We start from the raw sequence: 56,121 nt of genomic DNA, 5'->3' as shown, positions 1-56,121 counted from the left end.
GGGGCTAGACCACTTGCTGGCCCGTGTGGATCAGCGCCGCTACAAGGGCGTGCTTGGAATCAATGTTGGCAAGAACAAGGACACGCCCAACGACCAGTCCGAATCCGATTACCGGAAGGGGATATCGGCGGTTTACAGTCGGGCCGATTACATTACGGTGAATGTGTCCTCGCCCAACACGCCCGGTCTTCGGGATTTGCAGTTTGGAGACTCTCTGAAAGGCCTCCTGGAGGCCATCAAGGACGAACAGCTCCAGTGTGAGAAGGAGCATGGTCGGTACGTGCCTGTGGCTGTGAAGATCGCCCCGGACATGGACGATGACGGTATCCGCTTCGTGGCATCCGCCCTGCGTGAGACGGGTCTTGATGGCGTGATTGCCACCAATACAACGATCAGTCGGGATGCCGTGGCAGGTCATACCCATGCCGACGAGGCTGGTGGCCTCAGCGGTGCACCGGTGCGGGAGCCTTCTCTCAGGGTTATCCGGGGGCTTTACGCGGAACTGGGGGAATCACTACCGATTATTGGTGTCGGCGGCATTATGGACGGTGAAAGTGCGGCCGAGAAAGTCCGGGCCGGTGCCAAGCTGGTCCAGATCTACACCGGTTTTATTTACCGGGGGCCTGAACTTATTAAAGAGGCTGTTGAGGCTATCCGGCAGGTCAAGTGCTTTACCGCGCCCCATAACGAAGGTGGGCCCGCTTAGCGGGCCCGAGCGGGGAATGAACCCCGTGGCGCTTCATCGCATGGTACGGGGCGGGAGGCCCCGTTTGGGTTGCTCTGAGTACTGCGTCAAATTGTATGTAAAAAGATCAGATTAAGAATCGGGGTTAGTTGAGGCGTCACGCTGTCGTAACGTTAGCCAGTTTATGGATGCCGGATACGCCGGTCATGCCCTCCCATTGATCTGTGCGGCCTTCTCGCCACCCGTTCAGCCATTCCTGGCGAACTTCCGCCTGTTCAATCGGGCAGCTGTCTTTGGATTTTCCGGACACGCCAGCGAGATAACCCCGCTTGAATGCACGAGCGTACATGTCTCTTTTCTGTCTTTTCATGCCGTTCCTCACTGATGGATTAACAGAACAAGCGTGTACACATCTGCAGTGGCTGCGACCAGTGTTATCCGCTCCGGGATAACCCACTATTGTCAGCTCAAGCCAGAGCAGTCAGGATCCTGTTAACGGAAGGTTTGCACCCTTCCGGAACGACGCGTCACTTACAAGGTAAGTCGAACCTTTAGCCGATGTACACTAATTATTTCATCTATGTGACGCTTTTTTTATAGTTATATGAACTAAAAATTTTACTGCGATTTTCGGAATAGCCTTTATTCCGGAAACTTACCTCAAGCCGTCCAGGAACCAGGAGTTGAACTTGTCCAAATCTGTATTTTTCGTAACCTGCCCGAAGGGGGTGGAATACCTACTGGCGGACGAGCTCAGCACCTTTGGTCTGGATACCGTACGCAATGCCCCGGCCGGGGTCTGGGTGGAGGGTTCTCTGGAGGGTGGTTATCGCGCCTGTCTATGGTCGCGTCTCGCCAACCGGGTGATCCTTCACATTGATGAAGTGGACGCCAACAGCGGCGATCAGCTCTATGATGGCGTTGTTCACATGGACTGGCAGCAGCACATTCCTGTGCATGGCAGTTTCCGCGTTACGTTCCTCGGTCAGAACGAGGCCATCCGCAATACGCAATATGGCGCTCAAAGGGTCAAGGACGGCATTGTGGACCGGTTTCAGGCCAATGGCGGACCGCGGCCTTCAGTGGATGCCAAGAACCCGGATGTCATTGTCTCCGCGCGACTCAATCGTGGCCGCTTGTCCCTGGGCATTGATCTGAGCGGGCACAGTCTGCACATGCGCGGCTATCGTACGGATCAGGGCCTGGCACCCCTGAAGGAAAACCTGGCCGCGGCATTGCTGATGCGAGCGGGCTGGCCGGAGATTGCCGCCGCCGGCGGCGATTTCGTGGACCCGATGTGCGGTTCAGGCACCCTTGTGGTTGAAGCTGCCATGATGGCGCTGGATATGGCGCCCGGCCGCAAGCAGGAACGGTTCGGTTTCGAGAAGTGGCCGGGCCATCAGCCGGAGCTCTGGTTATCGCTGCGCCAGGAGGCGGAGCGTCGCGCCCACGAGGGCAAGCAAGGGCGGATCCCGAGAATGGCGGGCTTTGACCAGGATAGCCGGGTCATCGGGACCGCCTGGAAAAACATCCAGAGGGCAGGTCTGGAGAATGTTGTGCACGTTGAGGCTCGCGCAGTCGATGCCCTGGAACTGGAAGGCGACTGGTCTGATCGGGGGCTGGTCCTCACCAATCCCCCGTACGGTGAGCGGTTGAGTGAGCGCAGGGAGTTGGGCGGCTTGTACCAGGCACTGGGCGACGCGGTTAAACGCTGCGTTCCAGGCTGGCGCCTCGGTGTATTTACCGGAGCCCCGGAATTCGGCAAGTCCATCGGATTGAGAAGTTACAAGCAATACCGGCTTTTCAACGGCAAGCTGCCCGCCCAGTTGCTGCTGTTCGAGATAAATGAAGTGAGCGCCATGACACCGAGGACCCCGGATATTCCCGGTGAGGTCACCCCTCGGATTGCCAATGAGGAACGCGCGGCCATGTTGCGCAATCGCCTCAAGAAGAACGTGAAGACCATTGGGCAGTGGGCAAGAAAGCAGGGCATTGGTTGCTACCGCCTCTACGATGCCGATATGCCGGAGTTTGCGTTGGCGATCGATATCTATGAGGGGCGGGTGCACGTGCAGGAGTATGCGGCCCCGAAATCGGTGGATGAGCGTGCTGCTCGAGAACGCCTGGCGGAGGCCCTTGCAGTCATTCCCGAAGCACTGAGAGTGGAGCCGGAGGATATGGTGTGCAAGCAGCGCCAGCGGCAAACCGGCACCAATCAGTACGAGAAGCAGGCAGTCAGTGGCGAGTTTTTCAGGGTTCACGAACACGGCTGCGTGTTGAAGGTGAACCTCAAGGATTATCTGGACACGGGTCTGTTTCTGGATCATCGACCGGTGCGGCACTGGATTCAGCAGCACTCGGCAAACCAGCGATTCCTGAACCTGTTCTGTTATACCGGCGCGGCCACTGTTCACGCTGTTGTTGGAGGCGCCAGCCGCTCGCTCAGTCTGGATATGTCAAAGACGTATGTCGGCTGGGCTGAGGAGAACCTTGCACTGAACGGAGCCGACCCCAAGAAGCATCGGGTAGAGCAGGCAGACTGCCTGGCCTGGCTGGCAGACCGGAAAACGGCGGACCAACGGTTTGATCTGATCTTCATGGATCCGCCGACCTTTTCCAACTCTGCCCGTATGGCCGGCGTTCTGGATATCCAGAAGGATCATCCCACGCTGGTCAGGCAGGCCATGGCAAGGTTGAGTTCCGACGGGTTGTTGATCTTTTCCAACAATTTCCGACGCTTCAAGCTGGACGAGACACTGGAAAGCGAGTTCGAGGTTGCTGAAGTGACGCGGGATACCCTGGACAAGGATTTTCAACGCAACGCCCGCATTCACCGGTGCTGGCATATTCGCCACAAGGCCTGAATTTACGGGAGTACCGGCAGGATTGGCTGCCTCTCATGGAACCGCTACGAGCACATCCATGTGCGCTTGAGTGAAGCCATCCATGGCTTCACACATTCCATGAGAGGCAGCCAATCCCGCCTTTGCGAACGCCTGAGTCAGCTGTTTCTCAGAACTCGTAGCGCAGTCCGCCGGAAAACTGGAAGGTGTTCACATCCGTTCCTGTGTCTTCGAAAAGCTTTCCGCCTTCGAAGACCAGAAACGTATCGTCCATCACTTCGAAATCAAGCCCTGCAATCCAGCTGATGGAGAAGCCGCTGTCCGGGAATTCGCCTTCGAGATCCAGGTAGGGGTTGTTGCGATCATTTGCGGGATCGCTGATCTCGCCTTCGCCGTGGATATAGGAAAAGCCGAACTGGCCGTAGAGGTTTGCATCGTCGGTGATCGGGTAGTGCAGGCCCATGTACCAGCTGGCGTAGTAGTCAACGCTCAGCGTCAGGTCACTGTCCGGTACCTCGGCGTCTTTGAAGCCGCCACCGGCCCGCAGCTCGGCGTGAAACAGATCGGTTATGTGGCCACCCACCACCAAGGTTCCGCCTGTGCCCCAGGCGGTTTCCTTGGTGTTTTCACCGATGGTGCGGTGGTTGTAGGTGGTTGCCAGCAGCCCGATGTAGTGTTTGTCGGCCCTTGGCGTTTCCTGGGCCAGGGCGGCCTGGGATGCGAGGAGCAGGGCAGGGACAAGCGGACAGACGAGGGGCGTTCGCACAACCTTGTTCATTGTTATCGGGCTTCCTGACATGGGCGAATACGGGCTGATTCTGCCTCGTGTAACCGTTTGTTACGTCGACCCGTGTCACACTTCCCCCTGTCAATTCCTGCTGTTTCTCAATCCTCGTCGAACAGGCCCTCTTCCCGCGCCATCAGCAGCAGTGCGTAGACGCCATTTTCAGGCAACTGGGGTTCCAGGCTTTCCTCGAACAGGAGCTGGCGGCGGCGGTCTTCCAGGGTTTCGCTGTCCAGGCCTGTGATCAGCTCACTGATGGGTGCGATTTCGAACGGGGCCTCCTGTGCCACGGCCGTGAAAATGAGGTCTACCAGAATCTCGTCCGGATCGAGGCCGTCCACGAAGACGGTCTGGTCGGGCAGATCCTGGTGCAGTTCCCGGACCAGCTCGATCAGGGGCACGCCCTGTTCTTCAAGGTAGAGAAGGTCGACATCACCCAGGTCACCATCTTCCGGGAGCCAGTCGTCGGAAGGGGCGATAACCACGGTTTTCATTCGGCCGTCTTCCAGCGACCAGGCCATGGCGGTGGGAAACAGCGCATCGTCGGTCTGGCAGTATTCAATGTCGAGAAATCTCGGTGCTGGCACGTTGGGCTCCCGGTGATGGTTGATTTGTGACCCGGTTATAGGGAATGTCCGTTGACGCAGTGTGAGGCTTTACGGCTTCATGCCATACTGTTGGCGCAATTATCTTTTAATCAGGGACATCATGGAACACGCTGAATTTAACAAAGATTTATTGAAGTTTCTGAACACTTCCCCCACACCCTGGCATGCGGTCGACACCATGAAACAACGGCTGAGTGCGGCCGGGTTTCAGGAGCTGGATGAGCGGGAAGACTGGTCGCTGGTGAGCAACCAGGGCTATTACGTTGTCCGTAACGGCTCCTCAATTGTCGCCTTCCGAGCTGGCAACAAAGATGTCACCACCTCGGGAATCCGCATGGTGGGTGCTCATACCGACAGCCCCTGCCTGAAGGTCAAGCCGAACCCTGAGCTCCGCCGCAAGGGCTTCTTCCAGTTGGGTGTCGAAGTGTACGGTGGTGTGCTGCTGAATCCCTGGTTTGACCGGGATCTTTCCCTGGCCGGTCGGGTGACGGTGCTGGATGAAGACGGCAAGGTACGGGACACCCTGGTGGATTTCCGTAAGCCTGTGGCATTCATTCCGAGCCTGGCAATCCATCTTGATAGAGAAGCCAACAGCAATCGCACGGTTAACCCACAGACCGATCTGCCACCGGTTCTGATGCAGGTTCCTGAGAGCGATACCACCAGCTTCGTGGATCTGCTGTCCCAGCAGGTCAAGTCGGAGACCGGGCTCACTGTCCGCAAGGTCCTGGGGTACGAGCTCAGTTTCTACGATGCCCGTGAAGCCTCGTTTGTCGGATTGCGTGATGATTTCATCGCCTCGGCTCGCCTGGACAACCTTCTGAGTTGTTATATTGGCCTCCAGTCGCTGCTGAAAACCTCCGGGGACGAAGCCGCGTTGCTGGTCTGCAACGATCACGAGGAAGTTGGCAGTATGTCTGCCGAAGGTGCACAAGGGCCGTTCCTGACAGCGGTTCTGGACCGCTGGGTCGGCGCTGGCAAGGCTCGTGCTATTGCCAACTCAATGATGGTGTCGGCGGACAATGCCCATGGCATTCATCCGAATTACATGGATAAACATGATGAGAATCATGGCCCGATTCTCAATCAGGGGCCGGTGATCAAGGTCAACCATAACCAGCGGTACGCCACCAACAGTCGATCGGCAGCAGTTTACCGGCACATCAGTGACGAGCTGGGGTTGCCTCACCAGACCTTTGTGGTTCGGAGCGATATGGGCTGTGGCAGCACCATTGGGCCCCTGACGGCGGGGAACCTGGGTGTAACCACGCTGGATATTGGCGTGCCCCAGTTCGGTATGCATTCCATTCGGGAGCTGATTGGCACCGAGGATGGGTTCACGTTGTTCCGCGTGCTGACCGAATTCATGCAGCGCGAGCAGATTTTCTGAGGCCGTAAACGAAAAATGCCGCTGGTTCAGAAGAATCAGCGGCATTTCGGAATAAGTGGCTCCCCGAGCTGGGCTCGAACCAGCGACAAACGGATTAACAGTCCGTTGCTCTACCAACTGAGCTATCGGGGAACAGCATCAAGTGGCGCGCATATTAAGCGCTTTGGTTTACGGGGTCAACCCCCTGATATGAAAGGCTAAAAATTGTACGAAAGCAGGACTCTTCACTACCGGCCCCCGCCGTGGTTGCGCAATGGCCACGTTCAGTCTGTCTGGCCCACACTGTTTCGCAAAGTCCCGATGGTAGAACCGGAGCCGGAAGTGATCGCCACACTGGATGACGACGAACTGCACCTGGACTGGTACCGGCAGGGTAGCGATCGCCTGGCCATCGTGTCTCACGGTCTGGAAGGTCACAGCAGGCGGCCCTACGTGCTCGGTTTAACTCGCGCCCTGCTTCGGGAAGGCTGGGATGTTCTTGACTGGAACTTCCGCTCTTGTGGCGGGGTTATGAATCGGCAACCGCGGTTCTATCACAGCGGCGCCACCGAGGATCTCGGCCTGGTGGTCAACCACGGTTTGTCAGGTGCTTACGACACCCTGTTTCTTTCCGGGTTCAGCATGGGGGGCAATCTGACGCTGCTTTATCTGGGCGAACAGGGCGAGCGTGTTGATAGCCGGATCTGCGGAGCCGTTGCCTATTCGGTTCCCTGCGACCTGGCCGGCAGCGCAGATATGCTGGCGTTGCCCAGCCGAAAGATCTACATGCAGCGCTTTCTCCGGGATCTGAAGGTAAAAATGGAGGAAAAGGCGGAGAGGTTTCCGGACCTGATTGATATTTCGGGGTTTGATGCCATTCGCAGCTTTCATGAGTTTGATGACCGCTACACCGCGCCTCTGCACGGTTTCCGCAATGCCCGGGATTACTGGGCCCAGTGTTCAGCATTGGGGCGCATGCGAGATATCCGCGTGCCGGCGCTGATGGTGAACGCCGCCGACGATCCGTTTCTCTCGGCGCGCTGTTTCCCGGAATCCCGGCGGGAGCTGGGCGCTCATGTGCGCCTCGAAGCTCCTCGTTGGGGCGGCCACGTCGGGTTTGTCGAGCATTCGAAAGATGGCTTTTATTGGTCAGAGCGCCGTGCGCTGGCATTCCTCCAGGGATTGACCTGAACCATCTTTATTGCAGGATCGGTTTGAGCACCGGCCAGACATTCTCCAGCAGTTTGCCCTGGGCTTCCTCGGTCGGGTGAATCCCGTCGTCCTGCATCAACCCGGCCTGGTTGTAGATGCCGTCGAGGAAAAAGGGAACCAACGCGGTGTCGTATCGGTCAGACAGCTTCGGATAGATTTCGGCAAACATCTCTGTGTAGCGCTGTCCGTAGTTGGGCGGTATCTGCATGCCCACCAGTACGGCGCGAGCACCCGAGGTCTGCACCTTTTCGATCATGGAGGCGAGATTGGATTCGATTACGTTGGGGGGAAAGCCGCGAAGGCCATCATTGCCACCCAATTCAATGACCACGACGTCGGGCTCGTTCTCCTCAAGGAGATCAGGCAGCCGGCGGGCACCGCCATCCGTGGTTTCTCCGCTGATGCTGGCATTGACCACATCCCAGTCGCTCAACCCTTTGCTCTCGAGCCGGTTTCTCAGCAACTGCACCCAGGCAGTTTCGGAGGGCACTCCATAGGCCGCACTGAGGCTGTCACCTACGATGAGCAGCGTGTTTTGACTGGCCACTGCCGGCAGCGCCAGCACGGCAAACACGAGAAAAAGAATTGATCTGACGTACACCAATGCCGTATGCATAGACAACCAATACACCTTTAAGCCGTTTTCGAGACCCAGGATCGGGAGATTCCGTGAATCAGATGACCAATGTTAACCCGGATAGCCAGAGCCCAATGTTACGGGTAGATAACCTGACCCACCGCGTCAGTGTTGAAACCGATACGCTCACGATCTTGCAAGGGGTCACTCTCGAAATCAATCGGGGAGAATCCGTAGCCATTGTCGGGCGCTCCGGTTCTGGTAAAACCACCCTGTTGGGTTTGCTGGCGGGTCTTGATACGCCCAACGAGGGGACGGTGGAGCTGGACGGCTCGGTGATCAGCAAGCTCAGCGAGGATGAGCGGGCAAAACTCCGCGCACACCGGGTTGGTTTTGTATTCCAGTCTTTCCAGCTTTTGCCGGCGCTAACCGCGCTCGAGAACGTTATGTTGCCGCTGGAACTTGCCGGCATGGCGTCGCCGGAGAAGAGGGCCCGTGAGCTACTGGAACGGGTTGGGCTTGGCGAACGGCTGACCCACACACCCAGACAGCTCTCCGGTGGTGAGCAGCAGCGGGTTGCCATCGCGCGGGCATTTGCGTCTGAGCCGCTGATCCTGTTCGCTGACGAGCCGACGGGTAACCTGGATAACCGCACCGGTCAGGCAGTGTCTGATCTCTTGATGGCGTTGAACCGGGAGCAGGGCACAACGCTGGTGATGGTAACCCACGATGAACACCTGGCGGCTCGCTGCAATCGGCAGTTCCATATTGAAGCCGGCGTTCTGAGCGAACCGGAAGCAGCCCAGGAGATGGCGCGCTGATGGCTGCTGCAAAAAAACTCATGTCGGTTCGCCGGGACTGGCGGGAACGGGATGTTCGCGTCGTTCTGGCCGCTCTCATCATCGCCGTTGCCACTGTCGCCACCATTGCCCTGTTTGCCAGTCAGCTTCAACGCACCCTGGTTTCTTCAGCCAGCTCGTTCCTGGCAGCGGATCGCCAGCTTGAGGCAGAGAATGGCCGACCGATTCCGGACGCCTGGCTTCAGGAAGCCGCCGATCAGGGCCTGAAAACCGGTCGAATGGTGGAATTCTCCACCATGGTGTTCGGTGACGAGAATTTCCAGCTGGTGTCAGTCAAGGCCGTGAGCAATGAATATCCGCTTCGTGGCGATATCGAAATCCAGCGGAACCCGACAGGTACCCGGGAGCTGGTAAATCAGGGGCCCGGGCCAGGAGAGGTCTGGATCAACCCGCGCTTGCTCAGGCTGCTGGATCTCGAAGTCGGCGAGTCGCTTGAAGTTGGTAATCTGAATCTTACCGTGTCCGGCCTGCTCATCCGGGAGCCGGACGGCGGTTTCCGGCTGTCGGCACTGGCCCCCCGCGTGATGATGCATGTGGATGATGTGGCCGCCACCGGGGTCATCCAGGAGGGCAGCCGGGTTGAATACGTCTACCTGTTTGCCGGTGATGAAGCTGCGCTGGAATCGTACTACCAATGGTTGGAACCCAGACTCGAACCCAGTCATGAATGGGCGGGTGTCCGGGATGGCGAGACCTTCTCGCGCTCACTCGAGCGAGCCGAGCGATTCCTGCTGTTGGGTGGCAGTCTTGCAGTCCTGCTTGCCGCCGTGGCCGTGGCTGTGGCGAGTCGTCAGTATGCCCTTTCCCAGCGCGATACCGTGGCACTTCTGAAAACGCTGGGGCTCAGCGGTGCGGGTATTGGCGGTCTGTACCTCAAGCGCCTCGCGCTCTGGGGTGTCACCGGGATCGTGGGCGGACTGCTGGTCGCGATGCCGCTGTACTGGTTGCTGATTCACATGCTGAGCCAGGTGCTTGAGCGCCCGGTGGAATTTCAGCTCGATCCGTCTGCATTGGTGCCCGCCTTGCTGACGGCACTGGTCTCTCTGTTTGCGTTTGCCTATCCTCCCGTTCGCAGGCTTCGCAATGTTCCGGCGATGCGTGTACTGCGCAGCCAGCCCGGTGAAACCGGGCGCGAGGCCCTGCCGGATATGATAATTGCCATTGTGGCGGTTTTCGGGCTTGTGTGGATGTATGCGGGCGAACTTGCCCTGGTGGTTTCCCTTCTGGGGGGGCTTGCGTTGCTGCTCGGGGCACTTGGCCTGGTGGGTTGGCTGTTGGTTGCAACACTGCGCAAGGTTCGCGGCGGTGGTAACGCCTGGCGTTTGGCCCTGGTGGGGCTGTACCGGCATCGCCGGGCCAGTCTTTCCCAGATTGCCGTATTTGCGATGACGTTGATGCTGGCGGCCACGCTGATATTGGTGCGTACCTCTTTGTTGACAGACTGGCAGGCCCAGTTGCCGGATGACGCGCCCAATCATTTCCTGATCAATATTGCACCGGAAGCGGTCGAGGACGTCGATTCGTTCTGGCAGGAGCGTGGCCAGCCACTGGACAAACTTTACCCGATGGTTCGAGGACGCTTGACCGAACTCAATGGTCAGCCAGTCAAGGAAACGGTCAGCAAGGATGAGAATGTTAATGCTCTCAACCGTGAACTGAACCTGACCTGGATGTCGGCCTTGCCGGACGACAACGAGATAGTCGAGGGCGCCTGGTTTGGTGAAAACCAGAAGGAAGGTGTCTCGGTGGAAGCGGAGCTGGCCGGAAAGCTGGGACTGTCACTGGGCGACGAACTGACGTTCACCATTGGCTCGGAAAAGGTGACAGAAGCCGTCACCAGTATTCGGACGGTCCAGTGGGACAGCATGAAGCCCAATTTCTACATGGCGTTCCCGCCGGAGGGCGGGCTCACCGAGATGCCCGCGACCTGGATTACCAGTTTTTACCTGCCCAAGGACAAGAAAGATGCCCTGAACGAATTTTCCCGGCAGTTCCCGACGGTTTCCGTTCTGGAAATTGATCATGTGATTGAGCGGATCCAGGAGATTGTCCGTCAGGTCACCCAGGCGATTGAAGCCATTCTGGCGTTGATCCTTGCCGCCGCGCTGGTGGTGATGGCTGCAGTCGTCAGTGCGACGCTTCAGGATCGACAGCGGGAAGGTGCGCTGCTGCGAACCCTGGGCGGACGCCAGAGGTTGCTGGTTCGCAGTACCATGCTCGAATTTGCGTTGCTGGGTGGTTTCGCAGGTGTGCTTGGAGTGGTCGCCGCCGAGGCGGCAGTCTGGGCGCTTCAGTTCAGGATGTTCGAGGGCACGTTCCAGTGGCACTGGCACGTGGTGTTGCCGATTCCAATCGTCAGCGCCGTTGTTCTTGCCCTGTTCGGCCGCTGGCAGCTACGGCCGGTGTTGAGTGTATCGCCGATGCTGTTGTTGCGACGCCTCGAGTAGCGCCGGGCGGCTTCAGCGGTAGTTGGCGAGAATCGCATCCAGCTCGCCATTCGCCTTCATCTTCGCCAGTTCTTCGTTGAACTGGCTGGCAAAGGACTGCCAGTCTTTCCGCAGCATTAGCCGGAACCCGTAATTGCTGATGCTTTCGTTGCTGATGTCGAAATGCTGCCGCAGCCCCTCGTTTCTGAGAATCCACTTTCCGACGAGCCGGTCGGCGACGGCGGCGTCGAAGCGGTCACCGTGCAGCACGAGGGTGAACATGTCCTTGTCTCTGGAAACATCAAAGCGGCGAATCCGACCTTCCTCGAAGTAGGGCTCAAGCAGCGGATATCGGTAGCCGAGATGGGTGACAATGGTTTTGGAGATCAGATCGTCCGGGCTCTCGTAGTAAAAGCTGGATTGTGCTGGTACAAAAAACACTTCCTCGATGTCGACTACCGCATCGGTAAACAGGAATTTCTCCGGGTCGTCCGCCCACTCCCGAGCCCTTGGTGTGGCATCGATGTATCCATCAAGCAGCATCTGATCTACACGTTTACGGGGGATTTGCTCAGCGATTACCCGGTATCCGAGCCTCTGGGCTACCTCGGACACCACATCCCACATGATTCCTGATGGTTGGCTCTGGTCACCGATGAGATAGGGTGGGTAACCATTGGGCGAAATATTGAAACGAAAAACCTTTTGTTCGCCAGAGGTATCTTGTGAGGCAAAAACTGGCGGAGAAAGTGCAGTCAGTACAAGAACAAGGACACCAAGAGTGGCATTAACAGGGCGGGGATATCGGTTTTGCATGCGGTGGGGCTCTCTACGGAACAGTACTGTAGGTGGATAATGAACCCGGCTATCATCCCTGCCAGAATTGGCTAATTCTCCTCTCTTGCTTGATCAATTTCAATGATGTGAAGTCTATCTTCACACAAGGCGAACGCCGGGGCCCAGGCAGGGTCCCCGGCGAAGAAACAGTCACGCCCAGGCGCGGCGCAGAACCGAGCGGGCATCCTCCAGCGTTACTTCCTTCGGATTAAACATGATGGAACCATCATCCAATGCCATCTCAGCGATATGGTCCAGCTGTGCCTCGGTCACCTTACCGGTTTCCTTGAGTGTCCGAGGCAGCTGGCAGCGCTTGTACAAAGCATCCCGCAACTTCCGGATCGCGGAAATACTGGCCTCTGCCCGGCGGCTTGCCGGTGTTGCTGCAAAGACTTCGGGGCCCTCGAGGTACAACAAAAGTTCACCCAGGGGTTCCCGGATGGTTTCAAGGTTGTACTCCAGGGCGTAGGGCAGGTAAAGACTCATGCAAAGGCCGTGGGGCAGGTGGCAGACGGCGCCGGTGGCGTGCCCCAGGGCATGCACCAGACCCACCATGGAGTTGGAGAAGGCGATGCCGGCCATGGTCGAGGCTTGCGCCAGCTCCAGTCGTCCGTCGCTGTCTTTCGGGTTGTCCATGACCTGAAGGAGCGACTGGCTGATTTTCTTGATGGCCGCGGTCGCGTAGGCGTCACTCAATGGGTTTTTCGCCATGCAGGTGAACGCTTCGGTTGCGTGGGTCATGGCGTCCATGGCTGTCGCGGCAGTAATGTGCGGCGGCAGGGTGAGGGTCATGCGCGGGTCAATGATGGCCGCGTTTGGCAGCAGGAACGACGACGTGAAGGGCAGCTTGACGCCCTTGGCTTCATCGGTGATGACCGCAACCGACGTAACTTCCGAACCGGTCCCGGCTGTTGTCGGCACCACGAAGAAGGGCTTGAGCGGATGCTTGAGCACACCGGCACCGCTGTACTTGGCGATATCGTCACCACCCTCGGAAACCAGAATGTTGACGGCCTTGCCGGTATCGATCGCCGAACCGCCGCCCACGGCGATGATGGAGTCGCACTTTTCCTGACGATAGATGCCGGCGATATCGCGTACCACCGTGGTCGAGGAGTCAGGCGGAACGTCATCATAGATGGTGGTTATTTCCAGCCCGCTTTCCTCGCAAGCTGCGATCACGGGTTCCAGAAGGCCCGCAGCCCGCACGCCCTTGTCGGTTACGATCATTGGCCGCTTGGCAGCCATTCCAGTCAGCTCGTAAGGGATGTGTTCAAGGGCGGCCTTGCCGGCAATGACTTTTACCGGGCAGAAGAACTCATAGTATTTATTGGTCATCACGCTCTCACTGTCTCAACGAAATTGGTGGCAACTTTCAGGTAAATGCGCGCGGCGCTGATCAGCTTTTCCGGCAGGTGGAGGTCGGCCGGGTATTCCTTCACGGCGCGCTCGGCGACCATTTTCGGCAGGATGAAGGATTCAAGCCGGTTCAGTACCCGCGTCATCCGCACGGCATAGCTGATGTCGCCATCCACCAGCATGCGGTCATTGGCGAAAGCCACTGATGTTTTTTCCTGGAAAGACAGCACCAGGAAAGCGTGGGCGATGTGCTTGAACTGAATCGACAGGTCGATCGGCCGTGGGGCCTTGTCACCGTGGTAACGGAAACGCCCCTGACCGGTATGCTCGACGATCAGCTTTGAGCCATCCGGCATCACCATCATCTCAAACAGGAAACCGTCAGGCAGTGCCCGGGCTTCGTTCTGAACCTTCTCGTCCACCTCGCTCACAGCCTGCAGGGCTCGCCCCATCACCTGGAACATCAGTTCCACGTACAGTCGGCGCGCCTGGAAGACCATGGGCTGGATACGTTTCGCTAGCATGTCCGTCATCCAATCGTTGTTGATGTCATCTGATTTTTAGAGTTATTGCTCTAAAAGTCAATGGAGGCGATGACAGAAGATGTGCGTCAGACCGGCAATCTTGATCCCGGGCAATAAAAAGGCCGGAACCCCTCGGGACTCCGGCCTTCTAAAGTCAACGATTCCGGCGGCAATTATTGCGTGAGTGCCGCCAGTTTACGTTTGGCCTCTTCAGCTACGTCTCCACCGGCTTCGGCGGCCTTGCTGTAATAGGCAATGGCTTCATTCCGGTTATTCTGTTTTACCGCAACATCGCCCAGTCGCAGGAAGGCAATGGAAGTGGGGACGGTTTCATTGGCTTTGGTCAGATTCTCCCTGGCCTTGTCCAGATTGTTGAGCCTCAGAGCATTCAGGCCATTGTAAAGGCGATACTTGAACATCTCGGGGTAGAGCTCCACCGCCTTTTCAAAGTCGGCCGCGGCCTTCTCTGTTTCCTTCTGGTCCTGATAAATGCGGCCGCGAAGGGCATAGAACATGGCTTCCCTTGGCAGCAGACGGATGGCTTCGTTGATCTTGTCCAGCGCAGGCTTCATCTCGCCTTTGGAGGCCAGCTCCATGGCTTTGTCATGGGCATCGTAAGCCGGTTGCAGCGAACGGAGTTTGGCCATCTTGCGTTCATAGACGTCCTCACCGCGGTAGCCGCCCGCGCCAACCTTCTGCACCAGTTCGCGGTTCTCCTGCACGCGTTTCGCTGAGGGAGGATGGGTCGCGAACAGGCCATCAATGAAACTGGACTGACGCCCTTCGGATAGTTTCAGGAACAGCTCCTGGAGCTCCACCGCCGCCTGTGGGTCATAGCCGGCTTCTTTCATGTAGAGAATCCCGTAGTGGTCGGATTCGAGTTCATCGCCCTGGCTGTATTGCGCCAGCGCAAGTTGCGCCCCAAGGGCAGCACCACCCATGATCAGACCGGCCCATTCGTTGTCCGACAGGGCAAAACCAAGTCCGGCAACGCCGGCGCTGATCAACATTCCCTGCTGCATGCGCTGAACACTGTGCCGGGCTGCCGCATGAACAATCTCGTGCCCCAGAACCGAGGCAAGCTGAGCCTCGTCGTCAAGCTCTGTCAGCAGGCCACGGTTAATGGCGATCTTGCCTCCGGGAAGGGCCCAGGCATTGGGTACACTGCTGTTCAGAACCACGAATTCGTAGGGCAGGTCCGGTCTGTCGCTGACCCTGGCCATTTTCTGGCCAACCTCGCTCACATAGAGCGTCAGCTCCGGGTCCACATAAAACCGACCGCCCTGGGTTTGCTGGGTGGGCACGTACTGCTCGGCGCCCATGGCGAGCTCCTGGCTTTCACCGATCAGCGAAAGCTGATTTTCCCCGGTAACCGGATTGACCGAGCAGCCGCTGAGTGTCAGCGCCAGCGCAATGGCTACCAGGCTGTTTTTGATGGCAGACAGGTTCACAGTAAGCTCCCTTTTGGATGATGCGATGTCGGGTTCGTTCAAAACAGTTGCCCGCTTCCTGAATGGGCAGTTTATAGCACATGATCGGCCATCAGTGGATTACCTCAACCTGCCCGGCGGTGGTGACGAGCAGGCCCTTGGCGTATCATAAGCGTCTGTTCCCGCTCTGTTTCACCAACTTCGCACCCAAGGCAACCCATGAGTAATTTACTCGAACTGATCGCTTTGCTCTGGTTCCTCGTCTGCTGGCTGGGTTATACCGAATACTCGAAACGCCGTGCCGCGGACCGTCCCTGCCTGTCCAACACCCTCGACCTTTACCGGGAGGACTGGATGCGCGTCATGTTGCGGCGGGAAAACCGGATTGCCGATGCGTCTGTGGTCGGAAACCTGGAGCGCAACGGTGCGTTTTTCGCCTCCAGCTGCCTGCTGATTCTCGCGGGTATTATCACCGCCCTCGGCTATACCCAGGAAGTCATGGAAGTATTCAGTACCATGCCCTTCGGCACATTGCCGACCCGGGAAATCTGGGAACTTCGCATGGTGGTGCTGTTGGTGGTCTTTATCTACGCCTTTTTCAAATTCACCTGGTCCATGCGGATGTACAACTTTGTGTCGGTGATGGTGGGCAGTGCCCCTCCGCCAGACGACACCAAAACCAGCCCCGCTGGCAGGGAGGCGTTTGCACGAAGTGCCGGCAACATCTGCAATCTTGCCGGCGATGCCTTTAACCTTGGGCTGCGGTCCTACTATTACGCACTTGCCGTGGTAGGCTGGTTTATTCACCCGATTGTCTTCATGGCGGCGTCCACGCTGGTTGTTGTCGTTCTCTATCGACGCGAGTTCTGTTCGACGGCACTGGAAGCATTGAGGGCAGGGAAGGTCTTCGAGGAGCCGCTGCCCGGCAAGGCGGAAAACAGCCCAAAACCTAAAAGCTGATCCACAGGTTGAATCTGAATGAACGATGATATCCGACGGAAACGGGTTAGCCGTTTTATAGCCACCCTCAACCAGGCCAAAGAGCTTGGTCTGTCGGTTACCGAGGCCACAAAAGGCAGCCTGACACTGTGCCTGCCTTACAGTGATCGCATTATCGGTAACCCGGACACCGGAGTGATTCACGGTGGGGCCATCACCACCCTGATGGATACCACGTCAGGGTGCGTGATCCTCTGTGCCCTGGAAGATTTTGAACTCTGCCCGACGCTGGACCTGCGCGTGGACTACATGCGCCCGGCCCAGCCCCGCAAGCCGGTTTATGCCCGGGCTGAAACCTACCGGGTAACCCGGAACATCATTTTTACCCGCTGTGAAGCTTACCAGGAAGGCGGTGAAACCATCGCCAACTGCGTGGCCACCTTCATGCGTATCGGGAAGGATGCCAGCCCGAAACATTACCGGGACCTGATTACCGGAGGTGAAGAATGACCGATCCTGAAATCCTGCGTTACACCCAGGAGACCGGTGACTTCAGCCGCATGCTCAGCAGCATTCCCTACGCCACCTGGATTGGTCTTCAGTGCGAGCAGTTTGGAGACGACCTGATTTTCCGTCTGCCCTGCAAAGACTCCAACCTGGGTAATCCCATCCTGCCGGCCATCCACGGTGGCGTGATCGGTGGCTTCATGGAGATGTCTGCCAACATCTACCTGATCATGTCCCAGGAAAGTCTGCGCATGCCCCGTATCGTCGACTTTTCCCTGGATTACCTCAGGGCCGGTCTCAATCGCGAGACCTACGCCGAATGCCGCCTAACCCGCCAGGGCAACCGCGTTGCCAACGTGATGGTCAGCGCCTGGCAGAAATCCCGCTCGCAACCCATTGCGACTGCCAGGGCGCACTTCCTCCTCGAAGACTGATCTTGCCTATACTCCGGGGCTTGAAATGCCCCGGTGTGCCCCCATTTTTTTGGACAGCGAGAGCTCAATAGCCTGGTGGCGCGGGTAGGAAAGGCTTTCCAAAACCGTGCGGAGCCATGGATGGCGGAGCCGAGCGTACATGGATGTATTCACAGCGTGTTTTGGAAAGCCTTTCCTGCCCGTGCCGCTCCACGAATTATGAGGTAACTCGGGCGCCCCTATTCGCCCGTTTATTTGTATCAGGAGACATAAACGCCATGACGGTTGAAGCCAATAAAGAGACGCTTGGATTCCAGACCGAAGTGAAGCAACTGCTTCACCTGATGATTCACTCGTTGTATTCCAACAAGGAAATCTTCCTTCGTGAGCTGATTTCCAACGCTTCAGATGCCGAAGACAAACTGCGTTTCGCAGCGCTGAAGGACGATAGCCTTTATGAAAGCGATCCTGAGCTGAAGATTCGCCTGGATTTTGACGAAGAGGCGAATACCGTCACGCTCACCGACAACGGTATCGGTATGACCCGTGACGATGTTATCCAGAATCTTGGCACCATTGCCCGTTCCGGTACGGCTGAATTCCTCCAGCAGTTGTCCGGCGATGAGAAGAAGGACAGCAAGCTGATCGGTCAGTTCGGTGTTGGGTTCTATTCGGCGTTTATTGTTGCCGACAAGGTTGATGTATTTACCCGCCGCGCGGGTGCGCCTGCAGAAGATGGTGTGCATTGGGAGTCCAAGGGTGACGGCGAGTTTTCCATCGAGCAGGTCAATCTGGATAACCGCGGCACCCAGATCGTCCTGCATCTGAAGCCAGACGCCAAGGAATTCGCCAACGGCTGGAAGCTGCGCAGTCTGGTGAAGAAGTACTCGGATCATATTTCCTTCCCGGTTGTCATGAAGGCCGAATCCGACGAAGGTGAGAAGAAGGACGAGTACGAAACCGTTAACGATGCGACAGCGCTCTGGACACTCCCCCGTACCGAGATCAAGGACGAGGAGTACAGGGAGTTCTACAAGCACATCGCCCACGATTTTGAAGACCCGCTCACCTGGTCCCACAACAAGGTGGAAGGCAAGCTGGATTACACCAGCCTGCTGTATATCCCGGCCCGTGCACCGTTTGATCTGTACAACCGTGAAGCGCCTCGTGGCCTGAAACTGTACGTGCAGCGTGTGTTCATCATGGACGACGCCGAGCAGTTCCTGCCGCTGTACCTGCGTTTTACCAAGGGTGTGATTGATTCCAACGATCTGTCCCTCAACGTTTCACGTGAGATCCTGCAGAACGACAGCACCGTGGAAAGCATTCGCACCGCGCTCACCAAGCGGGTCCTCGATATGCTGTCCAAGCTGGCCAAGAAGGATTCCGAGCAGTATCAGAAGTTCTGGGGTGAGTTTGGCACGGTATTGAAAGAAGGCCCGGCGGAAGATTTCAGCAACCGCGAGAAAATCGCCGGCCTGCTGCGCTTCGCCTCTACCCACACCGGGGAAAGCACACAGAACGTGTCGCTGGATGACTACATCGGCCGGATGAAGGAAGGGCAGAAAAAGCTTTACTACATCACCGCCGACAACTTCACAGCCGCCAAGAGCAGCCCGCATCTAGAAGTGTTCCGCAAAAAGGGCATTGAGGTGCTGATCCTTACAGATCGCATCGACGAGTGGATGATGGGTTACCTCAGCGAATACGACGGCAAGCAGTTGCAGGATGTTGCCCGTGGCGACCTGGACCTGGGCGAGGTCGAGACCGAGGAAGACAAGAAACACAAGGAAGAGGCGGCTGAAGAGCACAAGGACCTGCTGGAGCGCATCAAGAATGCCCTGAGCGACCGGGTGCAGGAGGTGCGTGTAACCAACCGCCTGACCGATTCACCGGCCTGTCTGGTGGTAGGCGATTTCGATATGGGCGCCCAGATGAAGAAGATCATGGAAGCTGCCGGCCAGAAAGTACCGGACAGCAAACCGATCTTCGAGATCAATGTTGATCATCCGCTGGTCCAGCGACTGGAAAGCGAGAAGGGCGAAGAGCGGTTCAACGAGCTCTCAGCGGTTATCCTGGACCAGGCCACCCTGGCCAGCGGTGAGCAACTCCCGGACCCCGGGGCCTATGTCACCCGTCTGAACCGCCTGCTGCTTGAACTGGCGAACTGATCGCCAATGCAGCAGATTATTGTGGATATCAGCATCAGCCCTGATGAGTGGATCAAGCTCTATCAGGGCGTTGCCACAGATGTTCACACCACGGCCCGGGACGGACGCTCTGTCCGATTCCCGGCCCGTATCCTCTCCCGTTTTTATCTTCGCGATGGCATTCGCGGCAGTTTCCGCATCGTCTTTGACGACGCCGGTAAGTTTTCATCCATTGAGCGGCTCTGACCGACCAGAGCTCCATCCATAAATAAAAACTCTCACAAATTTATTTTTAATTAATTGTATTGCGCCATCGGTCCCGCGCTACGGTGGAGCTGTTCTCGTTAGGCAGGAGCAGATCCATGTCCAATGTAATGTCACTCAGTCGTTCAATCGCATGGCCGGACTTTTTAGACATTCTGGCGAGATATTCAAGTGATTACGCTTGTGCCCAGTAAGGCAGAGAACCCGCAAACATTGCGGGAAATCCTATAGGCGCACGCTATCCGGGACATAAGAAATACTCAGAGCAGATTATTGGGTGTGTCCTATAGTTAGAAGTGCCTGAATCAAAGCAGTGTCGTTTTGCCAACCCCAATGAGGAGAGAAAAATGACAGACAACAACAGTGCGGGCGGAAAGTGTCCCGTAATGCACGGTTCAAACACTCAGGAAAAAGCCGATGTAGCCGGCTGGTGGCCTGAGAACCTCAATCTCGACATCCTTCATCAGCACGACCGCAAAACCAATCCTCTCGGTGAAGACTTCGACTACCGGGAAGAAGTCAAAAAGCTTGATCACGAAGCCCTCGAAAAAGACATGCACGAGCTGATGACCAACAGTCAGGAATGGTGGCCTGCCGATTGGGGGCATTACGGCGGCCTGATGATTCGACTGGCGTGGCACGCCGCTGGTACCTATCGCCTTGCCGACGGTCGTGGTGGTGCCGGCACCGGCAACCAGCGGTTCGCTCCGCTGAACTCCTGGCCCGACAACGGCAACCTCGACAAGGCACGCCGCCTTCTGTGGCCGCTTAAGAAAAAATACGGCAACAAGGTGAGCTGGGCCGACCTGTTTATCCTGGCCGGCAATGTTGCCTATGAGTCGTTTGGCCTGAAGACCTTCGGTTTCTCTTATGGCCGCGAGGACATCTGGCATCCGGAAAAAGACATCTACTGGGGTGCGGAAAAAGAGTGGTTGGCGCCGTCTGACAGCCGTTATGAAGACGTCGACAAGCCCGACACCATGGAGAACCCGCTCGCTGCAGTGCAAATGGGCCTGATTTATGTGAATCCTGAGGGCGTGAACGGTGTGCCGGATCCGCAGAAGACCGCGGAGCAGGTGAGAACGACCTTTGCCCGCATGGCGATGAACGATGAAGAAACCGCAGCGCTGACCGCTGGCGGCCATACGGTGGGCAAGGCTCACGGTAATGGCGACGCCGATGCCCTCGGCCCGGAGCCGGAAGGGGCTGACGTTGAAACCCAGGGCTTTGGCTGGATGAACCCGAACCTCGACGGCAAGGCGACCAACGCGGTTACCTCTGGCATCGAAGGTGCCTGGACCTCGAATCCGACCAAGTTCGACATGGGCTACTTTGATCTGCTGTTTGGCTACGAGTGGCAGCTGACCAAGAGCCCGGCTGGTGCAAACCAGTGGGAGCCGATCGACATCAAAGAAGAGCACATGCCGGTTGATCCGACTGATCCGTCCGTCCGTCGCAAGCCGATGATGACCGATGCCGACATGGCAATGAAAGTCGATCCGAAGTACCGCGCAATCTGCGAGAAGTTCATGGCAGATCCCGAGTACTTCAAAGACTGCTTCGCCCGTGCCTGGTTCAAGCTGACCCACCGCGACATGGGGCCCAAGTCCCGCTATATCGGACCGGGTGTGCCTGATGAAGATCTGATCTGGCAGGATCCTGTTCCCCAGGGCGAGACCAATTACATTGAGGAAGTGGTCAAGCAGAAGATTGCCGGGGCCGGATTGAGCCTGAACGAGCTGATCTGCACCGCGTGGGACAGTGCCCGTACTTTCCGCGGCTCAGACATGCGTGGTGGTGCAAACGGTGCGCGGATTCGCCTGGCGCCCCAGAAGGACTGGGAGGGTAACGAGCCCGATCGTCTGGATAAGGTGCTGAAGGTTTACGAGCAGATTTCGGCTGACACTGGCGCCAGCGTTGCTGACGTTATCGTGCTTGGCGGTAACCTTGGCATCGAGATGGCAGCCAAAGCAGCCGGCCACGAGGTTCACGTACCCTTCTTGAAGGGACGTGGTGACGCTACCGACGAGATGACGGATGCCGAATCCTTCGATCCGATGGAGCCGCTGGCGGATGGCTTCCGCAACTGGCAGAAGAAGGACTACGTGGTCAAGCCGGAAGAAATGCTTCTGGATCGTGCCCAACTGATGGGACTGACAGCGCCTGAAATGACCGTCCTGCTGGGTGGCATGCGGGTGCTCGGTACCAACTACGGCGGCACCAAGCACGGCGTATTCACCGATCGCGTTGGCCAGTTGACCAATGATTTCTTCGTCAATCTGACTGATATGTCGAATCGTTGGGAGCCGACTGGCAAGAACTCGTACAACATCGTGGATCGCAACAGTGGCAATACCAAGTTCACTGCGACCCGTGTTGATCTCGTGTTCGGTTCCAACTCGATCCTGCGTGCCTACGCAGAAGTGTATGCCCAGGACGACAACGAAGAGAAGTTCGTGAAAGACTTCGTTGCAGCCTGGAGCAAGGTCATGAACGCCGACCGGTTCGACGTCGAATAAGACCTGTAAGCAAGCGATTGGACACCCCGGTTTCGGGGTGTCCGTCTATCAACTTCCCGCCAAATTCCTTACAATCCGCTCCGTGTGATTTTTGATCAGTCTCACCCCGAACAGACCCTGTAATTGCTGGAGCACTCATGCGCATCATTCTCGCCCCAATGGAAGGGCTGGTTGACGCACCCATCCGTGAAACCCTTACCGGGGTAGGCGGCATCGACCGTTGCGTAACGGAATTCGTTCGTGTCACCCATGGCATGCTGCCACCGAGAGTGTTCTACAAATACGCCCCCGAATTGTACAACCGGTCGCTCACTCAAGTGGGCACCCCCGTTGCCGTTCAGCTGCTGGGTTCAGACCCTCACCAGATGGCGCGCCACGGCGTGCGTGCGGCTGAACTCGGCGCCACCCAGGTGGATATCAACTTTGGTTGCCCGGCCAAAACGGTCAACAAGCACAAGGGTGGCTGTGTGTTGATGCGCGAGCCGGAGCTTATGCATGAGATCGTGGCTGCTGTGCGTCAGGCTGTGCCAGCGCATGTGCCGGTCACAGCCAAAATGCGGCTGGGGTATGACGACCGATCCATGGGTGTGGCTTGTGCCCAGGCATTGGAAGCGGCAGGCGCGGCAGAGATTGTCATTCATGCCCGCAGCAAAGTAGACGGGTATAAGCCGCCGGCCTATTGGGAGGAAATCGCCCGGGCCCGGGAAGCTGTCAAAACCCACATAATTGCCAATGGCGAAATCTGGAGTGTCGCGGACTACTGGCGTTGCCGTGAGGTGTCCGGCTGCGATGACGTGATGATTGGCCGTGGCCTGATCGCCCGGCCAGACCTCGCCCGGCAGATCAAGGCCAGCCAGCAGGGCAAAACGGTGCCGGATATGACCTGGCCGGAAGCTGTCGCCCTGGTTCGTGAGTACGCTACGGTTCTTCAGGGCTGGCTTGAGGACCGCTATGTGACCGGTCGTATCAAACAATGGCTTAACTTTCTCCGCCAGGGTTTCGCCGAGGCAGAGGCGCTCTGGCCCGAGGCCCGGAAAATCCGTCAGGTGGCGCCCATGATGGCATGCCTGGAACAGCGGGTTATCCTGACGGACTCCCGCGCTGCCTGATCCTCATTCAAGCGCACTGACTCAATCCCCACGCGTTGACCTTCCCGCCGCCTAAACTGGTATCAACGGGATTGTCGTTCGTATCAATACCGGTACCAATAAAAAACGAGTGGGAGGACGAACAACATGTTCAGAGCAGGTTTGCGCAACACGATGGCCTTTGCCGGAGTGTCAGTCGGTATGCTAGTGGGCGCCGCTATGCCGGCTGCCGCCGACGACCACGTGGTGAAAGTCACACCCCTGGGAAGCCACGATGGTGAGTTCTGTGGCCGGGACCGGGCGCTGGTCTTTGAAGATCCCAATGGCACCCGAATTCTCTATGACGCCGGCAGAACGGTCGCCGGTCCGGATGATCCCCGACTGGGCAAAATTGATGTTGTTCTGGTTTCCCACATGCATGGGGACCATGTGGGTGATCAGCGCATCAGCAAGACCAATCAGGGCACGTGCGGATCTCCAGACACCGGCGTTTCAACATTGCCACAATCCAACACTGTTGATATTGCGGTAAAACACGGTTCAAAAATTGTTACGGGTAGCGAAATGCCCGCCTTCTTTGCCGCCAAGCTGAAAGATGCCGGCGGTGATCCTGCAAACTCGCTGTTGGTTCGGTTCGGTGGCGAGCGTGAGGTTGGCGGAGTGGCAATTACGACCGTGCCGGCTGTGCACAGCAATGGCGTATCGCCTTCGTTCCTCACCGGGCCACTGGCAGAGTATCTGGCTGCCGCGGGTGTTGGCGCCAGTGTCGGACCACCCACGGGCTACGTGCTCAGGTTCTCCAACGGCCTGGTGGTCTACCTGTCCGGTGACACTGGCATTACTGCCGAGCAAAAGCTGGTCGTGAAGGATCACTACGGTGCGGGACTTGTGGTGATGAACATCGGTGATACGTTCACCACCGGACCGAAACAGGCCGCCTACGTAATCAATGACCTCGTGCAACCGAAGGCGGTTATCGCCTCCCACGCCAACGAACCTGCGACCTCCGGTGGCATGGTGCAGGAAGGAACGCGCACGGCTCTGTTCCGGGATTCAGTGACAGTGCCGGTTCATGTGCCCCTCAGTGGCCGCACCATGGCGTTCAATGGCATGGCGAGCTGCGTCTCCGGCTGCAACTAAGGGAACACGGGCACGCAGGGCTGTTGCCGGTCAGTCTTCCATCTCCGGTCGGTAATGGCCCGCGCGAGCGGCACCGTTCAGGCGGGCCCGCTTCAGCATTGCTGCCTGAGCCTCCGGACCATTGTCCAGATTGCCTGCCCAGGCCTTCTGTGCCGGTTCCTGCAAAGCCCGTCCGTAAGAGAAGCTCAACTCCCAGGGCTGCGCGCCCATGCTGTTCATGGCGTTCAGATTGAGAGTGGCTTCTTCCGGTGTCTGGCCGCCCGAGAGGAAGAAAATGCCGGGTACCGCAGCCGGTACCGCCCTGCGAAAAACATCGAGAGTCGCTGTCGCCACGGCTTCCGGGGATGCCTTCGGGCTTTCCTTGCCCGGCGTCACCATGCTGGGTTTGAGGATCATGTATTCCAGTGCCACCTTGTGTCGGTAAAGGGCGTGGAACACCTCCCGAATCACCGCCTCGCTGACTTCCGCGCAGCGCTCGATGGAATGGTTGCCATCAATCAGTACTTCCGGCTCAACGATCGGCACGATACCCAGGGACTGGCAGATCGCCGCATAGCGGGCGAGAACCTCGGCATTCGCCTCGATCGCCTGCCGTGAGGGCAGGGTGTCCGATATATGGAACACATCCCGCCACTTGGCGAACCGGGCCCCCTGGTTTTTGTAGATCTCCAGGCGGTCCTCCAGACCATCCAGGCCAAAGGTGATTTCATCACCGGGGGCATTCACAAGAGGGCCTTTGCCCTTGTCTACCTTTATGCCCGGCACAATGCCTTTGCTGGCCAGCAGCTTTGGCATGGGAACATTATCCAGGCTCTGCTGGCCGAGAGTCTCTTCAAACAGAATGACCCCGCTGATGAATTCTCCGAGCCCGGAAGCCGAGAAAATAAGGCTTCGGTATTCCCGGCGCATATCTTCGCTCGACTCCACACCAACGGCCTTGAAACGCTTGGCAATGGTCGGGTGGCTTTCATCCGCCGCGAGAATTCCCTTGCCGGGCTGAACCAGTTCCCGGACGGTAGAGTTGAGTTCTTCCTGAATGGTCATGGTGAGCTCCTGGTTGATCCTTGAAAGTCTGTTGGTCGTTCGGCCCGCCACTCTATTGTAGACGTTGAATAGCGGTCTGGAATTTGATCTGCGCTAAGGCAGAAACCGATCTCCTGAATTAGGCTGTAGATGATAACAACAGGAAAACGGGAAGACCTGAATATGAAAACCGTTGTCAGCGTCAGCCAGGGATCTGGTGAGTACGATTATGATATCGAGACGTCGTTTCTTGGGCAGCCTTTCCGGATTATCCGGATCGGTACAGACGGCGATCTTTCCCGGGCCGAGGCGGTTCTGGAGTCCGTGCATCCGCAGGCAGATGCCATCGGTCTGAGCATGGTACACGATCATTACGAGGTGGGCCGGGAGCAGCTTGAACACCCGGATACTGCCCGCCTTGAGGCCTGTGTGCCGGATAAGCCGGTAACCACCGGTGCCGGGTTGCGGGCTATCCTGCAGGAATGGGCTGTGCGTCATACCCAGTCTGAGCTCGGGCATTTCTTCGACAATGCCCGGGTGCTCTTTTTGAATGGGCAGGCCGGTTACCGGATTGCCAGGGCCCTTTCCGAACATACCGAGAATCTCTTCTTTGCCGATCCTTACACGGATTTCGGAGTGCCCAGGCTGCTGACTTCCCTGAAACAGCTGGAAACCTATACCTCGCTTACTGCACCCATCATGTTCAGGCCTGCGGCGGTGAAAGCGGTTGAAACCATTCTCCGAACACCGCTGTATCGGTTGGGTGAGAACCTGGTGAAAGGTTCGCTCCATCACGCGGTGTCCGAGGCCCATGTCATCGTGGCCTCGATTGGCGACCTGGAGAATTTCACGGCGAAAGAGCTGGATGGAAAAACCGTGATTACCTCGCGGGTAACGGACGCGGCCATGGACTGGATGCGTTCGCGCAAGGTTGCCATGGTAGTGGATTACAGTCCCTGGCTGGAGGGCCGCCCCGTTGGCGTGAATGTGATGGAGGCGATGATCAGTGCGGCGCTTTCCAGGACGCCGGACCAGTTGGGCCCCGATGACTATCTGGATGTTATTCAGAGCCTGCAGATTGAGCCGCGAATCCTTTACCCGAACGGTTATCGCCGGGTTAACCGGTTTGCGTTTGTCATTCATCCCCTGTCGCAGCAATACCTCACCAAAACACCGCCCCTGGACTGGGTTGCCAACGTATCGCCGCCTGTGGTGATGAACCTGGTGGAAAAGGCCATCGCGTATTCGCCACCGTTCATCTACTCCAAGGTATCCGGAATCCGGTCACCCAATGGCGATGAGGTGGAGGGCTGGCTCATTACCGTTGGTGGCACCCCTCGGGAGATCATGGCCCACGGGCCGGAATTTACCTACGCCCGGTTGCTGCAGGCGGCCAAACTGGCCAAGAAACTCGGCGCCCAGATCATGGGCCTGGGTGCGTTTACCAAGGTCGTGGGTGATGCCGGTATAACGGTGGCCAAGCGGGCGCCGCTGCCGATCACGACCGGCAACAGCTACAGCGCATCGGGTGCCCTGTGGGCGGCCCATGACGCCATGAAGAAAATAGGGCGGGTGAGTATTGGCCCCAGTGGCAAAGCGGCCGGCAAGGCTATGGTGGTGGGCGCTACGGGTGCTATCGGGTCGGTCTGCGCCAGATTGCTGGCCAAGGCTGTGGACGAGATTTATCTGGCGGCACCGGAGCCGGCCAAACTGCTGGCTCTCAAGGAAAGCATCGAACAGGAAACGCCGGGTGCCATCGTACATGTTGCCGGCTCTGCCGAACGCGATCTGGCCGACATGGACATGATCGTGACCGCCACCTCCGGGGCCGGCAAACGTATCCTGGATATCATGAAAGTGAAGCCGGGCTGCGTCATAACCGACGTTGCCCGCCCACTGGATATCCCGGCGGAGGATGTCGCCAAGCGGCCGGATGTGCTGGTGATCGAATCTGGCGAGATTCAGCTACCGGGTGAAGTGCATATGAAAGACATCGGGCTTCCGAAAGGCATCGCCTATGCCTGCCTGGCGGAAACCATCGTGCTTGCTCTGGAAGCGCGTTTCGAGAACTTCACTCTCGGGCGGAATATCGAGTGGGAAAAAGTGCGGGAGATTTACAAGCTGGGGCTGAAGCATGGCATGAAGCTGGCCGCCATTTCCGGGGTGAACGGTGTGTTCACCGAGGAGGACTTCGAACGGGTTCGAGTCCTGGCGGCCAGCCAAGAAGCACCTCAGGCAGAAGGATCAAGCACACCGGCGTAGCGAACGCCGCTGAGCAGGGCCATCTCCCGATGCCAGGTGGACAGGTCATCTATGTTCAGTTTGCTCAGGCTGTCGTGGCCACAGGCTCGTGCCATCACCTGCATCAGTGAGACAGAGGCCTCAAGGAAGTTCTGCAGCTGTTTGGCAGACTGGTCGACGTTCAACCGTTGGCGCAGGTCCTTGTTCTGGGTCGCAATGCCTGCCGGGCAATTGTTGGTGTTACAGATACGGGCTGCAACACAGCCGATGGACTGCATGGCACTGTTGGCAACGGCAATACCGTCAGCGCCCAGCGCCATGGCCTTCACAAAATCGATAGGGACCCGCAGGCCACCGGTAACGATCAATGTGACCCGTCCGCTTGCACCGCGGTCATCCAGATAGCGCCGCGCACGCGCCAGGGCAGGAATGGTGGGCACACTGATGTGATCACGGAAGATCTCGGGTGCAGCGCCGGTGCCGCCGCCACGGCCGTCGAGAATGATGTAGTCGGCGCCGGCATCCAGGGCGAATTGCACATCCCGCTCGATGTGATTGGCGCTCAGCTTGAAGCCGACGGGAATACCTCCGGTGACTTCCCGAACATGGCTGGCGAAGCGCTGGAAATCCTCAACTGAGCGCAAATCGTCGAAAGTGGGTGGGGAGTTGGCCGGTTCGCCCTCAGGAATATTGCGCACCTCTGAGATCTTGCCGGTGTTCTTGTTGCCCGGCAAATGGCCACCGGTGCCGGTCTTGGCGCCCTGGCCACCCTTGAAGTGAAACGCCTGCACTTTCTTGAGCAATTCTTCCTTGTAACCGAACTTGGCGCTGGCCAGCTCGTAGAAGTATCGGGAATTTTCCTGTTGCTCCTCGGGCAGCATGCCGCCCTCGCCAGAGCAGATGCCGGTGCCGGCTAGCTCGGCGCCACGAGCGAGGGCAATCTTGGCCTCCTCCGACAACGCGCCGAAGCTCATGTCGGAAACGAATAGCGGCATGCTCAGTGTCAGTGGCTTGCGGGCTTCAGGCCCGATTACCAGTTCGGTCGAGACGTCGGCGTCGTCTGCCAGCGGCTTACTGGCCATCTGCGCCACCATCAGTTGGAGGTCGTCCCAGTGGGGCAGGGTGTGGCGGGGCACGCCCATGGCAGTTGTCGGACCATGGTGGCCCATACTGCTCAGCCCCTCACGGGCCAACTGATGAATAAATTCAACGGTGGGTTCTTCTTTGGTGGATTTGGCCTTCGGCGCATCACCGGATTCCTCGTCGCCATCATCGCCTGACTCCGGCGCCTCCTTGCCAACCTGGTCATCGCTGAACTGCTGGTGAGTGTCGTCACAATAAGGCGCGCTTCCGGTCTGTTTACACTGGCACAGAACCGCCTCTTCGTCTTTTTCGGCCTTGAAGACCTTGGGCTTGAACCCCGTATCTCCGTGGGAACCGTCGCAGAACGGCTGGTTGTTGGAACGGCCACAAACGCAGAAGGCGTATTCCTCGCCTTTTTTCAGGCTGACTTTCTTGGGCTTGTTATCAGCGATCACCGGATTGCTCATTGCAAGGCTCCTTGTTTGGCGTATGCCACAAATGTACAAGGGTGTACGGGCATTAAACGCAAATAGGCTACTTGTAATGATCAAGTGTGGATCAGGACTGACCGCGCCGCCAATGCGGCGCGGCTCGCTCGGCGTCCGATTACTGCTGCAGGCCCGCCCTGGCTGCACGCGCCGCGTGCAGCTTCCGGTAGCTCTCGATCAACCGCTGATGCTTCTCCAGCCCATCCAGTTGCATGTTCGTGGCTTCCAGGCCGTGGAAACGAACGCTGCCATCCACTGAGCCAACAACAGCTTCCATGGTTTCCTCGCCGAACATGCGGGTGAAGTTGGTGATGTAGTCGTCCAGCTCCATTTCGTCGTCAAGGGTGACTTCGAGAACCGCATACATGGCTCGGTAGAACAGACCGCGCTCAACGGTGTTGTCGTTGAACTGAAGGAACATGTCGACGAATTCCAGGGCTTCTTCATGCCACTGCAGGGCAAGGCAGATCAGGATCTTCAACTCAAGGATCGTGAGTTGGCCCCAGATGGTGTTTTCATCGAACTCCACGCCGATCAGGGTGATGATCGTCATGTAGTTGTCCAGCTGGCTGGCTTCCAGGCGTTCCACCAGATCGGCCAGTTGCTCATCGTCCAGGCGGTGCAGGTTGAGGATGTCTTCCCGATAGTCCAAAGCCATGTTGGTGTTGTCCATGATCAGGTCTTCCACCGGATACACCTCGGAATAGCCTGGAACCAGGATTCGGCAGACCGGCGCGCCCAGTTCCTCGTAAACGGCGACATACACTTGCTTGCCCAGTTCCTCGAGGATACCGAACAGACACTCGGCTTCCTCGGCGTTGGTGCCGGAAAAATCCCATTCAACGAAATCATAATCGGACCTGGCGCTGAAAAACCGCCAGGAAACAACGCCGGTAGAGTCGATGAAGTGCTCCACAAAGTTGTTTGGCTCGGTCACTGCCAGGCTGTTGAAGGTGGGCGCCGGCACATCATTGAGGCCCTCGAAGCTGCGGCCCTGCAGGAGTTCGGTCAGGCTTCGCTCAAGGGCCACTTCAAAGCTCGGGTGAGCGCCGAAAGAGGCGAACACGCCGCCCGTTCGCGGGTTCATCAGGGTAACGCACATTACCGGGAACTGGCCGCCGAGGGAGGCGTCCTTTACCAGAGTCGGGAAACCCTGGGCTTCCAGGGCTTCAATGCCTTCCAGGATGTCCGGGTATTTTTCCAGTACCTCCCGGGGCACGTCCGGAAGGGCAATTTCCTCTTCGATAATCTGCTTCTTTACCGCCCGTTCGAAAATCTCCGACAGACACTGAACCTGTGCTTCGTTCAGGGTATTGCCCGCACTCATGCCGTTGCTGAGAAACAGGTTCTCAATCAGGTTGGAGGGGAAATACACCACCTCGCCATCCGATTTTCGCACGTAGGGCAGGGAGACAATGCCCCGGTCGGCTCTGCCGGAGTTGGTATCAATCAGATTGGAGCCGCCAAGCTCGCCGTCCGGGTTGTAGATGGCGAGGCAGTGGTCATCCAGAATACCTTCCGGCAGCTCGTCGTTGGGGCCCGGCTTGAACCACTTTTCGTTCGGGTAGTGGACGAAGTCGCTGTTGGCGATGTCCTCACCAAAGAACTGATCGTTGTAGAAAAAGTTGCAGCTGAGCCGCTCGATAAATTCGCCCAGGGCAGAGCACAGGGCGCTTTCCTTGGTAGCTCCCTTGCCATTGGTGAAGCACATGGGTGAGGCAGCATCGCGAATGTGCAGGGACCACACGTGCGGCACAATGTTCCGCCAGGAGGCAATCTCGATCTTCATGCCCAAGTCTTCAAGGATGCCAGTCATGTTGGCGATGGTCTGCTCCAGGGGCAGGTCCTTGCCTTCGATAAAGGTCTGGGTGCCGCCTTCCGGCTGGGTCATCAGCAGTGCCTGGGCGTCCGCGTCCAGGTTCTCGACGGTTTCAATCTCGAAGGTCGGGCCGGTCTGGACCACTTTTTTCACGGTGCAGCGGTCGATCGAGCGCAGGATGCCCTGGCGGTCTTTCTCCGAAATGTCCTCGGGCAGCTCCACGGAAATCTTGAAGATCTGGTTGTAGCGATTCTCCGGGTCCACGATGTTGTTCTGGGACAGGCGGATGTTCTCGGTGGGAATGTCCCGCGCGAGACAGTAAACCCGAACAAAGTAGGCCGCACACAGGGCAGAGGACGCCAGGAAGTAATCGAACGGGCTGGGCGCCGAGCCGTCGCCCTTGTAGCGAATCGGCTGGTCCGTTACGACCGTGAAATCGTCAAACTTGGCTTCAAGTCTGAGGTTCTCGAGAAAGTTGACGTTGATTTCCATTGCAGAGAGTCCTGGATCGGAGAATTTGGCGCGCCATGGTTTTTAATGGCGGCCATTATCCAGTTTTTGCAGGCGTTCGTCTTGGTCGGTCTTCTACGGATGATGTAACGCCAGCTCGACGGCCTGAGCTGCGTGAATCTCCGTGGTGTCGTAGAGGGGAACCCCGGTATCCGCCTGCTTGATCAGCAAGCCGATCTCGGTGCAGCCCAGGATCACCGCCTGCGCGCCGCGCTCGGAAAGCGAGCTGACAATATCGAGGTAGATGTCGCGCGAGTCCGGCTTGATCTCTCCCAGGCAAAGCTCCTCGTAGATAACACGATGCACCTCGTCCCGCTGGATTTCATCCGGCGTGAGAACGTCGATACCGGCGGCCTCCAGTCGGTCCCTGTAGAACGCCTGTTCCATGGTAAATCGCGTGCCCAGCAGGCCTACCCGGTTGATTCCATCATTCTTCAGCACCTGAGCTGTGGCATCTGCTATGTGTAGCAACGGGATCTCGATCGCCTGTTCAATTTCAGGAGCAACCTTGTGCATAGTGTTGGTGCCGATCACCAGGAAATCCGCGCCGGCCCTCTGCAATGACAAGGCGGCGTCGGAAAGAATGTCGGCAGTAGCGGGCCAATCACCTTTGTGTTGAAGCGCTTCGATCTCGGCGAAATCCACGCTGAAGAGCACCAGCTTCGCCGAATGCAGCCCGCCCAGTCGGCCTTTGACCCCCTCGTTGAGGAGTCGGTAGTAGGTTTGGGTGGATTCCCAGCTCATGCCGCCGAGAAGGCCAATCGTTTTCATGGGTAATCTCCTTATTATCCGCTAATTGTCACGATAATCAGCGCCACTGCATAGACCGAGAGCATCAGGGCGCTTTCAAACCCGATCTTGCCAATTCCATAGCGTTGGCGCCGGACCATTCCCATTAACAACGTGGCTGTCATCAGTATGCTGACAAGCCCCCAGGTCATCTGTATCGGGGTAATGTCGTGATAGATGGAACCGCCAGGGTAGCCCACATCGGCTGAAGCGATCACCAGCATATTAAAACAGTTGGTGCCGAATATATTGCTTACCGCCAGGGTCAGCGCGTTCCTGCGGATGGCAGCAATGGTGGTGACCAGCTCGGGTGAGGAGGTAGCGAGCGCGGTAAACAGGCCGCCAATCAGGGTATCGGACAGGCCCGTTTCGTCACTGATCACTTTGGCCCCTTCCATCAGTACCCATCCAGCTATGCCTGTAATTGCAGCCAGAATAATGAAAGTGACCCAGGCCTGGGCAAGACCGCCGCGAAGATAATGACCAGGCTTGTCGGGAACGGTCTGGCGGGTCAGTCGGGGAAACCACATGGGTTTGCTGTCGGTTGTGCGAACCAGGTGCAGGCCGAACAGGTACGCTGCGGTAATCACGGGAGTGATTGGATGGATGCCCCACACGGAAACCGGTGGGCTGGCAATCGCCAGGAGTGGCAAAGCGAGCAAAACGATCAACAACGCAGCCAGCATCAGATTGGTTGAAGATGTAGCCGCGTGCTCCAGGTTGGCTTTCCGGTACATGATGTCGGCAATGCCCAGAAACACCAGGTTCGCAGCCATGCTGCCCATGACATTGCTCATGGCCAGGTCCGGCCTTGAATCCAGCGCAGCGCTGAGGGTGGCGGCGAAGTCCGGTAGTGACGTTACTCCAGCCAGCAGAAAGATCCCGAACAACGCCTCTCCAAGGCCCGTTCGTTCGGCCAGCTCATCCGCTACCCGAGCAAGCCGGCTGCCGGCTGTCACAATAACGACGGATGCGATGGCAAAAGCGATGATCCCGGTAGTCAGTGATGGAAACACTCAAGGCCCCAGACTGTTGCGATTGCTTGAATTTCTTACGGTAACTATAGCGGCCGGGGAATGGCCAGGGCGGATATCGATGCCCGCAGAAGTATTCTGGCTTCTATATTGGCTGCAGGAAGCACCGGTAACAGGTTCAGAGCAAATCGGAAAATGGTCGGTCCCTGGATTTTCTTCGGTGAGATGGGCCTGTTTCGGTTTTCCACTGATGCCACGCCTTGTATCCAGGTGTCGATGTCTACAGTGTTAAGTAGAGCCACTTCTCAAAGAAGGAGGGGAGCCAGTATCCATGGAGCCCGTCACCAAGAAACCCTGTATCGACGTCTGCGAGTTCAACAAGAAGGCCATCTGCAAAGCCTGCGGCCGAACCCGTCAGGAGAAGAAAGAGTGGAAACAGCTGTCACCGGAACAGAAGCAGGCGATCTGGACACGTATTTTGGAGTCTCACGGCTCGGGTAAAGGAAAGAATCCCAAGGCATTGCGCGAGTTGTACGAGAAGGCCAAAAAGAAGAAAAAGAAGAGCTGATCGCCGCGGAAATGTTCGGGTTGCGGCGATCAGAGACCTCAGGGTGAAGTGTTAGAAACGATACTTGGCGTTTGCGTTCACAGTGCGCCGCTCGCCGTATCCGCAGTCTGCACCTTCGGAGCGGCACCAGGTGATGTACTCGTCATCGGCCAGGTTTTTGGCATCTACGGTGAAGTCCCAGTTCTGCCAGGTGTAGCCAATCATGGCGTCGTAGAGGGTAACGGAAGGAACGACGGGCCCGCCTCCTGAGCCAACGTTGTCACCCACGTAGCGCACCCCGGCACCGACCCGCCAGTTGTTGGCGATGTAGAGCTGGTTCCACCAGGAAGCCTGACGCTCGGCCACATAGGGGAGCCGGTTGCCAGAGGCGTCATCCCTGGCATTCAGATCGGTGTAGGCCAGTTGGGTTTCGAAACGCTGCCACCGCTTGTTCACCTGCAGCTCCCAGCCGTCGATCACCGCGCCGGTCTGCTCAACACCTCCGGGGGTGCTGCCGTCGCTGATCCGGTTCTCCTGGGTAATATCGAAGTAGGCTGCAGTAATGCCAAGGGACTGGTCCTGGGACACGTACTTCACGCCCGCTTCCTGTTGGTCGCCGGTGGTGGGTTCCAGTGTGTTGGCCGCGGCGGTGCCATCGGTACCGAGGTTCATGCTGAAGGCTTCAGCGTAGCTGATGTATGGGGAGATCCCGTTTTCGAATCGGTACATCAAGCCCGCCCGACCAGTGGTGGCCTCCTCGTCGCTGACGGTATCTGATCCGGAGACGGCCAGGCGGCGGTTCTCGGCCCAGTCGTGGCGAAGGCCGGCCGACACGACGACGTTGCCGATCTCGATGTGATCGGCAATGTAGAGGCCGATTTGCTCAATCTCGTTGTCCGGCCGGTCGGTCGGATTGATGGCACCGTCGTTCAGGTTGCCGTACTGTGGATCATATACATCGAAGGTGCCACCCAGGCCATAACCGTAAAAGTAATTGTCCTGTTTCCAGAGCGCGTCCTGGCGGTCGGCGCCGATAATCAGACGATGGCGGGTCATGCCCAGCTCAACATCACCCTCAAGGCGAGCGTCCATGTTGAAAATGCGGGTTTCAGCATCTGCCGTGTAAATGGTACGCGGCACTTCGCCATTGGCGTCGGGAACGCTTGGAATGGTTATCCAGTGTTCGCGGTTTTCGGTACTGGAGCGGCTGTAGCGAGCAGTGGCGGAAAGCGCCCAGTTGGTATTCAGTTGATGATCAACAAACAGGGTAGCTTCGGTCTTCTCCCGATCATAACGATCCCATCCTGGCTCCCCAACGAATCGCTCAGAGCCGATAAACCCTTGCGATCCTGGCTCCAGGGTGCCGGCCTGTGGCAGGAACTGAGCGGATACCTGGCCTTTGTTCTCCTGGCGGTTGAGGAGCAGGGTAACGCTTGTGTCATCGGTTGCGCGCCAGGTCAGGGAAGGGGCGAGCACGTAGCCATCGTCTTCCACATAATCCACCTGGGTGTCACTATCGCGTCCCAGTGCGATAAAACGGTACAGCAAATCACCGCTCTCGTTGACGGGGCCGGTTACATCCACGGCCAGCTGCTTACGATTAAACGTGCCGTACTGGGCCCAGATCTCGCCGCCCTGTTCCTCTTCCGGGAGCTTGGATACCCCATTGATGATGCCGCCCAGGTCACTCTGTCCATAAAGCATGGACGAGGGGCCTTTGAGCACTTCGATGCTCTCGAGTGCGTACACATTGGTGCGCACGGTGTTGTAGGAACCGTAGATCTGACGCAGACCATCCAGATAGCGCCCGGCATCAACACCACGAACTTTTGCAGAATCGATTCGGGTGTCAAAACCAAAGTTGCCTGCGTAGACCCCCGGTGTGTAGAGCAGGGCATCCTGTATGTTCTTGGCTCCGAAATCTTCGATGAAGCTGCGATCGACGATTGAGACCGAATAGGGTTGCTCTTCAACCGGAACGTTCAGTTTTCCAACGGCCGGCGTTTTTTCCAGAGGCATATAGTCCGGAGCGGTAATCGCATCAGAAACCACATCGAGAGCTTCGAGTGTGGTCGCGTCGTTGGTTTGCGATTGCGCCATGGCCAGAGAGCTTGCGCCGAGGAGTGAAACCAGTGCTGCAGAGCTGCAGCGTCGGGAGCGAATGACTATCATACAAAAATACGCCTTCGTTGTTAATGCGGAGGCGAATGATAACAATTATCATTAAATAAACAAGAGGTAATGAAATCGCGTGACAAGATCAGTCGATAGTAAACGAGAGGATTCTCGAGAGGTGGCTGTAGGGCAGGCCACTCTCCTCATGCCAGAGATTAAACGCTTCCTGCGCCTGCATCAGCCCTTTCTTGCTGGTGGGTGAGGCATCCAAAACCTCTTCCCTATGCAGCGCGGCAATAACATCCCGTGAAAGGATAAAGCCGTCCCAACCCACTCGCCGCAAAAAGTACTGGGCGCTGTTGCCACCGAGCCTCGCTCCGTTGCGTTTAAGCCACATCAGCAGGCCGGCCTGGTCACTGCTGGGCCAATCGGCGAGGAACTTGCCAAAGCTGCCGTGTTCCCGGGAGGCATCGACAATCATCCGCGCATTTTCGGGAACGGTCTGAATTTTCTGAGCGTTCCTGACGATGCGTTCGTCGCCTGCCAAACGCTCAAGCACTTCGGGAGGAACCTGCTGCCAGTAAAGCGGTACAAAACCTTCGAACGCCTCTTCAAACTTCGGCCATTTGTTTTCGATCACCCGCCAGACGAAACCAGCCTTGAAGATGCACCGGGTGATTTCTGAAAGGTATCGATCGTCCCCGAGAGCTTCCAGTTCTTGAGGGCTAGCCACTCTGGGCAGCCGTGCGCGAACTTCACTTTCTCCGCCTTTTTGGAGAACGGCCTGTTCATAGATGCGGGAAAAGGACATAGCGGTCTCTGAATCACTCCAGTCTGTTAAGGGATTTTCTCCGGCCAATGTGCGACAGGCCAGTAATCAGGGTTCCGAGCAACCCGAGGGCGGGGCGTACAATCAACCGGAATACCCAACTGCCGATGTACAACGCGGGCAGCAGTATCAGAATCCATCCGAGAAACTGCACCAGCTTTACCGGGTAGCCCAGCACTTCCGCTACCTCTGCCAGGAAGTCGTTGATGATACCGGGGTGTGTGACCACCAGGTAGCCGACGCCAATCACGGCGGGCCATTTTGCGTAGCGGGCGGTCGTCATCAACATGCGTCCACCGGTGCTAAGGCGAGCAGCCAGTGCGGCGGACCGGGTGCCCCTGGCAGCGCCTCTGGAAGAAACAGCAACGGCCCGTCCCACCCGAAGTACTTTCAAGGCGCTGGCAAAAACCAGCACATCCACGGAAGCCCAGCCAATATCGGCGGCGGATATATCGTCACCTGTGCGGTGCTGAATCTCGAGATTGCGAATGCCACTGGCGAAAAACTGATTGATGTTCTCCAGCACCCGTTCCGTTCGAACCCAGATGATTTCGCCCTGATCGTTCACAACAAACTGACCCAGGAAGTCGTGTCCTTCTTCCTGGATAAATCGCACGGCGTACCACCCGCGCTCTTCCCGAGTCAGCTTCTCCTTTCTGGGCGTGCTTTGCTGGGGGGCTGCATTGGTGTCTGTTTTTCCGCTCCCGGTAAAGAACTCTACGGTCGCCTGGTATTGAGTGGCAAGATCGTTCATCAGCTCGATCGAGCCAATCGGGTTGCTCAGGAAATAGTGGATCGGCGGAAGAATGTTTTCGCCATACAGCCGGAGAATATCCCGGAATTCCGGTTCAGGTCCGTAAACCGGAAAGATCTCGCGGGTCATCGTTGGGTATCGCAAATAGGCCGCGCGGGCCTTCAGGAGAAGAAGTTCCTCGTCCGCCATATCGAGCAAGGCAGCCTGAACTTCAAGTGGCTCCGATTCGATGCGAGGGAACTCCCGGAGAGTATCCTCCGCCTGAATCCGGATCAGCCGCTCTTCAATAAGCATAGGCTGTGAGCTGACAGTGGCTACCAGCGCGATCATCGACGCGAGGCCAAGAATCAGGAAAAGTTTCCTCATCGTCTCTCGTCCTGGACGCTCACTTGACCGATGTGGTTCCGGTACGCATGCCTCATAGAAATCCCGGTGCAATTCAAATCAGGTTTGTTGTTGAAACTAACCTGCAGCCGAAATTATTCCAAGAACAGTTTCAAGGACTTTGCTTTTGTAGCGGGATCAACCAGCGACTAAGCTTTGAAGGTTGGCTCATATGTATACGACCCGAAAATGCAGACCACTCCTGGTTGTAACTGGTTTGCTCTACGCGGCGGTCTAACGGGAGTTGCGCGTGGCTGGAAAGCACACGAAGCGTGGATTTATTATCAGAGAGGCCCGCGAAGAGGATCTTGCCGAAATGGTGGGCTTCCTCGCCAAACTGGCCCTTCATGTTTCGGGCGCACCCCCTCATGAGCTCAAGGAAAGCGAGCGTAAACGGCTTCTGCGAACGTTGCACTCCTCGCTGGACGACCCCAACAAACTGTTGCTTGTGGCGGAAAGTAAGAACTCGGCTCTCGTGGGTATGGGTTATGTTTATATCTGGAGAAGCCAGGGCATCTGGGAGCAGTCGGAAGCGGCAGAATTCAAGTCTGGCGTTATTGATGATATCTGGGTAGAGCCGGACTTCCGGGGGCTTGGTATCCTGAAGGCACTGTTGCGGGATCTTGTCAATTTCGCGGAGGAGCATCATGCCTCGGAGCTGATCCTCGAATACTCTGCTTCAAACAAGGAAGCCAAGGCTGCCTGGACCAAGCTGGGTTTCAAACCGACCGGGGTTCGCGCGGCGGCATTCACCTCGGTGGTTAAGCAGGCGCTGGCGGAATCACAAGGATAAGAAAAGGAAACAGGCCATGATCGGCGATCGCAGTGTGAATGTGTTTTACGATGAGATCATGCTCGGGCATAACCCCGAGGTGGATCTTCCGTTCATGCCCAGCCGGGTGGAAAAGCGTGTGCGATCCATTCTTCAGGGCTTGGATTTCAAATGGAGCTATCCGGAGCACCCTGGGCGGATCAGCGCCATCAAGGAGTATCTGGATGAAAACCCGGTGGCGGGTATTCAATTCAAATCGGGTGCGGCTGCCGCAACCTACGATCAGCTGGCACGGGTACACACCACCTCCTACCTTGACCACATCTTCTCACTGGACGGCAAACGGGCGTGGCTTGATAAAGATACGACGGCGGTGTCACCCGACAGCATCAAAGCCGCCACGGCTGCGGCCGGCAACGCCATTGCCGCCGTTGAAAGCGTTGTCAAAGGAGAATGTGACAGCGCGTTTGCCCTGATCCGCCCGCCCGGCCATCATGCCGAACCGGTTCGGGCACGGGGATTCTGCCTGCTCAATAATGTGGCCATTGCTGCGGCCCATGCCCAGGCCAAACTCGGCTGTGAGAAGATTTTGATCATCGACTGGGATGCCCATCATGGCAACGGTACCCAGGACATTTTCTGGGCAGACCCCGATGTCCTGTTTTTCGATACCCACTGCGCGGCGCCATTCTATCCCGGATCCGGTCACCTGGAAGAGATCGGTGATGGGCTGGGGGAGGGCTACACCATCAACGTGCCACTGCCGGAAACGGCTGGCGACGTTGCCTTTGAGAAAGTGTTCCGGGAGATCCTGATGCCGGCGGCGGATTACTTCCAGCCGGATTTGGTGCTGGTCTCTGCCGGCTTTGATCCGCACAGAAACGACATGGCCCTGAACCTCACCTACGATGGCTTCAAAGTAATCACAGGCATTGTTCAGGCGATTGCCGACAAACAATGTGAGGGACGGTTAGCGCTGGTTCTGGAGGGTGGCTACAGCCTGAGTTCGCTGTCCAAGGGGTTGCACGCCGTGCTCGAAGTGCTGGCCGGAGGAGAGGTGCCGGAAGTTCATGAGATCGGCGTGCCGGAGGCCGAGGAGGCAGCGGAATTCCATCGGTCTGCTTTCAGTGATGAGGACTGAGCCCGCTTTGAACACGAGCGACACTGTTAGCTGGTTGAAAACACCTGGCTGGCGGCTTCCACAACAATCCCGTGCCGCTTGGCCAGTTTCACCCGGTCGTCATCGTAGCCGCCGCCAATCACCGTCGCTACCGGAATGTCCCGACGTTTCAATTCACTGAGCACCTGAAAGTCCCGCTCAAAAATTCCCTGTTCGGAAATGTTCAGCCGGCCGAGGGGATCATTCCTGAATACATCCACGCCCGCGTCATAGAGCACGATATCCGGCCGGGATAACGCAAGTGCTTTGTGCAGCGTTTCGCTGACAACCTCAAGATAGGCCCCGTCTTCGAGGCCATCCGGTAAGGCGACATCGAGATCGCTCATCTTTTTTTCGAACGGGTAGTTGCGCTCACAGTGAATCGAGCAGGTAAAGGCATTCGGCTCATTCGCCAACAATGCAGCGGTACCGTCACCCTGGTGCACATCCACATCGAAGATAAGCACACGTTCAATGCCCTCCTGCTGCAACAGCACATTGGCGGCGATCGCCAGATCGTTGAGGATGCAGAAGCCGGCGGCGTAATCGTAATGGGCATGATGGGTACCACCGGCCAGGTGACAGGCAATGCCATGCTGAAGGGCCAACTGCGCCGTCAGAACCGTGCCTGAAGGAGCCAGGAAAGTGCGTCGGACGAGGCCCTTGCTCCAGGGCAGATTCATCTGCCGTTTCTCCCGTGCCGAGAGTTGATCGCCGGCGAAACGGGCGAGGTAATCCGGGCAGTGGGTGCGGGTCAGCCACGCCTGCCGGCATGGGGCAGGGCGAAAGCTATTGGCTTGAGTGAGAAGTCCTCTCGAGCGGGCGTAATCGGCAAGGAGCCCGAATTTTTCCATGGGAAACCGATGCTTTGCCGGGAATGGGAAGCTGTAGTCTGGATGGTGAACCACGGGTACGGGCATTGGATCGTCCGGCTGCAGTGGATTTGCGACGTCAGAATGTTATTTGGCAGGCACGGCTGCGATGCCAGAATCACACATCGCCTGGATTTCTTCGGCGGAATACCCGCACTCTGCCGGCAGTTCGCCGGTTTGCTCGCCGAGGCGCGGAGCTCCCTGCCAGTGCTGCTCCGGTGCGGCCGAGAATCGCGACGGCGCCCTGGCCTGGCGAAGTCGGCCAGCCTGGGGATGGTCATAGTGTGAAAGCAGGTCGTTGGCCTGTACCTGGGGATGGTCAAGAACCTGGGTGCGGGTTAATACCGGGGCACAGGGCACCCGTTCGGCCTCAAGCCTGGCCAGCCAATGTTCCGCAGAATCGGTTTTTATCACCGACTGAATCAGTTCGAGCCTGGCGTCTATATTCTCCTGGCGCAGCCGGGCAGTCAGGAACCTTGGATCCTCCGCCCACTCCGGGCGGTCCACAGCACGAATAAGGGCCTGCCACTCTCGATCGCTCTGAACCGCAATGGTGATGAAACCGGTTGTGGTCTCATAGATGAGATCCTGAAGGCTCGCAGCCTCCTGCTGTGGCACCTCACTGTGAACAAAGGTCTGGCTGCCCATGTCGGAGCTCCAGAGAAACGCGATGATCGCGTCCAGCATGGACAGCCGGACATGCTGGCTTTCCCCGGTGCGTTCCCGGGCGAACAGAGCCGCGGTAATCGCCTGGGCTGCGGTTACACCGGTGAGCTTGTCGGGCAGGATGGTCCTAACCAGTTGCGGACGCAATTCATCGGCGCCGGCCTGCACGGTGGCCAATCCGGAGAGGCCCTGGATCAGCGGATCGTAAACCGGTCGCTGGGAATAGGGGCCGGTATCACCGAAGCCACTGATTGATACCATCACGAGATTCGGGGCCACCTTGCGCAGCTTCTCCTCGCCAAGTCCCATCCGCTCAATGACGCCCGGCCGGAAGTTCTGCACAAAGACATCGGCCGACGCCACCAGTCGAAGCAGCGCGTCGCGTCCTGCCTTTTCTTTCAGGTTCAGTGCCACTGATTTCTTGTTGCGGTTGTTGTTGAGGTACAGCGCCGACATATCGCCCTGCCGATTGGCCGCGGAGCGAGTAAAGTCTCCACCCGCCGGATTCTCGATCTTGATAACCTCGGCACCCTGATCCGCCAGTATCATGGTCGCGAGAGGCCCGGAAATCATGGCTGTCAGATCGATAATGCGGATGCCATCGAGCGGTCCGGTCATGGTCAGGACTCCTGTTTTTCCTTGGAGGCGCCAAAAAACGTGAGTGCGCCACTCTTAAAAAGGGTTCGTACTCTAAACTTTATGCGGATGCCGATCATTTACCAGTACGCAACAGAGCAGGAAATTCATCAAACCAGAGGAGCGCCAGTGTCCACCAGTGTTGAAATGACCGACATTTTTCTCGAGTACCCCACAGAGTCCGGCAAGGTTGCTGTACTCAAAAATGCCTCCCTCATGGTGCCCCCGGGAGAAACACTGGCAATCACAGGCCCCTCTGGTAGCGGGAAAACGTCCCTGCTTTTGTTGCTCTCCGGCCTGCAGCGACCGACCAGTGGTGAAATTCTGGTCGGCGATCAACGCCTGGGCGACATGGACGCCAATGCTCTGGCCGACTGGCGAAGTGAGCACCTTGGCATTATTTTCCAGTCCTTTCACCTGCTGCCTGGCCTCACGGCCCTGGGAAACGTGAGTCTGCCGCTTGAGATTGCCGGCGAGGCCAGGCCGCGGGAACGAGCTCTCGCCATGTTGGAGGCAGTTGGTCTCAGCCATCGGCTGCAGCACTACCCGGGGCAGCTCTCTGGCGGCGAGCAGCAACGGGTAGCGATCGCGCGGGCTCTGGTTCATCAGCCAAGCCTGTTGTTGGGGGATGAGCCCACAGGCAATCTGGACCACGAAACCGGTGAGAAAGTGCTCTCTCTGCTGTTCGACTTGCACAAGGACAGCAAATCCACGCTGGTACTGGTGACTCACGACGAGCGCGTTGCCGAGCGTTGTCAGCACAGGGTCCGGATGGACGGTGGGCGTCTCTATGCCTCCTGAACGCTCCACAAACCCGCTCTGGATGCTCCGATTCGCGATCACCGACCTGCGGTCACGTATCTCTGCGTTGAAGATTTTCCTGGCCTGCCTGATTCTCGGCGTTACCCTTGTGGCTGCGACAGCCAGCCTCTACCGGGTGATCGAGCAAAGCTTGCTGGCGGATACCCGCGCTCTGCTCGGTGGCGATGTGGAGCTGGATACCAGCGAGCCGCTGCCCGATGATGCACTCGAATGGATTCGTGCTACCGGCAAAATTTCACTGGTTCGGGAATTCGATACCATCGTCAGCGGAAGCGGCGGCGACGGCTTCTTCCGGGCGGAGATACTGGTTCCGGATACTCTCTATCCCCTCTACGGCGAGCTGGAGCTAATGCCGGATGAGCCTCTGGGGGCGCTTACAGGCCAGAATGAAGGGCAGTGGGGCGCTATCATCGATCCTTTGCTGGCAGAACGCCTGGGCCAGTCGATTGGTGACCGGATTGAGATTGGCGCCGCCACCTTTCGAATCAGCGGCCTTATCGAGAAGCAACCGGATCGGAGCTTGAACGCCAATTGGCGAGGTCTGCCGATCATGATTTCTGAGCAGGCCGTAGAGGCAACCGGACTGATACGCCCGGGTAGCCGCGTGGATTACGAATACCGGGTACAAACCGAACTGAATCTCGACACCTGGCTTGAGGAATTCGAGCAGGCATTCCCGGATGCGCGATGGGAAATCACTACGTTTGCCGAGCGCAGCGAACGGATTTCCGAGCGTCTGGACCAGATTGCCACAGCACTCATCCTTATCGCTTTCACTACATTGTTCATCGGTGGCCTCGGCGTTGCCAACAGCATCCACGCCTACCTCGATGAAAAGCTGGGCACAATTGCCACCTTGCAAACACTTGGCCTGCGTCGCAAACCGCTTGTCGGCATATACCTCCTGCAGATTGGTGTATTGGGCAGCCTTGCAGGGCTTATTGGCGGTAGTATCGGGCTGGGGCTTTCCGCCCTGGCGATCCACCTGGCGGGCGATGCCTTTGCTCTGGCGGGGCCCGATGGGGCCGGCGACTGGTTGTCCTTGTGGTTGGTTCCCTTGCTGCTGAGCTGGCTGTTCGCTGTTCTGACTGCTTACGTGTTCGCACTGCCGGCACTCGCTCGAGCCCTCGCTGCTGCGCCGGCCGGGCTTTTCCGGGGGCAGGTCGAGGCGGCTCCCAACGAGCCTCGCAGCTGGCGGATTGCCAGCTATCTTCTGTTGGCCGTCTACATCGGCGCTACTCTGTTCTGGCTCCCATCGCCTCATCTGGGCTTTCTATTCCTGCTGGCGGTTACGCTGCTCTGGGGCCTCCTGGAAGGTTTGATCAAGGGGTTGCGCCGCGGTGCCAAGGCTCTGGAAAACGGCGGTTTTGCCGACCGCAGGTTTGCCCGGCGGTTGGCCCTGGCCAATCTGCACCGGCCGGATTCGCCGCTCCGGGCAACCCTGCTGTCACTGGGCACCGCACTGACGCTTGTAGTGGCCTGCACGTTGATGGTTACCACGCTCCTGAGGGCGCTGGAAACCACCATACCGGAACAGTCGCCGGCGCTAATCCTCTATGAAGTGTTCCCGGACCAGATGGAACCGCTGCAAAACGGCCTGGAAGCGTTGGATGCGTCCAGCCGCGTTGAGTTACTTCCGATGGTCCGTTCCCGTCTGGACACTATTAACCAGAAGCCGATTGCGGAGGTTCTCGCTGATAATGCCGAAGCTCGGCGAGAAGCCATGGGAGATGAATACAAACTGAGTTATCTCTCGGGAAACCCCGAAGCACTGGAACTGGTGGAAGGCAACTGGTGGGAATCGCCGGCCCCCGAGGGGGAGCCCGCGTACATGGCCATGGAGGATCGGGAGGCTTACAAGCTTGGATTGGGGGTGGGCGACCAGCTCACCTTTACTGCACAGGATAAGAGCATCGACGTCGAAATCCGTGCAATTTACCGGCAAAAAGGGCTGCAGACCCGATTCTGGTTCGAGGGTATATTGCAGCAAGGCGCACTGGACGACTTGATCAGCCTTTACGTTGGTGCGGTCTACCAAAGCGATGAGGCGGCCAGGGAATCCCAGCAATGGCTGGCACAGACCATCCCCAATGTAATCACGCTGCGCACCGCTGACTGGCTGGAAACCGCAGGCGATCTGCTGAACAAGGCAGCCGCGGGCCTGGCGGCTGTGGCATCGGTCAGTCTTCTCGCCAGCCTGCTTGTGCTTTCCAGCGTGGTCAGTGTCAGCCGCAGGCGGCAGCTTTACGAGGCCAACCTGTTGCACTGCCTTGGCGCCCGTCACGGAGCGATCCGCCAATCCATGCTGCTGGAAACCGGTTTGCTGACCTTTCTGGCAACGGTTTTCGCGACAGCGCTTGGTGCGCTAATTGCTTTACCTGTAGCTGACCTGGCCTTGAAGCTGCCGGCAGGCGATTTATGGTGGATTGGGACACTGGTTGCCGGAGGTGTCAGTTCGCTGGCGCTGCTGGGTGGACTCCTGCCCACGCTCAGGGCAATGCGGTTAAACCCCGCGGTGTTGCTCAGAGACCGTTAAAATGGCCTGCTATCGTAATAAATTCGTCTTTTTGATTAAGGAGGTGTAAACATCAGTTAAATCATAGACCTAAGAATATGAAAAATGACTGTTTGTTCGTTTTTTGGCCGCTATCACGAGTTGCAGGCTCAAAAAATCCGGTTATATTGAGGAAATTAAGGAAAATTGCCTACCAAATGGCAAATTTCAAAAATTTTCACTAAATAATCTACGGTAGTATTTTTACGTATGCTTTTTGCACATAACTCCTATTGTGTAGGCATAACGGACACACACTTTTCGCCCACGAAAGAAAAAGAGAGAATAACTATGATTCGCAAACTAGCACCGCTTGTATTCGCTTGTGCTGCGGTAACCTCCGTAAGCGCGACAGCCGATCAGCTGGACACCGTGATTCAACGTGGCACTTTGAACTGTGGCGTGGTTCTGGATTTCCCACCAATGGGATATTTTGACGAGAACAACGAGCCTGCAGGCTTCGACGTCGATTACTGTAACGACCTGGGCGAGGCGCTCGGCGTAGACGTCAATGTTCTCAACCTGACCTGGGGCGAGCGGATTCCCTCCCTGGTGTCCGGCAAGACTGATGTGGTTATCGGTTCTACCTCCGATACACTGGAGCGCGCCAAGACCGTTGGCTTCACCTACCCGTACTTCGTCTTCAAATTCCAGGTTATCGCCAACGAGGACAAGAACATTGAATCCTTCGACGACCTGAAGGATCTGAAAGTCGGTGCGGCACTCGGCACCACCTACGAAACCGAATACCTCGCGTATGCCGAGCAGCAGGGCTGGGGCAAGGACAACTACACCTCCTTCAAATCCGAGAACGATGCCTACCTGGGTCTTTACCAGGGCAAGGTCGACGCAATCATCTCTACCAACACCAACATTGCGACCAAACTGCGTAGCGAAGAGTTCGCAGACTTTGAAGCGGGCCCTTACGTTCCCAACTACGACGACGTTGTGGGCATCATCGCCAAGCGGGATGAGGTTGCCTGGATCAACTACCTGAACCTGTTCCTGGTACGCCAGATTCGCGACGGCAACATGAACGAAGCTTACAACAAGCACTTCGGTACCGATGCGCCGGCCGATCTGATCAAGTCCCTCCGGGACAACAAGTAAGCGCCGAACCGACGGCCGCCAAACAGGCGGCCGTCATTGCATTGGTTCCCGGGTCGGGCGCTCATCCTCGGGTGTCCTGACCTAAAATTCTGATCAAGGCCCTTCTTACCGGGCTCTGGTCGAGTTTCCTACCATTCATAAAATGGCCAAGGTATGGACTACGAATTTCACTGGAACGTTGTGTTCCAGAACATGCCCCAGCTGCTGAACGGTGCCTTCGTTACCCTGCACGTATCCGTTCTGGCGATGCTTCTGGGCGTTGTGATCGCAATACTGTTGGCGATCGCCAAAATGAATAACACGAAGTTCTTCAGCCAGGTTGCGACGGTCTGGGTCGAGATCGCCCGGAATACGCCGGCCCTGTTCCAGATCTACATGGCCTATTTTGGCCTTGGAGCATTTGGTATCCACCTCAGCCCCTACGTGGCGGTACTGAGCGCACTGGTCTTTATCAACGCGGGCTACCTGACGGAGACGTTCCGGGGTGGTTTCCAGTCGATTCCGAGCACCCAGTACAGCGCTTCCAAGTCGCTGGGCATGACCAGTATCCAGACGTATCGATACATCATCCTTCCGCAGATGCTGAGACGCATCTACCACCCGATGACCAACCAGTTTGTCTGGTCCATCCTGATGAGCTCTCTGGGCATTCTGGTGGGTATGAGCGAGCTTTCTGGCACGACTCAGCGTCTGCAGTCACTGTCGTTCAGAACGCTGGAATTCTTCATTGTGGCGGCCGTGATGTACTTCGTCATCACCAAACTCGTGTTGTTCGGATCATCACTGCTTGCGCGTAGACTCTTCAAGGGGGAAATCTGATGAATTCTTTATTCACACCCCTGTCCTGGAGCGATAGCGGTCTGATCCTGACCGGTGTCTGGAATACCATCATCATCTCCGTTGTCGCCATCGTGGTGGGCACTATTCTGGGATTGATCGTCGGCTTTCTCCGTGCCGAGAGCAACAAGGCCGTCAACGTCCTTTTCGGTAGCGTGCTCGACGTGCTGAGAAGTGTTCCCCTGATCATCCAGCTTATTCTGTTCTCCACCTTTGTCGGTGCGATGGGGAATCCACTGGCGCCGTTTGTTGCGGGCTCCATTGTGCTTTCGCTGTATACCATGGCCTTCATGAGCGAGGTATTTCGCAGTGGCTTTGAGAGCGTCAGTCCCTCAATGCAGACGGCAGCGCGCTCACTGGGTATGACCAAATGGCAAACCATCTACCACATTCGGTTGCCGATTGGTTTGCGTGCTGTGTTCCCCTCGTGGCTGGGTGTTGCACTCAGTGTCATCAAGGACTCGGCCCTGGTCTCGGTCATCGGTTACATGGAATTGCTGCGCACGTCGGAGCAACTGATTTCAAGAACCCAGCAACCGCTCGAGATTCTGATCGGTGTTGGTATCTTTTACTTCATTATTTCGTACCCGCTGTCCCACTACGGCCGGTATGTTGAGAGGAAAATGGCAATATGATCAGCGTACAGAATGTCCATAAATCCTTCGGCGATCTTGAAGTACTGAAAGGCGTCAGCCTGGATGTAAAGAAAGGCGAGGTCGTGAGCGTTATCGGGGGCTCCGGCAGTGGCAAGTCGACTCTCCTGTATTGCATCAATGCCATTGAGCCCATCAACAAGGGCAAGATCCTCGTTGATGATGTGGATGTCCATGCCAAAGAGACCAACAAGGACAAGCTGCGCCAGAAACTGGGCATGGTCTTTCAGCAATGGAATTCCTTTCCTCATATGACTGTACTGGAGAACGCCGCACTGGCGCCCAGAATCGTCAAGAAAATGAGCAAGGAAGAGGCAATTGAAATCGCCAAGAAAGAGTTGGAGCACGTCGGCCTGGGTGACAAGTTTGACGTCTATCCCACCAAAATGTCCGGCGGCCAGCAGCAACGCCTGGCGATTGCCCGTGCGCTGGCCATGAAGCCTGACTACATGCTGCTTGACGAGGTGACCTCCGCGCTCGACCCGGAGCTGGTCGGCGAGGTTCTGGATACCCTGCGCCTGCTGGCAGAAGAGGGGATGACCATGATCTGTGTGACCCACGAAATGGGGTTCGCACGGGATGTCTCTGACCGGGTGGCTTACTTCCACGAGGGTGTGATCGCAGAGATCGGTGAAGCACGCCAGGTGATTACCGATCCGCAAAACCCGCTCACCCAGAAGTTCCTTTCAAAAGTGCGCTAGAAAGTCGCCACAACCGTGGCGCTGGCTGGGGGAGTTCTTGGACCCGCTTTCCCAGCCATTTTTCCAGCCCGCCCAGAATCCGGTGGCTTCAGTTCCGGTTCTTCAGCACCTCATAAATCTTCCTGACCGCTTCCTCCTGCTTTTGTTTTTCAACCATATCTTCCAGCAGCTCCAGTACCCGTTTTTCGTCGTTGCTCCGAAGACCCGGCCAGTACACATAGGGCACCAGATCTGGATTGCTGATAAAGAACAAGGCGGTTTGTTCCGGATCGTTGGCGATGTCTCCGCGCAGGCCTACGGTAAACTGGCGGCCCTCGCCACCCCGTAGCGTTAACAGGAGGGATTGGTCCTGCTCGATGAATCGGGTTTCCTCCACGGTAATGGGCTCTGCCAGATCCGGCACGGAGGTGATGTAGTATTGAAAGCCAAGGAACCCCAGCAGAACAGCAATCAACGCTGCCAGGGCAAAGGATTTGATCATTCTGAAGATTCCAAGCTGCTTACATTGCTCTGGCAAATAACCCAAAGGGGAGGGATTTGATTACGTAACTAATCGGCGTCCATGGCCACCAGGGCACATAGGCCCGGCGCTTCTCCGATTCGATGGCTTTCACCAGGGCCTTTACACCGGTTTCCAGATCCACACGGAAGGGCGCGCTTTTAGTGTCCCGGTTAATATCCGTGAGAATGTAGCCGGGCATAATGTTGCTGACGTTGATCGGCTTACCCTTGGTATCGAGCTGCAGACCTTCCGCCAAAGAGGCTACGGCGGCCTTGGTGGCAGCGTATACGTTCAGTGGACCACGGAAGCCGCGAACACCACTGACAGACGACATTAACACCAGGTGACCGCTGTTCTGCTCGCGGAAGATCTCCATGGCTGCCTCACTCTGGGCAATAGCAGCGATGAAGTTGGTCTCGGCGGTGTGGCGGTTGGCAGCGAAATGCCCACGGCCGATGGGCTGTGAGCTGCCAATACCTGCATTAACCACCACCCGATCAAGACTACCGAGCTCATCCCGGAAGCCCCGGAACACTTCGAACACCTGATCGTAATCGCAGACATCAAGGCCTCGGACGAGTACCCGGATATCCGGATGGGCCTGCTGCAATTCCCGCTGGAGAGCTTCCAGCTTGTCTGCCCGGCGCGCACAGAGCGCCAGATTACAGCCTTTGGCCGCCCATTCGCGAGCCATGCCTTCCCCGAGACCGGTGCTGGCACCGGTAATCAGAATGTTTTTTCGCATCAGCTATCCCCTGGATTCGTTCGGGTTATTTGAGCTCACAGTACCATGATCGAACGCCGAGGGGATTGACTGAAATGCAACTCTGCACTGGCCATTCCGTTCAGGGTAGAACGTTACTCCACCATCACTGTGATCTTCTCAGAGACCACGGGCGGATTATGCGGCACGTGCATGTGGTCACCCACCAAAAGCTGCAGCGTGTGTTTACCCGGCGATAGCGTGATCTCGGTTTCGGTTTGTCCACCGCCAAAGTGCTTGATTTGATCCGTTGCCGGGAGAGATTTGCTCAGATCGGACGGTACGTCGGTATCGATCAGCAGGTGGTGGTGCCCGGTGCCTGCTTTTTCCACGCCAGCAGGTGCCACGCCCATGTTCCGCAGACCAAAGACGACTTTGAAGGTCTGGTCGACGGTTGCGCCGTCAGTTGGTTGCACGAAATACACGCCAGCGTTGGCCGGCGCCTCAGACATCATGCTCTCTGCAATCGCTGCTACTGGCGCGATCAACAGAGCTGAAAACAGTGTAATTGCGATCCTGTTCATTTCGTTTCCTCCTTGGTGTTCGCCACCAGTGAGTATAGTTGAGGAAACTTATGCGTGACGGCCGCTTCAGTTTTCCACGGCAGGAATTATGTGCTCCTCAATTAACTGGAACTGGCGGCGCAAAAAGGCTGAACCCGGCGAGGGAGGGGTAGGGTCAGAGGTCATCACCACGGTCAGTTTGCGAGCGGGCATCACATACAGTACCTGGCCTCCGTACCCACGCCCGTAATACCCCATTTCGCCGGCGAGCGGCTGCTGGAACCAGCCATAGCCATAGGGATCATCTGTGTAGGCGGACCTTCCGCGTTCAATCCAGGACTCCCGCACCCAGTTTTCCGGAAACAGGCGCCGATCACCAAGGCGGCCTTCATTGCGATAAAGCTCGCCGATTTTGGCCAGGTCCCTTGGCGAAAGAGCCATATTATTGCCACCAAAATAGATCCCCTGGGGATCCCGGCCCCAGGCCGGAATGGTTATATTCAGTGGCTCGCCCAACCATTCCCGCGCCAGGTCGAGCGTGCTGCGCCCGGCGCTTTCAGTGAGCGCCGCCGAGAGCAGGTGGCTGCTGCCGGTGGAGTAGAGCATGCGACCGCCCGGCTCATCCACGAACGGCCGGGTGAGCACATGGTGAACCCAGTTATCGCTGTTCACCCAGGTGCCATAGTAACGGCCAGATGTCCGCTGCAACCCGGCCTGCAAAGACAGCAGGTGCCCCAGAGTTATCCGGTCCACGCCCTTGGTGGCGGAGGCGGGTACGCGGTCACCGAGCGTTTCAATAACCGGTTGATTGGTTCCCTCGAACACACCTTTTTCGATGCCGATACCCACCAGCGCGGCGAGTACTGTCTTGGAGAGAGATTTGATGTTGGTTGGCGTGTCGAGCCCGGCACTTTTCAAATCCAATGCCAGAACTTCCTGGCCCTCATGGACAACAATCAAGGAGTGAAGTCGCTCAAGGTTTGCAGCCTCTCTGGACACCTCTGTTTGCCAGTCGGCCGTCTCTGAGTGGCTTGGCGGGGTCACCAGGAGCAGCAGTGCGAAAAGCCAATATGAAAAGCGTTGCATAGTGTAAGGAGGCGCTAGCGTCTTCGTTTTGGTAAGTGGAACGTCGATCATATGACTACTGTACGTCAGCGCGCCGAGAGGAGGTCACGGCTTAATCAGATCTGTGGTGATTATCGGGTACGCGATGCAGATTTATGCGCCTCTAGGCGCAAACATGATGATCGCCATGCCGAGCAGGGCTACGCCGGATCCCACCAGATCCCAAACGGTTGGCCGGATACCATCAATAGCCCAAAGCCAGAGAATGGCCATGAAGATATACACACCGCCGTAGGCCGCATAAACCCGACCGGCGGCAGTAGGATGCAGGGAAAGTAACCAGGCAAATGCCGCCAGGCTCAGGGCCCCGGGTACGAGAAGCCAGATGCTCTTTCCCTCGCGAAGCCAGAGATAGGGTAGGTAGCAGCCAACGATTTCAGCCAGCGCGGTAACGAGAAACAGACCGATGGTTTTCAGTTCAGGCACGGGGATTTTCCTTTGTACCGATAAAAAGCCGTATTTATGACGCTTTGTGAACCAGTCTTTACGATTTACATGGGGATAGGAGAGTAATTACCGCGCACTTCTAAACCATAGGCCTGAAATTCGGTAATGCCGCAACCCGATCCAGCCATGCGCGAATCGCAGGGTAGGCTTCCAGCTCAAAACCACCCTCATCCGCGACGTGGGTGTATGCATAGAGTGAGATATCTGCAGTAGTGACCTTCTCACCCGCCAGGAATGGCGTCTCTGCCAGTTGTTGCTCCATCACCTGCAAGGCCTTGTGCCCGCCGGTTTGCTTGGCGGCATACTCGTCGGCTTTGTCTGCCGGCAGTCCCAGGTACTTGTTGATAAAGCGCGCGACGGCGATAAACGGCTCATGGCTGTATTGCTCGAAGAATTGCCATTGCAGAACGCGGGCCTGGGCGAGGCGGTCATTCGGGTACAGATCAGAGCCGAACGCGAGGAAGTTGATGATGGCGTTGGACTCTGACAACGCCTCGCCACTATCCAGCTCCAGCAGAGGAATCTTGCCATTCGGGTTCTTTTTCAAAAAATCATCGGATTTTGTGTCGCCAGCCAGAATGTCGACATCAATCCACTGATGGTCGATGTTCAGCAGTTGGCAAACGAGCTGAACCTTGTAGCAGTTCCCGGATTGGGTATCGCCATAGATTTTCATGCAGTTTCCTTTGCTGGGAGAGCGCCGTTTTTCAGGCCGGGGCGTTCAGGGCTCCGATCCGGGCTGCTTGAGGTCTTTGGTGTAGACATGCGTTGTTTTGGATTGCGTATAACCAACCGCCGGATAAAAGCCATGAGACTCAAGGCGCGTTACATTAGAGCGTACCACCACCCGCGGGAGTCCCATAGAGCTGGACCAGTCTTCAGCAGACTGGACCAATAGCTGGCCGATACCAGCCCTCCGTGCGCGGGAGCCTACAACCAGGCCTGTAATTTCCGCGACAAACAGCTCGCTGAGGAACAGGCGCTTTTCCACTGCTATCCATCCAACGACCGAACCCCCGGAAAGGGCGACGAAAATCTGATGGCTAGGAGAGTTAGCGATTGCCTCGAGCCATGCTTTCGTTCGGAGCCTGCTGGCTGTGTAACCCCATTCGAGGACCAGAGCGTGAATGCCATCAAGATGATCAGCCCGCCCCGGTTCGATTGAAATGTCCATATTCAAACGCTAGTCCGGGAGGGTGTGCTATGGCGATTCATTCTTGGGATTTGCCTTTGACCCACCTGTCGCCCTCCTTGCGATATTCCTCTTTAACCGCCGCCCAGGCTACTTTGTGGGCCGTCTCTATCGCAGCTGGCTGTCCTTGCTGCCTCTGCGATTGATGCCGCCAGACTGGCTGCGCTCCTTTTCATGGGCCGACTGGCAGTCAATGCACAAACGAACACCGGGAATGGCCTTGCGCCGGGCCTCTGGAATTGGTGCTCCGCACTCATCACATTCCTCGGCACTTTCGCCTTTGGCCAACTGGCTGCGTGCGCGCTGGATTTCATCCTCAACGCTTGCGTCGATCTGTTCCTGAACCGCACCATCACGAGACCATCCGCCTGCCATGGGGCCCTCCGAAGTCTGGCTGACTGAAACCACTCAACGTTAGCATTGTAGCTCGGGTGCTCAAAGATGGCCGACGCTGATTTGGCTGATGCGAACGGTTAAAGCCTACCGGCTTCAGTCTCGCGCCCACCTCGAAGAACCAGATACAGCAAGGGCCCTGCGGAGACAAACACTGCTGTCAGAACGAAAAACGGAACCAGGTAACCCAATCCTTTGCCTCGACGTTTGGCATCCTGGTACATCCAGATGCAAGCCAATACCGCGAGAATGTAGAGATCGATAACAACCTGTGCGGTATCGGGGCTCGACATCAACTGGGCGCCGAATGCGAGGAGCGATTGCTCGGCGCCGGCCATCACCCAGAAGGTGAAGCCCATAAACAGGCAGAGAACGACGAGGGGGAGGGGGGATAGTCTCATAATCTTCCTTGATTTATTTGTTGCTGGAATTAAAGGTCTTCAGCGATGCGCTTGAGGGATTCGCCATCAAGAAAATCGGAGTCAATCTTTAGCAGCTTTGCATCTTTGCCGATCACAAAGAGGAAGGCTTTGTTCCCGTGGTCGGAGTAGGCGAGTGAATAGGAATCCTGCGTCCAGGTGGCGACATCTCTGCCGCTGACAAAATTCTCGTGCACGGCCCCGATCAACGTCTGGTCACAATCGGCTGCAGCTGTCTCAAAGAAAACAGCCTCGAAGAAAGTGGCCGCTGGGCAGCCGTATTCCAACGTTTCATCGTGGGTCATGTCTGCGAATGCCAGGAATCGTTTACCTAGCTCGTCGCCGTATCGGAAGATCAACATGTTCTGGCTGTCGCCAATATCGCCAACAGCGGCGAAACCTGCCGGAATGCTGAATCTCAAGTCCGAGTACAAAAGCTCGATTCGGTTACCGGCATGAACAGCAACGGACAAACTTAAAGCAACAGCGATCAATCCAATCTTGAACATCTCAAATTCCCTTTAGTGCCATGTGGATTTCAGAGCGGAAATTCTGGCTGACTTGCAGCTTGCAAATGTAATAAGTCTGACTGTTACCGGAAGCGATGTTTTTACCGATGCCAGCCACTTGTTTCACGATATAGGAGATTCCTGGCTTGCCGCCGCTCGGTCTGGGAACCAGGTCCATGGAAGCTGAGCACGATTGCGACTCGGTTACTGCGGTATAGACGACCTCAGCGGATCGTTCATTGACGGATTCAGGTGAGGCCGTGCCATCGCCCCAGAAAAAGTTGATGGCAGCGGAGACATACTCACGGTCACTGTGATCCATGATCCAATTCCTTTTGTTTACTGAGAGATAACGTCCTCCTGGACGCTTTGCACGTTAGCAAATGATCATTGCGAGAGCGAGTAAATCTACTGCGACCAAGTCACGTTCAAATTCGAAAAAATAGATCTGCTTCAGTTATTTGCGCCGGACTCATTTTTTATGCAGCTCCCTGTAGCGTTCCTCCAGTTCGGCACGAATGGCGCGGCGCTCCTTACCGTTGGCAAATCGCCGGATCTGATCATCGGTACGTGGAACCAGCTGCGGCACGGCGACGGCTTTACCGTTGTCATCAACCGCCACCATGGTAAAAAAGCAGCTGTTGCTATGGCGAACCAACTTGTCGCGGATGTTCTCGGTAACCACCTTGATGCCGATCTCCATGGAGGTACGGCCGGTGTAGTTCACGCTGGCCAGAAAGGTGACCAGCTCGCCAATTTGGATGGGTTGGAGGAACATCACCTGGTCGACGGACAGAGTAACGACATACGTCCCGGCGTAACGGCTGGCGCAGGCATAGGCGACTTCATCCAGGTACTTCAGCAGGGTGCCGCCGTGCACATTGCCAGAGAAATTGGCTTTGTCCGGCGTCATCAGGACGGTCATGCTCAGGCTTGTTGAATTGTTTTCCATGGCGCTTCTCTGTTGGTTTGCTGTCCAGTATAGGCGCCAGGGTGCTGGTGGTGGCAGTAGTTATTAATCGGCCTCGAAAGTCACCAGATCCACATCCGCTGCCTGGGTGCGTAACGGCACCAATGCCTGATAGGCAGGGGAATTGTGCCAATCGGTGGCGGAATCCGCATCCGGAAAGCGGATAACCACGGTATCGGTGTGCCGGTATTGCCCGCTCAGTGCCTTCGCCTGTTTACCCCGAAGCACCAGTTCTGCACCCCAGGGAACCAGCGTTTCCGGAACAAGGCTGCGGTATTCAGCCCATGAGTTATGGTGATTTCTGGTGTATGGAAGCAGGTTGAAGGGGTGGCGTATCCTGTTGGTTGATCACCGCGACGATCACAACCAACAGAGGAATGATACGCCATGTCCAAGTCTAACCTGCATGCTCTTTCACAACCAGAG

General features: G+C 57.1%; 56 protein-coding genes and 1 tRNA gene (1 of these 57 only partly in view). 24 read left to right on the top strand and 33 right to left on the bottom strand.

Annotated features, from left to right (window positions below; all coding sequences use genetic code 11):
* Positions 1 to 706: the 3' portion of a quinone-dependent dihydroorotate dehydrogenase gene (locus AC13E3_RS12625; RefSeq protein ID WP_482902079.1), read on the top strand. Its footprint begins 350 nt before the window's first position; only the last 706 of its 1,056 coding nucleotides appear in the window; its start codon lies off the left edge, out of view; its stop codon occupies positions 704 to 706.
* Between the two features lie 136 nt (positions 707 to 842).
* Here AC13E3_RS12625 and rmf read toward each other — a convergent pair whose 3' ends face one another.
* Positions 843 to 1,055 carry a ribosome modulation factor gene (rmf, locus tag AC13E3_RS12620; RefSeq protein ID WP_008172042.1) on the bottom strand — a complete coding sequence of 71 codons (213 nt, stop codon included), beginning with the start codon at positions 1,053 to 1,055 and terminating at the stop codon, positions 843 to 845.
* 319 nt (positions 1,056 to 1,374) lie between these two features.
* Between rmf and rlmKL the strand changes: the two genes are divergently transcribed.
* Positions 1,375 to 3,549: a bifunctional 23S rRNA (guanine(2069)-N(7))-methyltransferase RlmK/23S rRNA (guanine(2445)-N(2))-methyltransferase RlmL gene (gene rlmKL / locus AC13E3_RS12615; RefSeq protein WP_053114959.1), complete on the top strand. Its 2,175-nt coding sequence runs from the start codon at positions 1,375 to 1,377 to the stop codon at positions 3,547 to 3,549.
* 148 nt (positions 3,550 to 3,697) lie between these two features.
* Here rlmKL and AC13E3_RS12610 read toward each other — a convergent pair whose 3' ends face one another.
* Positions 3,698 to 4,306: an outer membrane beta-barrel protein gene (locus tag AC13E3_RS12610; protein ID WP_482902078.1), complete on the bottom strand. Its 609-nt coding sequence runs from the start codon at positions 4,304 to 4,306 to the stop codon at positions 3,698 to 3,700.
* A 107-nt stretch (positions 4,307 to 4,413) separates the two neighbouring features.
* Positions 4,414 to 4,899, bottom strand: coding sequence for a hypothetical protein (locus tag AC13E3_RS12605; RefSeq protein WP_008172035.1), 486 nt, complete (start codon positions 4,897 to 4,899; stop codon positions 4,414 to 4,416).
* 121 nt (positions 4,900 to 5,020) lie between these two features.
* On the opposite strand from AC13E3_RS12605, the gene AC13E3_RS12600 reads away from it, so the two are divergent.
* Entirely contained in the window at positions 5,021 to 6,310 is a 1,290-nt protein-coding gene (locus AC13E3_RS12600) for a M18 family aminopeptidase (RefSeq protein WP_008172033.1), read from the top strand.
* 56 nt (positions 6,311 to 6,366) lie between these two features.
* On the opposite strand, the gene AC13E3_RS12595 is transcribed toward AC13E3_RS12600, so the two are convergent.
* Positions 6,367 to 6,442: transfer RNA gene (locus AC13E3_RS12595), tRNA-Asn, on the bottom strand.
* 189 nt (positions 6,443 to 6,631) lie between these two features.
* On the opposite strand from AC13E3_RS12595, the gene AC13E3_RS12590 reads away from it, so the two are divergent.
* Complete coding sequence (locus AC13E3_RS12590) at positions 6,632 to 7,480, top strand: YheT family hydrolase (RefSeq protein WP_482902077.1); 849 nt, start codon at positions 6,632 to 6,634, stop codon at positions 7,478 to 7,480.
* Positions 7,481 to 7,487: 7 nt separating this feature from the next.
* Here AC13E3_RS12590 and AC13E3_RS12585 read toward each other — a convergent pair whose 3' ends face one another.
* Positions 7,488 to 8,117, bottom strand: a complete 630-nt coding sequence (locus tag AC13E3_RS12585) for an arylesterase (protein WP_482902076.1) — start codon at positions 8,115 to 8,117, stop codon at positions 7,488 to 7,490.
* 62 nt (positions 8,118 to 8,179) lie between these two features.
* On the opposite strand from AC13E3_RS12585, the gene AC13E3_RS12580 reads away from it, so the two are divergent.
* A complete protein-coding gene (locus tag AC13E3_RS12580; protein WP_482902081.1) occupies positions 8,180 to 8,899 on the top strand; it encodes an ABC transporter ATP-binding protein in 720 nt (239 codons plus the stop codon).
* Positions 8,899 to 11,385: an ABC transporter permease gene (locus AC13E3_RS12575; RefSeq protein WP_053114962.1), complete on the top strand. Its 2,487-nt coding sequence runs from the start codon at positions 8,899 to 8,901 to the stop codon at positions 11,383 to 11,385. The genes AC13E3_RS12580 and AC13E3_RS12575 overlap by 1 nt, the downstream gene beginning before the upstream one ends.
* A gap of 12 nt (positions 11,386 to 11,397) precedes the next feature.
* Here AC13E3_RS12575 and AC13E3_RS12570 read toward each other — a convergent pair whose 3' ends face one another.
* The 4 genes from AC13E3_RS12570 to AC13E3_RS12555 all read right to left on the bottom strand — a co-directional run bounded on the left by AC13E3_RS12570 (position 11,398) and on the right by AC13E3_RS12555 (position 15,535).
* Positions 11,398 to 12,180 carry a substrate-binding periplasmic protein gene (locus AC13E3_RS12570; protein ID WP_482902075.1) on the bottom strand — a complete coding sequence of 261 codons (783 nt, stop codon included), beginning with the start codon at positions 12,178 to 12,180 and terminating at the stop codon, positions 11,398 to 11,400.
* Between the two features lie 171 nt (positions 12,181 to 12,351).
* The gene (locus tag AC13E3_RS12565) at positions 12,352 to 13,539 is read right to left on the bottom strand and encodes an iron-containing alcohol dehydrogenase (RefSeq protein ID WP_014576813.1); all 1,188 of its coding nucleotides are present in this window, start codon (positions 13,537 to 13,539) and stop codon (positions 12,352 to 12,354) included.
* The gene (locus AC13E3_RS12560; protein WP_008172020.1) at positions 13,539 to 14,084 is read right to left on the bottom strand and encodes a hypothetical protein; all 546 of its coding nucleotides are present in this window, start codon (positions 14,082 to 14,084) and stop codon (positions 13,539 to 13,541) included. Before AC13E3_RS12560 ends, AC13E3_RS12565 begins: the two co-directional genes overlap by 1 nt.
* Positions 14,085 to 14,257: 173 nt before the next feature.
* The gene (locus AC13E3_RS12555) at positions 14,258 to 15,535 is read right to left on the bottom strand and encodes a M48 family metalloprotease (RefSeq protein ID WP_008172015.1); all 1,278 of its coding nucleotides are present in this window, start codon (positions 15,533 to 15,535) and stop codon (positions 14,258 to 14,260) included.
* A 198-nt stretch (positions 15,536 to 15,733) separates the two neighbouring features.
* Between AC13E3_RS12555 and AC13E3_RS12550 the strand changes: the two genes are divergently transcribed.
* The 8 genes from AC13E3_RS12550 to AC13E3_RS12515 all read left to right on the top strand — a co-directional run bounded on the left by AC13E3_RS12550 (position 15,734) and on the right by AC13E3_RS12515 (position 24,534).
* Positions 15,734 to 16,474 carry a DUF599 domain-containing protein gene (locus AC13E3_RS12550; RefSeq protein WP_008172012.1) on the top strand — a complete coding sequence of 247 codons (741 nt, stop codon included), beginning with the start codon at positions 15,734 to 15,736 and terminating at the stop codon, positions 16,472 to 16,474.
* 18 nt (positions 16,475 to 16,492) lie between these two features.
* Positions 16,493 to 16,963, top strand: a complete 471-nt coding sequence (locus AC13E3_RS12545) for a PaaI family thioesterase (RefSeq protein WP_088557496.1) — start codon at positions 16,493 to 16,495, stop codon at positions 16,961 to 16,963.
* On the top strand, positions 16,960 to 17,394 hold the full coding sequence (locus AC13E3_RS12540; RefSeq protein ID WP_008172009.1) for a PaaI family thioesterase: 435 nt from the start codon (positions 16,960 to 16,962) through the stop codon (positions 17,392 to 17,394). Before AC13E3_RS12545 ends, AC13E3_RS12540 begins: the two co-directional genes overlap by 4 nt.
* A 257-nt stretch (positions 17,395 to 17,651) precedes the next feature.
* On the top strand, positions 17,652 to 19,544 hold the full coding sequence (gene htpG, locus AC13E3_RS12535; protein WP_482902074.1) for a molecular chaperone HtpG: 1,893 nt from the start codon (positions 17,652 to 17,654) through the stop codon (positions 19,542 to 19,544).
* Positions 19,545 to 19,550: 6 nt separating this feature from the next.
* Positions 19,551 to 19,769, top strand: a complete 219-nt coding sequence (locus tag AC13E3_RS12530) for a DUF2835 domain-containing protein (protein ID WP_008172004.1) — start codon at positions 19,551 to 19,553, stop codon at positions 19,767 to 19,769.
* Between the two features lie 365 nt (positions 19,770 to 20,134).
* Positions 20,135 to 22,306, top strand: a complete 2,172-nt coding sequence (gene katG / locus AC13E3_RS12525) for a catalase/peroxidase HPI (protein ID WP_008172001.1) — start codon at positions 20,135 to 20,137, stop codon at positions 22,304 to 22,306.
* Between the two features lie 137 nt (positions 22,307 to 22,443).
* The gene (locus tag AC13E3_RS12520; protein WP_008171999.1) at positions 22,444 to 23,415 is read left to right on the top strand and encodes a tRNA dihydrouridine synthase; all 972 of its coding nucleotides are present in this window, start codon (positions 22,444 to 22,446) and stop codon (positions 23,413 to 23,415) included.
* A 126-nt stretch (positions 23,416 to 23,541) separates the two neighbouring features.
* Positions 23,542 to 24,534, top strand: coding sequence for an MBL fold metallo-hydrolase (locus tag AC13E3_RS12515; protein WP_008171998.1), 993 nt, complete (start codon positions 23,542 to 23,544; stop codon positions 24,532 to 24,534).
* A 30-nt stretch (positions 24,535 to 24,564) separates the two neighbouring features.
* Here the strand turns inward: AC13E3_RS12515 and AC13E3_RS12510 are convergent, their stop codons facing one another.
* Positions 24,565 to 25,578, bottom strand: a complete 1,014-nt coding sequence (locus AC13E3_RS12510; protein ID WP_008171996.1) for a class I fructose-bisphosphate aldolase — start codon at positions 25,576 to 25,578, stop codon at positions 24,565 to 24,567.
* Positions 25,579 to 25,740: 162 nt separating this feature from the next.
* Here AC13E3_RS12510 and AC13E3_RS12505 point away from each other — a divergent pair, with 162 nt between their 5' ends.
* Positions 25,741 to 27,819: a dehydrogenase gene (locus tag AC13E3_RS12505; RefSeq protein ID WP_062784765.1), complete on the top strand. Its 2,079-nt coding sequence runs from the start codon at positions 25,741 to 25,743 to the stop codon at positions 27,817 to 27,819.
* Here AC13E3_RS12505 and AC13E3_RS12500 read toward each other — a convergent pair.
* The 4 genes from AC13E3_RS12500 to AC13E3_RS12485 form a co-directional block, all read right to left on the bottom strand.
* Positions 27,789 to 29,348 carry a glutamate synthase-related protein gene (locus AC13E3_RS12500; protein ID WP_104271383.1) on the bottom strand — a complete coding sequence of 520 codons (1,560 nt, stop codon included), beginning with the start codon at positions 29,346 to 29,348 and terminating at the stop codon, positions 27,789 to 27,791. The two genes, AC13E3_RS12505 and AC13E3_RS12500, sit on opposite strands and share 31 nt — an antisense overlap.
* 139 nt (positions 29,349 to 29,487) lie before the next feature.
* Positions 29,488 to 31,680 (bottom strand): OsmC domain/YcaO domain-containing protein, encoded by a 2,193-nt coding sequence (locus tag AC13E3_RS12495; RefSeq protein ID WP_104271381.1) that lies wholly within the window; start codon positions 31,678 to 31,680, stop codon positions 29,488 to 29,490.
* A gap of 93 nt (positions 31,681 to 31,773) precedes the next feature.
* On the bottom strand, positions 31,774 to 32,469 hold the full coding sequence (locus AC13E3_RS12490; protein ID WP_008171988.1) for an aspartate/glutamate racemase family protein: 696 nt from the start codon (positions 32,467 to 32,469) through the stop codon (positions 31,774 to 31,776).
* Positions 32,470 to 32,483: 14 nt separating this feature from the next.
* A complete protein-coding gene (locus tag AC13E3_RS12485) occupies positions 32,484 to 33,503 on the bottom strand; it encodes a sodium:calcium antiporter (protein ID WP_482902073.1) in 1,020 nt (339 codons plus the stop codon).
* A 289-nt stretch (positions 33,504 to 33,792) separates the two neighbouring features.
* Here AC13E3_RS12485 and AC13E3_RS12480 point away from each other — a divergent pair, with 289 nt between their 5' ends.
* A complete protein-coding gene (locus AC13E3_RS12480; protein WP_230706904.1) occupies positions 33,793 to 34,029 on the top strand; it encodes a DUF1289 domain-containing protein in 237 nt (78 codons plus the stop codon).
* Between the two features lie 51 nt (positions 34,030 to 34,080).
* Here the strand turns inward: AC13E3_RS12480 and AC13E3_RS12475 are convergent, their stop codons facing one another.
* The 3 genes from AC13E3_RS12475 to AC13E3_RS12465 form a co-directional block, all read right to left on the bottom strand.
* Positions 34,081 to 36,180 (bottom strand): TonB-dependent siderophore receptor, encoded by a 2,100-nt coding sequence (locus tag AC13E3_RS12475; RefSeq protein WP_405419270.1) that lies wholly within the window; start codon positions 36,178 to 36,180, stop codon positions 34,081 to 34,083.
* A gap of 88 nt (positions 36,181 to 36,268) precedes the next feature.
* Positions 36,269 to 36,934, bottom strand: a complete 666-nt coding sequence (locus tag AC13E3_RS12470) for a DNA-3-methyladenine glycosylase I (RefSeq protein WP_405419273.1) — start codon at positions 36,932 to 36,934, stop codon at positions 36,269 to 36,271.
* Between the two features lie 13 nt (positions 36,935 to 36,947).
* On the bottom strand, positions 36,948 to 38,072 hold the full coding sequence (locus AC13E3_RS12465; protein ID WP_482902072.1) for a hypothetical protein: 1,125 nt from the start codon (positions 38,070 to 38,072) through the stop codon (positions 36,948 to 36,950).
* Between the two features lie 268 nt (positions 38,073 to 38,340).
* Here AC13E3_RS12465 and AC13E3_RS12460 point away from each other — a divergent pair, with 268 nt between their 5' ends.
* Both AC13E3_RS12460 and AC13E3_RS12455 read left to right on the top strand, forming a co-directional pair.
* The gene (locus AC13E3_RS12460) at positions 38,341 to 38,883 is read left to right on the top strand and encodes a GNAT family N-acetyltransferase (RefSeq protein WP_008169548.1); all 543 of its coding nucleotides are present in this window, start codon (positions 38,341 to 38,343) and stop codon (positions 38,881 to 38,883) included.
* A 16-nt stretch (positions 38,884 to 38,899) separates the two neighbouring features.
* Positions 38,900 to 40,003 (top strand): histone deacetylase family protein, encoded by a 1,104-nt coding sequence (locus AC13E3_RS12455; protein ID WP_482902071.1) that lies wholly within the window; start codon positions 38,900 to 38,902, stop codon positions 40,001 to 40,003.
* A gap of 26 nt (positions 40,004 to 40,029) precedes the next feature.
* On the opposite strand, the gene AC13E3_RS12450 is transcribed toward AC13E3_RS12455, so the two are convergent.
* Together AC13E3_RS12450 and AC13E3_RS12445 are read right to left on the bottom strand one after the other, a co-directional pair.
* The gene (locus AC13E3_RS12450; protein WP_053114978.1) at positions 40,030 to 40,941 is read right to left on the bottom strand and encodes a histone deacetylase family protein; all 912 of its coding nucleotides are present in this window, start codon (positions 40,939 to 40,941) and stop codon (positions 40,030 to 40,032) included.
* 39 nt (positions 40,942 to 40,980) lie between these two features.
* Positions 40,981 to 42,177 carry a CaiB/BaiF CoA transferase family protein gene (locus AC13E3_RS12445; protein WP_482902070.1) on the bottom strand — a complete coding sequence of 399 codons (1,197 nt, stop codon included), beginning with the start codon at positions 42,175 to 42,177 and terminating at the stop codon, positions 40,981 to 40,983.
* Between the two features lie 165 nt (positions 42,178 to 42,342).
* On the opposite strand from AC13E3_RS12445, the gene AC13E3_RS12440 reads away from it, so the two are divergent.
* The 6 genes from AC13E3_RS12440 to AC13E3_RS12415 all read left to right on the top strand — a co-directional run bounded on the left by AC13E3_RS12440 (position 42,343) and on the right by AC13E3_RS12415 (position 48,872).
* Positions 42,343 to 42,996, top strand: coding sequence for an ABC transporter ATP-binding protein (locus AC13E3_RS12440; protein ID WP_206076561.1), 654 nt, complete (start codon positions 42,343 to 42,345; stop codon positions 42,994 to 42,996).
* Positions 42,986 to 45,553: an ABC transporter permease gene (locus tag AC13E3_RS12435; RefSeq protein ID WP_482902069.1), complete on the top strand. Its 2,568-nt coding sequence runs from the start codon at positions 42,986 to 42,988 to the stop codon at positions 45,551 to 45,553. Before AC13E3_RS12440 ends, AC13E3_RS12435 begins: the two co-directional genes overlap by 11 nt.
* Positions 45,554 to 45,862: 309 nt before the next feature.
* Positions 45,863 to 46,681, top strand: a complete 819-nt coding sequence (locus tag AC13E3_RS12430; RefSeq protein ID WP_053114982.1) for a transporter substrate-binding domain-containing protein — start codon at positions 45,863 to 45,865, stop codon at positions 46,679 to 46,681.
* A gap of 153 nt (positions 46,682 to 46,834) precedes the next feature.
* Positions 46,835 to 47,500 carry an amino acid ABC transporter permease gene (locus AC13E3_RS12425; protein ID WP_008169533.1) on the top strand — a complete coding sequence of 222 codons (666 nt, stop codon included), beginning with the start codon at positions 46,835 to 46,837 and terminating at the stop codon, positions 47,498 to 47,500.
* The gene (locus AC13E3_RS12420; RefSeq protein WP_008169529.1) at positions 47,500 to 48,153 is read left to right on the top strand and encodes an amino acid ABC transporter permease; all 654 of its coding nucleotides are present in this window, start codon (positions 47,500 to 47,502) and stop codon (positions 48,151 to 48,153) included. The genes AC13E3_RS12425 and AC13E3_RS12420 overlap by 1 nt, the downstream gene beginning before the upstream one ends.
* Complete coding sequence (locus AC13E3_RS12415; protein ID WP_014576841.1) at positions 48,150 to 48,872, top strand: amino acid ABC transporter ATP-binding protein; 723 nt, start codon at positions 48,150 to 48,152, stop codon at positions 48,870 to 48,872. The genes AC13E3_RS12420 and AC13E3_RS12415 overlap by 4 nt, the downstream gene beginning before the upstream one ends.
* Positions 48,873 to 48,960: 88 nt before the next feature.
* Here AC13E3_RS12415 and AC13E3_RS12410 read toward each other — a convergent pair whose 3' ends face one another.
* The 14 genes from AC13E3_RS12410 to AC13E3_RS12345 all read right to left on the bottom strand — a co-directional run bounded on the left by AC13E3_RS12410 (position 48,961) and on the right by AC13E3_RS12345 (position 56,013).
* Positions 48,961 to 49,353 (bottom strand): hypothetical protein, encoded by a 393-nt coding sequence (locus tag AC13E3_RS12410; protein ID WP_482902068.1) that lies wholly within the window; start codon positions 49,351 to 49,353, stop codon positions 48,961 to 48,963.
* A gap of 19 nt (positions 49,354 to 49,372) precedes the next feature.
* Positions 49,373 to 50,119, bottom strand: a complete 747-nt coding sequence (locus tag AC13E3_RS12405) for an SDR family oxidoreductase (RefSeq protein WP_273073081.1) — start codon at positions 50,117 to 50,119, stop codon at positions 49,373 to 49,375.
* 113 nt (positions 50,120 to 50,232) lie between these two features.
* Positions 50,233 to 50,652 carry a DUF4399 domain-containing protein gene (locus AC13E3_RS12400; protein WP_414673521.1) on the bottom strand — a complete coding sequence of 140 codons (420 nt, stop codon included), beginning with the start codon at positions 50,650 to 50,652 and terminating at the stop codon, positions 50,233 to 50,235.
* 75 nt (positions 50,653 to 50,727) lie between these two features.
* On the bottom strand, positions 50,728 to 51,639 hold the full coding sequence (locus AC13E3_RS12395; RefSeq protein WP_273073082.1) for a serine hydrolase domain-containing protein: 912 nt from the start codon (positions 51,637 to 51,639) through the stop codon (positions 50,728 to 50,730).
* A 219-nt stretch (positions 51,640 to 51,858) separates the two neighbouring features.
* Positions 51,859 to 52,191, bottom strand: coding sequence for a YnfA family protein (locus AC13E3_RS12390; protein ID WP_008169514.1), 333 nt, complete (start codon positions 52,189 to 52,191; stop codon positions 51,859 to 51,861).
* Between the two features lie 100 nt (positions 52,192 to 52,291).
* Positions 52,292 to 52,888: a glutathione S-transferase family protein gene (locus tag AC13E3_RS12385; RefSeq protein ID WP_339620786.1), complete on the bottom strand. Its 597-nt coding sequence runs from the start codon at positions 52,886 to 52,888 to the stop codon at positions 52,292 to 52,294.
* 45 nt (positions 52,889 to 52,933) lie between these two features.
* A complete protein-coding gene (locus AC13E3_RS12380; RefSeq protein WP_273073092.1) occupies positions 52,934 to 53,386 on the bottom strand; it encodes a GNAT family N-acetyltransferase in 453 nt (150 codons plus the stop codon).
* 37 nt (positions 53,387 to 53,423) lie between these two features.
* Positions 53,424 to 53,516 (bottom strand): ChaB family protein, encoded by a 93-nt coding sequence (locus AC13E3_RS12375; protein ID WP_075267801.1) that lies wholly within the window; start codon positions 53,514 to 53,516, stop codon positions 53,424 to 53,426.
* Complete coding sequence (locus AC13E3_RS12370; protein WP_008169508.1) at positions 53,513 to 53,779, bottom strand: DksA/TraR family C4-type zinc finger protein; 267 nt, start codon at positions 53,777 to 53,779, stop codon at positions 53,513 to 53,515. The genes AC13E3_RS12375 and AC13E3_RS12370 overlap by 4 nt, the downstream gene beginning before the upstream one ends.
* A 98-nt stretch (positions 53,780 to 53,877) precedes the next feature.
* Entirely contained in the window at positions 53,878 to 54,198 is a 321-nt protein-coding gene (locus tag AC13E3_RS12365) for a DUF2834 domain-containing protein (RefSeq protein ID WP_008169507.1), read from the bottom strand.
* A gap of 29 nt (positions 54,199 to 54,227) precedes the next feature.
* The gene (locus AC13E3_RS12360; RefSeq protein ID WP_273073086.1) at positions 54,228 to 54,725 is read right to left on the bottom strand and encodes a hypothetical protein; all 498 of its coding nucleotides are present in this window, start codon (positions 54,723 to 54,725) and stop codon (positions 54,228 to 54,230) included.
* A gap of 1 nt (position 54,726) precedes the next feature.
* On the bottom strand, positions 54,727 to 55,047 hold the full coding sequence (locus AC13E3_RS12355) for a hypothetical protein (RefSeq protein ID WP_014576852.1): 321 nt from the start codon (positions 55,045 to 55,047) through the stop codon (positions 54,727 to 54,729).
* A 150-nt stretch (positions 55,048 to 55,197) separates the two neighbouring features.
* The gene (locus AC13E3_RS12350; RefSeq protein WP_008169502.1) at positions 55,198 to 55,677 is read right to left on the bottom strand and encodes an acyl-CoA thioesterase; all 480 of its coding nucleotides are present in this window, start codon (positions 55,675 to 55,677) and stop codon (positions 55,198 to 55,200) included.
* A gap of 63 nt (positions 55,678 to 55,740) precedes the next feature.
* Positions 55,741 to 56,013: a DUF1330 domain-containing protein gene (locus tag AC13E3_RS12345; RefSeq protein ID WP_482902080.1), complete on the bottom strand. Its 273-nt coding sequence runs from the start codon at positions 56,011 to 56,013 to the stop codon at positions 55,741 to 55,743.
* Positions 56,014 to 56,121 lie beyond the last annotated feature (108 nt).

The organism is Marinobacter sp. L-80, assembly GCF_056859395.1.
Note: the sequence above shows the minus strand (reverse complement) of the source record. Positions and strands in the feature narration are given on the sequence as shown.

Bases quoted from the DNA above. Each gene is read 5' to 3' on its own strand.
- AC13E3_RS12420 (WP_008169529.1), top strand. From the start codon at position 47,500: ATGAATTCTTTATTCACACCCCTGTCCTGGAGCGATAGCGGTCTGATC.
- AC13E3_RS12610 (WP_482902078.1), bottom strand. From the start codon at position 4,306: ATGAACAAGGTTGTGCGAACGCCCCTCGTCTGTCCGCTTGTCCCTGCC.
- AC13E3_RS12425 (WP_008169533.1), top strand. From the start codon at position 46,835: ATGGACTACGAATTTCACTGGAACGTTGTGTTCCAGAACATGCCCCAG.
- AC13E3_RS12550 (WP_008172012.1), top strand. From the start codon at position 15,734: ATGAGTAATTTACTCGAACTGATCGCTTTGCTCTGGTTCCTCGTCTGC.
- AC13E3_RS12385 (WP_339620786.1), bottom strand. From the start codon at position 52,888: ATGAAAATCTATGGCGATACCCAATCCGGGAACTGCTACAAGGTTCAG.
- AC13E3_RS12490 (WP_008171988.1), bottom strand. From the start codon at position 32,469: ATGAAAACGATTGGCCTTCTCGGCGGCATGAGCTGGGAATCCACCCAA.
- AC13E3_RS12430 (WP_053114982.1), top strand. From the start codon at position 45,863: ATGATTCGCAAACTAGCACCGCTTGTATTCGCTTGTGCTGCGGTAACC.
- AC13E3_RS12455 (WP_482902071.1), top strand. From the start codon at position 38,900: ATGATCGGCGATCGCAGTGTGAATGTGTTTTACGATGAGATCATGCTC.
- AC13E3_RS12565 (WP_014576813.1), bottom strand. From the start codon at position 13,539: ATGACCAATAAATACTATGAGTTCTTCTGCCCGGTAAAAGTCATTGCC.
- AC13E3_RS12450 (WP_053114978.1), bottom strand. From the start codon at position 40,941: ATGCCCGTACCCGTGGTTCACCATCCAGACTACAGCTTCCCATTCCCG.
- AC13E3_RS12495 (WP_104271381.1), bottom strand. From the start codon at position 31,680: ATGGAAATCAACGTCAACTTTCTCGAGAACCTCAGACTTGAAGCCAAG.
- AC13E3_RS12510 (WP_008171996.1), bottom strand. From the start codon at position 25,578: ATGACCATTCAGGAAGAACTCAACTCTACCGTCCGGGAACTGGTTCAG.
- AC13E3_RS12440 (WP_206076561.1), top strand. From the start codon at position 42,343: ATGACCGACATTTTTCTCGAGTACCCCACAGAGTCCGGCAAGGTTGCT.
- AC13E3_RS12500 (WP_104271383.1), bottom strand. From the start codon at position 29,348: ATGAGCAATCCGGTGATCGCTGATAACAAGCCCAAGAAAGTCAGCCTG.
- AC13E3_RS12365 (WP_008169507.1), bottom strand. From the start codon at position 54,198: ATGAGACTATCCCCCCTCCCCCTCGTCGTTCTCTGCCTGTTTATGGGC.
- rmf (WP_008172042.1), bottom strand. From the start codon at position 1,055: ATGAAAAGACAGAAAAGAGACATGTACGCTCGTGCATTCAAGCGGGGT.
- AC13E3_RS12515 (WP_008171998.1), top strand. From the start codon at position 23,542: ATGTTCAGAGCAGGTTTGCGCAACACGATGGCCTTTGCCGGAGTGTCA.
- AC13E3_RS12410 (WP_482902068.1), bottom strand. From the start codon at position 49,353: ATGATCAAATCCTTTGCCCTGGCAGCGTTGATTGCTGTTCTGCTGGGG.
- AC13E3_RS12600 (WP_008172033.1), top strand. From the start codon at position 5,021: ATGGAACACGCTGAATTTAACAAAGATTTATTGAAGTTTCTGAACACT.
- AC13E3_RS12560 (WP_008172020.1), bottom strand. From the start codon at position 14,084: ATGCTAGCGAAACGTATCCAGCCCATGGTCTTCCAGGCGCGCCGACTG.
- AC13E3_RS12530 (WP_008172004.1), top strand. From the start codon at position 19,551: ATGCAGCAGATTATTGTGGATATCAGCATCAGCCCTGATGAGTGGATC.
- katG (WP_008172001.1), top strand. From the start codon at position 20,135: ATGACAGACAACAACAGTGCGGGCGGAAAGTGTCCCGTAATGCACGGT.
- AC13E3_RS12435 (WP_482902069.1), top strand. From the start codon at position 42,986: ATGCCTCCTGAACGCTCCACAAACCCGCTCTGGATGCTCCGATTCGCG.
- AC13E3_RS12580 (WP_482902081.1), top strand. From the start codon at position 8,180: ATGACCAATGTTAACCCGGATAGCCAGAGCCCAATGTTACGGGTAGAT.
- AC13E3_RS12540 (WP_008172009.1), top strand. From the start codon at position 16,960: ATGACCGATCCTGAAATCCTGCGTTACACCCAGGAGACCGGTGACTTC.
- AC13E3_RS12470 (WP_405419273.1), bottom strand. From the start codon at position 36,934: ATGTCCTTTTCCCGCATCTATGAACAGGCCGTTCTCCAAAAAGGCGGA.
- AC13E3_RS12370 (WP_008169508.1), bottom strand. From the start codon at position 53,779: ATGGCAGGCGGATGGTCTCGTGATGGTGCGGTTCAGGAACAGATCGAC.
- AC13E3_RS12405 (WP_273073081.1), bottom strand. From the start codon at position 50,119: ATGCGAAAAAACATTCTGATTACCGGTGCCAGCACCGGTCTCGGGGAA.
- AC13E3_RS12445 (WP_482902070.1), bottom strand. From the start codon at position 42,177: ATGACCGGACCGCTCGATGGCATCCGCATTATCGATCTGACAGCCATG.
- AC13E3_RS12380 (WP_273073092.1), bottom strand. From the start codon at position 53,386: ATGGACATTTCAATCGAACCGGGGCGGGCTGATCATCTTGATGGCATT.
- AC13E3_RS12360 (WP_273073086.1), bottom strand. From the start codon at position 54,725: ATGTTCAAGATTGGATTGATCGCTGTTGCTTTAAGTTTGTCCGTTGCT.
- AC13E3_RS12570 (WP_482902075.1), bottom strand. From the start codon at position 12,180: ATGCAAAACCGATATCCCCGCCCTGTTAATGCCACTCTTGGTGTCCTT.
- AC13E3_RS12350 (WP_008169502.1), bottom strand. From the start codon at position 55,677: ATGGAAAACAATTCAACAAGCCTGAGCATGACCGTCCTGATGACGCCG.
- AC13E3_RS12545 (WP_088557496.1), top strand. From the start codon at position 16,493: ATGAACGATGATATCCGACGGAAACGGGTTAGCCGTTTTATAGCCACC.
- AC13E3_RS12505 (WP_062784765.1), top strand. From the start codon at position 25,741: ATGAAAACCGTTGTCAGCGTCAGCCAGGGATCTGGTGAGTACGATTAT.
- AC13E3_RS12355 (WP_014576852.1), bottom strand. From the start codon at position 55,047: ATGGATCACAGTGACCGTGAGTATGTCTCCGCTGCCATCAACTTTTTC.
- AC13E3_RS12585 (WP_482902076.1), bottom strand. From the start codon at position 8,117: ATGCATACGGCATTGGTGTACGTCAGATCAATTCTTTTTCTCGTGTTT.
- AC13E3_RS12480 (WP_230706904.1), top strand. From the start codon at position 33,793: ATGGAGCCCGTCACCAAGAAACCCTGTATCGACGTCTGCGAGTTCAAC.
- htpG (WP_482902074.1), top strand. From the start codon at position 17,652: ATGACGGTTGAAGCCAATAAAGAGACGCTTGGATTCCAGACCGAAGTG.
- AC13E3_RS12465 (WP_482902072.1), bottom strand. From the start codon at position 38,072: ATGAGGAAACTTTTCCTGATTCTTGGCCTCGCGTCGATGATCGCGCTG.
- AC13E3_RS12415 (WP_014576841.1), top strand. From the start codon at position 48,150: ATGATCAGCGTACAGAATGTCCATAAATCCTTCGGCGATCTTGAAGTA.
- AC13E3_RS12575 (WP_053114962.1), top strand. From the start codon at position 8,899: ATGGCTGCTGCAAAAAAACTCATGTCGGTTCGCCGGGACTGGCGGGAA.
- AC13E3_RS12475 (WP_405419270.1), bottom strand. From the start codon at position 36,180: ATGATAGTCATTCGCTCCCGACGCTGCAGCTCTGCAGCACTGGTTTCA.
- AC13E3_RS12520 (WP_008171999.1), top strand. From the start codon at position 22,444: ATGCGCATCATTCTCGCCCCAATGGAAGGGCTGGTTGACGCACCCATC.